Annotated in this window: 50 protein-coding genes, 1 tRNA gene, 1 pseudogene and 1 CRISPR repeat array (1 of these 53 running past the window's edge); of the genes and pseudogenes, 24 read left to right on the top strand and 28 right to left on the bottom strand. The window is 50.2% G+C overall.

The window, feature by feature from the left end; translation table 11 throughout:
• The 4 genes from queD to BEB54_RS17345 all read left to right on the top strand — a co-directional run.
• Positions 1–131: the 3' end of a 6-carboxytetrahydropterin synthase QueD gene (gene queD / locus BEB54_RS17360; protein WP_000108294.1), read on the top strand. Its footprint begins 232 nt before the window's first position; 131 of the gene's 363 nt are visible here — the last part of the coding sequence; the start codon falls outside the window, past its left edge; the stop codon is at positions 129–131.
• A 77-nt stretch (positions 132–208) separates the two neighbouring features.
• On the top strand, positions 209–1,480 hold the full coding sequence (locus BEB54_RS17355) for an FAD-dependent oxidoreductase (RefSeq protein WP_105276662.1): 1,272 nt from the start codon (positions 209–211) through the stop codon (positions 1,478–1,480).
• On the top strand, positions 1,471–1,731 hold the full coding sequence (locus tag BEB54_RS17350; protein WP_000109506.1) for a ferredoxin family protein: 261 nt from the start codon (positions 1,471–1,473) through the stop codon (positions 1,729–1,731). Before BEB54_RS17355 ends, BEB54_RS17350 begins: the two co-directional genes overlap by 10 nt.
• A gap of 16 nt (positions 1,732–1,747) precedes the next feature.
• On the top strand, positions 1,748–2,323 hold the full coding sequence (locus BEB54_RS17345) for a glycerol-3-phosphate responsive antiterminator (RefSeq protein ID WP_098401305.1): 576 nt from the start codon (positions 1,748–1,750) through the stop codon (positions 2,321–2,323).
• Positions 2,324–2,469: 146 nt separating this feature from the next.
• Here the strand turns inward: BEB54_RS17345 and BEB54_RS17340 are convergent, their stop codons facing one another.
• The 5 genes from BEB54_RS17340 to BEB54_RS17320 all read right to left on the bottom strand — a co-directional run bounded on the left by BEB54_RS17340 (position 2,470) and on the right by BEB54_RS17320 (position 7,824).
• The gene (locus tag BEB54_RS17340) at positions 2,470–3,330 is read right to left on the bottom strand and encodes an electron transfer flavoprotein subunit alpha/FixB family protein (RefSeq protein WP_105276663.1); all 861 of its coding nucleotides are present in this window, start codon (positions 3,328–3,330) and stop codon (positions 2,470–2,472) included.
• The gene (locus tag BEB54_RS17335; protein WP_105276664.1) at positions 3,327–4,106 is read right to left on the bottom strand and encodes an electron transfer flavoprotein subunit beta/FixA family protein; all 780 of its coding nucleotides are present in this window, start codon (positions 4,104–4,106) and stop codon (positions 3,327–3,329) included. The genes BEB54_RS17340 and BEB54_RS17335 overlap by 4 nt, the downstream gene beginning before the upstream one ends.
• A complete protein-coding gene (locus tag BEB54_RS17330; protein WP_161412481.1) occupies positions 4,084–5,493 on the bottom strand; it encodes an MFS transporter in 1,410 nt (469 codons plus the stop codon). Before BEB54_RS17330 ends, BEB54_RS17335 begins: the two co-directional genes overlap by 23 nt.
• A 21-nt stretch (positions 5,494–5,514) precedes the next feature.
• Positions 5,515–6,969, bottom strand: coding sequence for an FAD-binding oxidoreductase (locus BEB54_RS17325; protein ID WP_105282240.1), 1,455 nt, complete (start codon positions 6,967–6,969; stop codon positions 5,515–5,517).
• A 69-nt stretch (positions 6,970–7,038) separates the two neighbouring features.
• Positions 7,039–7,824, bottom strand: coding sequence for an SDR family oxidoreductase (locus BEB54_RS17320; protein WP_000021331.1), 786 nt, complete (start codon positions 7,822–7,824; stop codon positions 7,039–7,041).
• 317 nt (positions 7,825–8,141) lie between these two features.
• Here BEB54_RS17320 and BEB54_RS17315 point away from each other — a divergent pair, with 317 nt between their 5' ends.
• Positions 8,142–9,419, top strand: coding sequence for an MFS transporter (locus BEB54_RS17315; protein ID WP_105276667.1), 1,278 nt, complete (start codon positions 8,142–8,144; stop codon positions 9,417–9,419).
• A 26-nt stretch (positions 9,420–9,445) separates the two neighbouring features.
• On the top strand, positions 9,446–10,924 hold the full coding sequence (locus BEB54_RS17310; RefSeq protein WP_105276668.1) for an FGGY-family carbohydrate kinase: 1,479 nt from the start codon (positions 9,446–9,448) through the stop codon (positions 10,922–10,924).
• A gap of 637 nt (positions 10,925–11,561) precedes the next feature.
• Positions 11,562–12,200: a CRISPR direct-repeat array (repeat unit 29 nt; unit sequence CGGTTTATCCCCGCTGGCGCGGGGAACTC).
• A 338-nt stretch (positions 12,201–12,538) separates the two neighbouring features.
• On the opposite strand, the gene queE is transcribed toward BEB54_RS17310, so the two are convergent.
• A complete protein-coding gene (queE, locus tag BEB54_RS17305) occupies positions 12,539–13,210 on the bottom strand; it encodes a 7-carboxy-7-deazaguanine synthase QueE (protein ID WP_001199973.1) in 672 nt (223 codons plus the stop codon).
• A 172-nt stretch (positions 13,211–13,382) separates the two neighbouring features.
• On the opposite strand from queE, the gene BEB54_RS17300 reads away from it, so the two are divergent.
• The 4 genes and pseudogenes from BEB54_RS17300 to BEB54_RS17285 all read left to right on the top strand — a co-directional run bounded on the left by BEB54_RS17300 (position 13,383) and on the right by BEB54_RS17285 (position 16,969).
• On the top strand, positions 13,383–13,985 hold the full coding sequence (locus BEB54_RS17300; RefSeq protein ID WP_103253780.1) for a LemA family protein: 603 nt from the start codon (positions 13,383–13,385) through the stop codon (positions 13,983–13,985).
• Between the two features lie 13 nt (positions 13,986–13,998).
• Positions 13,999–14,670: pseudogene (locus tag BEB54_RS17295) on the top strand (TPM domain-containing protein); the annotation flags it as partial.
• A 251-nt stretch (positions 14,671–14,921) separates the two neighbouring features.
• Positions 14,922–16,070, top strand: coding sequence for a TPM domain-containing protein (locus BEB54_RS17290; RefSeq protein ID WP_105276670.1), 1,149 nt, complete (start codon positions 14,922–14,924; stop codon positions 16,068–16,070).
• Positions 16,067–16,969, top strand: a complete 903-nt coding sequence (locus tag BEB54_RS17285) for a TPM domain-containing protein (RefSeq protein WP_123059746.1) — start codon at positions 16,067–16,069, stop codon at positions 16,967–16,969. The genes BEB54_RS17290 and BEB54_RS17285 overlap by 4 nt, the downstream gene beginning before the upstream one ends.
• A gap of 59 nt (positions 16,970–17,028) precedes the next feature.
• Here BEB54_RS17285 and eno read toward each other — a convergent pair whose 3' ends face one another.
• The 7 genes from eno to rlmD form a co-directional block, all read right to left on the bottom strand.
• Complete coding sequence (gene eno / locus BEB54_RS17280; RefSeq protein WP_000036723.1) at positions 17,029–18,327, bottom strand: phosphopyruvate hydratase; 1,299 nt, start codon at positions 18,325–18,327, stop codon at positions 17,029–17,031.
• An 87-nt stretch (positions 18,328–18,414) separates the two neighbouring features.
• Positions 18,415–20,052 carry a glutamine hydrolyzing CTP synthase gene (gene pyrG, locus BEB54_RS17275; RefSeq protein ID WP_000210878.1) on the bottom strand — a complete coding sequence of 546 codons (1,638 nt, stop codon included), beginning with the start codon at positions 20,050–20,052 and terminating at the stop codon, positions 18,415–18,417.
• A 227-nt stretch (positions 20,053–20,279) separates the two neighbouring features.
• Positions 20,280–21,071, bottom strand: coding sequence for a nucleoside triphosphate pyrophosphohydrolase (mazG, locus tag BEB54_RS17270; protein WP_032185017.1), 792 nt, complete (start codon positions 21,069–21,071; stop codon positions 20,280–20,282).
• A 71-nt stretch (positions 21,072–21,142) separates the two neighbouring features.
• Positions 21,143–21,478, bottom strand: coding sequence for an endoribonuclease MazF (gene mazF, locus BEB54_RS17265; protein WP_000254750.1), 336 nt, complete (start codon positions 21,476–21,478; stop codon positions 21,143–21,145).
• Positions 21,478–21,726 carry a type II toxin-antitoxin system antitoxin MazE gene (gene mazE / locus BEB54_RS17260; RefSeq protein ID WP_000581937.1) on the bottom strand — a complete coding sequence of 83 codons (249 nt, stop codon included), beginning with the start codon at positions 21,724–21,726 and terminating at the stop codon, positions 21,478–21,480. Before mazE ends, mazF begins: the two co-directional genes overlap by 1 nt.
• 77 nt (positions 21,727–21,803) lie before the next feature.
• Entirely contained in the window at positions 21,804–24,038 is a 2,235-nt protein-coding gene (relA, locus tag BEB54_RS17255; protein WP_000226815.1) for a GTP diphosphokinase, read from the bottom strand.
• A 47-nt stretch (positions 24,039–24,085) separates the two neighbouring features.
• On the bottom strand, positions 24,086–25,387 hold the full coding sequence (gene rlmD / locus BEB54_RS17250; protein ID WP_000046780.1) for a 23S rRNA (uracil(1939)-C(5))-methyltransferase RlmD: 1,302 nt from the start codon (positions 25,385–25,387) through the stop codon (positions 24,086–24,088).
• A 56-nt stretch (positions 25,388–25,443) separates the two neighbouring features.
• On the opposite strand from rlmD, the gene barA reads away from it, so the two are divergent.
• On the top strand, positions 25,444–28,200 hold the full coding sequence (gene barA / locus BEB54_RS17245; protein WP_000186438.1) for a two-component sensor histidine kinase BarA: 2,757 nt from the start codon (positions 25,444–25,446) through the stop codon (positions 28,198–28,200).
• A 231-nt stretch (positions 28,201–28,431) separates the two neighbouring features.
• Here the strand turns inward: barA and gudD are convergent, their stop codons facing one another.
• From gudD to syd, 7 genes are all read right to left on the bottom strand, one after another.
• Entirely contained in the window at positions 28,432–29,772 is a 1,341-nt protein-coding gene (gene gudD / locus BEB54_RS17240; protein ID WP_105276672.1) for a glucarate dehydratase, read from the bottom strand.
• A gap of 20 nt (positions 29,773–29,792) precedes the next feature.
• Entirely contained in the window at positions 29,793–31,133 is a 1,341-nt protein-coding gene (locus tag BEB54_RS17235; RefSeq protein ID WP_105276673.1) for an enolase C-terminal domain-like protein, read from the bottom strand.
• Position 31,134: 1 nt separating this feature from the next.
• On the bottom strand, positions 31,135–32,487 hold the full coding sequence (gene gudP, locus BEB54_RS17230; protein ID WP_000097090.1) for a galactarate/glucarate/glycerate transporter GudP: 1,353 nt from the start codon (positions 32,485–32,487) through the stop codon (positions 31,135–31,137).
• 419 nt (positions 32,488–32,906) lie between these two features.
• Entirely contained in the window at positions 32,907–33,356 is a 450-nt protein-coding gene (locus BEB54_RS17225) for a flavodoxin (protein ID WP_032303689.1), read from the bottom strand.
• 17 nt (positions 33,357–33,373) lie between these two features.
• A complete protein-coding gene (gene truC / locus BEB54_RS17220) occupies positions 33,374–34,156 on the bottom strand; it encodes a tRNA pseudouridine(65) synthase TruC (protein ID WP_032303690.1) in 783 nt (260 codons plus the stop codon).
• Positions 34,156–34,485, bottom strand: coding sequence for a YqcC family protein (locus BEB54_RS17215; protein WP_000206991.1), 330 nt, complete (start codon positions 34,483–34,485; stop codon positions 34,156–34,158). The genes truC and BEB54_RS17215 overlap by 1 nt, the downstream gene beginning before the upstream one ends.
• A 621-nt stretch (positions 34,486–35,106) precedes the next feature.
• The gene (gene syd, locus BEB54_RS17210) at positions 35,107–35,652 is read right to left on the bottom strand and encodes a SecY-interacting protein (RefSeq protein WP_000342437.1); all 546 of its coding nucleotides are present in this window, start codon (positions 35,650–35,652) and stop codon (positions 35,107–35,109) included.
• 67 nt (positions 35,653–35,719) lie between these two features.
• Here syd and queF point away from each other — a divergent pair, with 67 nt between their 5' ends.
• The 5 genes from queF (at position 35,720) to xni (ending at position 42,182) form a co-directional block, all read left to right on the top strand.
• Positions 35,720–36,568 (top strand): NADPH-dependent 7-cyano-7-deazaguanine reductase QueF, encoded by an 849-nt coding sequence (gene queF / locus BEB54_RS17205; RefSeq protein WP_054249920.1) that lies wholly within the window; start codon positions 35,720–35,722, stop codon positions 36,566–36,568.
• A 111-nt stretch (positions 36,569–36,679) separates the two neighbouring features.
• Entirely contained in the window at positions 36,680–38,044 is a 1,365-nt protein-coding gene (ppnN, locus tag BEB54_RS17200) for a nucleotide 5'-monophosphate nucleosidase PpnN (RefSeq protein ID WP_105276674.1), read from the top strand.
• Positions 38,045–38,600: 556 nt separating this feature from the next.
• The gene (gene sdaC / locus BEB54_RS17195; RefSeq protein ID WP_032303700.1) at positions 38,601–39,890 is read left to right on the top strand and encodes an HAAAP family serine/threonine permease SdaC; all 1,290 of its coding nucleotides are present in this window, start codon (positions 38,601–38,603) and stop codon (positions 39,888–39,890) included.
• 57 nt (positions 39,891–39,947) lie between these two features.
• Positions 39,948–41,315 carry an L-serine ammonia-lyase II gene (gene sdaB, locus BEB54_RS17190; protein ID WP_000626401.1) on the top strand — a complete coding sequence of 456 codons (1,368 nt, stop codon included), beginning with the start codon at positions 39,948–39,950 and terminating at the stop codon, positions 41,313–41,315.
• Positions 41,316–41,426: 111 nt separating this feature from the next.
• Positions 41,427–42,182 carry a flap endonuclease Xni gene (gene xni / locus BEB54_RS17185; RefSeq protein ID WP_001352986.1) on the top strand — a complete coding sequence of 252 codons (756 nt, stop codon included), beginning with the start codon at positions 41,427–41,429 and terminating at the stop codon, positions 42,180–42,182.
• A gap of 54 nt (positions 42,183–42,236) precedes the next feature.
• Here xni and fucO read toward each other — a convergent pair whose 3' ends face one another.
• Positions 42,237–43,385 (bottom strand): lactaldehyde reductase, encoded by a 1,149-nt coding sequence (fucO, locus tag BEB54_RS17180; RefSeq protein ID WP_105276675.1) that lies wholly within the window; start codon positions 43,383–43,385, stop codon positions 42,237–42,239.
• A 27-nt stretch (positions 43,386–43,412) separates the two neighbouring features.
• Positions 43,413–44,060, bottom strand: coding sequence for an L-fuculose-phosphate aldolase (gene fucA, locus BEB54_RS17175; protein ID WP_000440775.1), 648 nt, complete (start codon positions 44,058–44,060; stop codon positions 43,413–43,415).
• A gap of 546 nt (positions 44,061–44,606) precedes the next feature.
• On the opposite strand from fucA, the gene fucP reads away from it, so the two are divergent.
• From fucP to fucR, 5 genes are all read left to right on the top strand, one after another.
• Positions 44,607–45,923, top strand: coding sequence for an L-fucose:H+ symporter permease (fucP, locus tag BEB54_RS17170; protein ID WP_105276676.1), 1,317 nt, complete (start codon positions 44,607–44,609; stop codon positions 45,921–45,923).
• A gap of 32 nt (positions 45,924–45,955) precedes the next feature.
• Positions 45,956–47,731 carry an L-fucose isomerase gene (gene fucI / locus BEB54_RS17165; protein WP_000724148.1) on the top strand — a complete coding sequence of 592 codons (1,776 nt, stop codon included), beginning with the start codon at positions 45,956–45,958 and terminating at the stop codon, positions 47,729–47,731.
• Positions 47,732–47,839: 108 nt separating this feature from the next.
• A complete protein-coding gene (gene fucK / locus BEB54_RS17160) occupies positions 47,840–49,258 on the top strand; it encodes an L-fuculokinase (RefSeq protein WP_105276677.1) in 1,419 nt (472 codons plus the stop codon).
• A gap of 1 nt (position 49,259) precedes the next feature.
• Positions 49,260–49,682, top strand: coding sequence for an L-fucose mutarotase (gene fucU, locus BEB54_RS17155; RefSeq protein ID WP_000920840.1), 423 nt, complete (start codon positions 49,260–49,262; stop codon positions 49,680–49,682).
• Positions 49,683–49,739: 57 nt separating this feature from the next.
• Positions 49,740–50,471: an L-fucose operon activator gene (fucR, locus tag BEB54_RS17150; RefSeq protein ID WP_001308912.1), complete on the top strand. Its 732-nt coding sequence runs from the start codon at positions 49,740–49,742 to the stop codon at positions 50,469–50,471.
• A gap of 43 nt (positions 50,472–50,514) precedes the next feature.
• On the opposite strand, the gene rlmM is transcribed toward fucR, so the two are convergent.
• The 4 genes from rlmM to BEB54_RS17130 form a co-directional block, all read right to left on the bottom strand.
• Positions 50,515–51,615 (bottom strand): 23S rRNA (cytidine(2498)-2'-O)-methyltransferase RlmM, encoded by a 1,101-nt coding sequence (gene rlmM / locus BEB54_RS17145; RefSeq protein ID WP_001045520.1) that lies wholly within the window; start codon positions 51,613–51,615, stop codon positions 50,515–50,517.
• The gene (locus BEB54_RS17140; RefSeq protein ID WP_000203905.1) at positions 51,608–52,003 is read right to left on the bottom strand and encodes a DUF423 domain-containing protein; all 396 of its coding nucleotides are present in this window, start codon (positions 52,001–52,003) and stop codon (positions 51,608–51,610) included. Before BEB54_RS17140 ends, rlmM begins: the two co-directional genes overlap by 8 nt.
• An 18-nt stretch (positions 52,004–52,021) precedes the next feature.
• Positions 52,022–52,939 (bottom strand): glycine cleavage system transcriptional regulator GcvA, encoded by a 918-nt coding sequence (gene gcvA / locus BEB54_RS17135; protein ID WP_000044394.1) that lies wholly within the window; start codon positions 52,937–52,939, stop codon positions 52,022–52,024.
• Positions 52,940–53,289: 350 nt separating this feature from the next.
• Positions 53,290–53,517: a YgdI/YgdR family lipoprotein gene (locus BEB54_RS17130; protein WP_000750398.1), complete on the bottom strand. Its 228-nt coding sequence runs from the start codon at positions 53,515–53,517 to the stop codon at positions 53,290–53,292.
• Between the two features lie 191 nt (positions 53,518–53,708).
• Here BEB54_RS17130 and csdA point away from each other — a divergent pair, with 191 nt between their 5' ends.
• Complete coding sequence (gene csdA, locus BEB54_RS17125) at positions 53,709–54,914, top strand: cysteine desulfurase CsdA (protein WP_105276678.1); 1,206 nt, start codon at positions 53,709–53,711, stop codon at positions 54,912–54,914.
• Positions 54,914–55,357, top strand: coding sequence for a cysteine desulfurase sulfur acceptor subunit CsdE (csdE, locus tag BEB54_RS17120; RefSeq protein WP_032185027.1), 444 nt, complete (start codon positions 54,914–54,916; stop codon positions 55,355–55,357). Before csdA ends, csdE begins: the two co-directional genes overlap by 1 nt.
• 50 nt (positions 55,358–55,407) lie before the next feature.
• On the opposite strand, the gene tcdA is transcribed toward csdE, so the two are convergent.
• Both tcdA and mltA read right to left on the bottom strand, forming a co-directional pair.
• Positions 55,408–56,214: a tRNA cyclic N6-threonylcarbamoyladenosine(37) synthase TcdA gene (gene tcdA / locus BEB54_RS17115; protein WP_105276679.1), complete on the bottom strand. Its 807-nt coding sequence runs from the start codon at positions 56,212–56,214 to the stop codon at positions 55,408–55,410.
• Between the two features lie 76 nt (positions 56,215–56,290).
• On the bottom strand, positions 56,291–57,388 hold the full coding sequence (gene mltA, locus BEB54_RS17110) for a murein transglycosylase A (protein ID WP_000678652.1): 1,098 nt from the start codon (positions 57,386–57,388) through the stop codon (positions 56,291–56,293).
• 208 nt (positions 57,389–57,596) lie between these two features.
• On the opposite strand from mltA, the gene BEB54_RS17100 reads away from it, so the two are divergent.
• Positions 57,597–57,670: transfer RNA gene (locus BEB54_RS17100), tRNA-Met, on the top strand.
• Position 57,671 lies beyond the last annotated feature (1 nt).

The following is a 57,671-nucleotide window of genomic DNA, read 5'->3' as shown; positions in this document are numbered from 1 at the left end:
GTCTGGAAAACCCAACCAGCGAAGTTTTAGCAAAATGGATTTGGGATCAGGTTAAACCGGTTGTTCCGCTGTTAAGTGCGGTTATGGTGAAAGAAACCTGCACCGCAGGTTGCATCTATCGCGGCGAATGATAAGAGTGTGTCGGCGGTCAATTTCCCTTAAGTAACGCTATGTTAGGGTGTTGCGCTCTGGATATCTGGGGCATGACATGGAAGACGACTGCGACATTATTATTATTGGTGCGGGTATAGCAGGCACCGCTTGTGCTTTACGCTGCGCGCGGGCAGGTTTATCCGTTCTGTTACTGGAACGCGCTGAAATTCCCGGCAGTAAAAACCTTTCCGGCGGGCGTTTATACACCCATGCGCTCGCGGAACTCCTCCCTCAGTTTCACCTGACCGCGCCTCTTGAACGACGCATCACTCACGAAAGTCTTTCTCTGCTAACGCCGGATGGCGCAACGACGTTTTCCAGCTTACAGCCCGGCGGTGAATCCTGGAGCGTATTACGTGCACGGTTCGATCCGTGGCTGGTTGCCGAAGCCGAAAAAGAAGGTGTCGAATGCATCCCTGGTACGACGGTAGATGCGCTGTATGAAGAAAACGGCAGGGTGTGTGGTGTCATTTGTGGTGACGATATTCTCCGCGCCCGTTATGTGGTGCTGGCAGAAGGTGCCAACAGCGTCCTGGCTGAGCGTCACGGGTTAGTGACTCGTCCTGCTGGCGAAGCGATGGCGTTGGGGATCAAAGAAGTGCTGGCGCTGGAAACATCCGCTATTGAAGAACGTTTTCATCTGGAGAATAACGAAGGCGCAGCGTTGCTGTTCAGCGGCGGAATCTGTGATGACTTACCCGGCGGCGCATTTCTTTATACTAATCAACAAACGCTCTCGTTAGGGATTGTTTGCCCGCTCTCTTCACTTACGCAAAGTCGTGTTCCGGCAAGCGAGCTGCTGGCTCGCTTTAAAACGCATCCGGCAGTGCGCCCGCTTATCAAAAACACGGAATCACTGGAGTATGGTGCGCATCTGGTGCCAGAAGGTGGCTTGCACAGTATGCCGGTGCAATACGCCGGTAACGGCTGGCTGCTGGTGGGCGATACGTTGCGCAGTTGCGTCAATACCGGAATTTCCGTGCGCGGTATGGATATGGCGCTGGCTGGCGCACAGGCGGCGGCACAAACGCTGATAAGCGCCTGCCAGCACCGCGAGCCGCAAAATCTGTTTCCGCTTTATCATTACAACGTAGAGCGCAGCCTGCTGTGGGATGTTCTACAGCGCTATCAGCATGTTCCGGCGCTTTTGCAACGCCCGGGCTGGTACCGTAAGTGGCCTGTGTTAATGCAGGATATTTCCCGTGATTTATGGGATCAAGGTGATAAACCTGTTCCGCCGCTGCGCCAGTTGCTCTGGCGTCATTTACGTCGTCATGGCCTGTGGCATCTGGCGGGCGATGTTGTCAGGAGTATTCGATGTCTGTAGCCCGTAATCTCTGGCGCGCTGCTGATGCGCCACATATTGTTCCGGCAGACTCCGTTGAGCGCCAGACGGCAGAACGGTTGATTAACGCTTGTCCGGCTGGTCTTTTTTCGCTCACGCCGGAAGGCGACTTACGCGTTGATTATCGCGGCTGCCTGGAGTGTGGCACCTGCCGTTTACTGTGTGATGAAAAAAACCTACAACAGTGGCGCTATCCGCCTTCCGGATTCGGCATCACCTACCGCTTTGGATAAATAATAAGGATAATTTATGCCCCTCTTACACCTGCTCCGCCAGAATCCGGTGATTGCTGCCGTTAAAGACAATGCCAGCCTGCAGTTGGCAATCGATTCTGAATGCCAGTTTATTTCCGTGTTATACGGCAATATTTGCACCATCAGTCATATCGTCAAAAAGATTAAAAGTGCCGGGAAATATGCCTTTATTCATGTCGATTTGCTGGAAGGCGCATCGAACAAAGAAGTGGTGATTCAGTTTCTAAAACTTGTGACCGAGGCGGACGGCATTATCAGTACCAAAGCGTCAATGCTAAAAGCGGCGAGAGCGGAAGGCTTTTTCTGTATTCATCGCTTGTTTATTGTCGACTCGATTTCTTTTCACAACATTGATAAACAGGTTGCGCAATCGAACCCGGATTGTATTGAAATTCTGCCAGGCTGTATGCCTAAAGTGCTGGGCTGGGTAACGGAGAAAATCCACCAGCCGCTGATTGCTGGCGGGCTGGTGTGCGATGAAGAAGATGCGCGTAATGCGATTAACGCCGGTGTAGTGGCGCTTTCTACCACGAATACCGGGGTCTGGACGTTAGCGAAAAAATTGCTTTGACGGGATACTCGTAACGAGTTGAATTTGTCTGATTTGTAGGCCACATGCCAAATCCGGCATTCAGCGCCTGATACGACGCTTGACGCGTCTTAATCAGGCCTACAGTCCCCAGCCCAGAACCGTAGACAGGATCATCCGGCAGCACGTTATTGGCAATCTGCGTGAATGGTTGTCACCAGTGCCTCCAGCACCGCTTTCCAGTCATCTACCACGCCAACATCTGCCTGTGAAAATACCGCCGCGCTGGCGTCATGATTAATCGCCACCACAAACTTGCTATTGCGGACGCCCGCCATTAACGCTGCTGCGCCGGAAGCGCCAACAACAATACACACCTCAGGTGCCAGCAGATGTCCGGAAATACCAATCACTTTTTCGGCATCAACGCCACCGTTCATTACTCGCGCCCGACTGTAGCCCGCTTCGGCTCCCAGCTTTTCTGCCAGCATAGCGATTTCCTGGTTATCTGCCTCTCCGCCCTGCCCCACCACCAGCACCCGTCTGGCCTCAGCTAATGGGTCGTGGGTAACATTTTTCAGATCCTCTGTGCTAACCAGCCAGTCGGGAAGCGCGCCGGGGACAATGTTCAGTTGCTGCATACCAGAGGGCAACGTGGCATTTTTCACTGCTCCCGCCTGGCGGGCAAGGGAAAGGCATAGCGGGCGTTTTTCTGTTTGCAGCGTCGCCGTTAGCGCATTTCCCCACTGGGATTTGCGTACGCTTCCGGTTGGAATATTTAATGAAGTCACCTGGCATATACTGGCACCATGTAAACGCCAGGACAGGCGGGTAGCCAGTTCATCGCCAAACGTTCCCGGCGGAAAGAGAACAACGTCCGCAGGCGTTCGCTGCCACTGTTCTACCAGCGCATCCAGCACCTGTTCCGCGACCATCGGCTGCGGCTCGATTTGCCAGTGCGTTAATGTGCTGCCGCTGAAATCCTGCTCCGCCAGCCAGCCCGCTATTGCGGCATGTTCCTGATTTATTGTCACAATGGCGATATTCATGGCTGCATCCTTTGGCGTAAATAGTCCTGCCATAGCTTTTGCGCTTTTTCTGCTACCGTTTGCCCATCAAGAAGCGTTGCACCGCGTCGTTGCTCTGGCCTTTCCAGTTGCCGGCACTGCATCGCTGACGATTCAGCAGTAACAGTTTTGCGGATAATTTCAGCTTTCCCCGCAGCCATTCGCTGGCGCATTCCCGGTACTGGCAAGGCCACCTCGCCACACTGGCGCACGGCAATCACCGCAGGCAAGCGAACCCGACAACAGCGTAATCCATGTTCAGTACGCTGTTCGAGCGAGATAAACGGTGCGTCGAGAGTAAAACGCTCCACCTGGGTAAAACAGGGCCAGGTCAGCATTTCCGCCAGCAAAAATGGCGTTTGCCCGTTCTGCCCTTCGCTGCTCTGGCAGCCAGTAATGATCAGATCCAGCGGATTCTGGCGCTGCCATTCGGCAATATGGCGAGCGACAAATTCCGGCGCAAAGCGCAGATCTGCCGCCGTCTCCAGCAATACAGCTTCCTCAAACCCAAGAGCCATGAGATAGCGCAGCCAGTGCAACGCCCGTTCATCCCCCATGCTCAACGCGGTTAAAGACATCGGCGTACCGTTTTTTCTCTGCGCTAACAGAAGCGCGGCTGCGGCCTGTTCATCAGCACCGAGTAAACTTCGCAGCAGCGAAACATCCGGTCCGCAATTACCCTGAGCCGCCGCCTGCCACTCTTTTTCCGCCAGCATTCCGGCATCCGGTTCGGCTTTAAACGCTAACAGAATGTTCATTCGCACCTCCTACATTTCCCGCCGCCACCAGCGGGAGTGCTTTGGTTTCTGGTGCCCATAGCCAGGTCACGACAAAACCAACCAACAACACTGTCGCCAGGAGCAATAAGGTGACTTGCATTCCCCACTGCGCCAGCACCCACGGCAGCAGGCCAGTACTTACCGCCGCGCCCAACCGACTCATGGCGGTGGCAAAACCGACGCCCAGCGAGCGAATGTCAGTAGGAAAACTTTCCGCAGGCAAAATGCCCACCAGATTACTGACTGCCGAAATGGTGGTACTGAAGAGAACAAAAAGCAGCAGCGTTAATGAACAGCCAGAAGGCAAACAGGCCATCACTAGCAGCGTTGCCGCCAGCAACAAAAAACTGCCAAGTAAAAATTTGCGATGTGCCAGCAGGTGCGTCAGAAATAATCCCAGCAGCGCGCCCACAATTAACAACGCATTAAGCATCAGGCTGGCAGTCAGCGCATCTTCCAGTCCAATAGTCTGGGCGATAGTTGGCAGCCAGGTATAAATCACAAACCATGGGATTACGAGGCAGACAAAGAAGACGCTGTTAAACGCCGTGCGCCGCCAGTAGCGCGAAGAGAACAAGGTTTTGATGTGTTTATGGGTCGCCGTTGCCACTTCATCGCCCAGTAAAACATGGGGACCAAAATAGCGATGCACGATAGCGTGAGCTTCTGCAAAACGCCCCTGGCGCAGTAGCCAGCGTGGCGATTCTGGCGTTCCCCAACGTAACAACGTAATCAACAGGGCAGGAAATGCCGCCGATGCAAGTAACCATCGCCAGGCTTCGGGGCTTTCGCTAATAAAGTGATGTCCGGCAAGGCTTGCCAACACATAGCCTACGGTCCACACCACGCTGAAAGCGCCCAGCAAAATACCGCGATGGCGGCGCGGGGAAAATTCAGCCAGCAAGGTGTGACCTACTGAATAGTCGCCTCCCAGACCAATGCCGATCAAAATGCGCAGTCCAATAAGATGCTCTGGCGTGGTGGCAAAAAATTGCAGGAACGAGGCGAGCGTAATCAGCATAAAGCTGAAGGTGAAGATTTTTTGCCGCCCGATATGGTCGGAGATCCACCCCAAAACCAGGCTGCCGATAAACAGGCCAAGTAGCGCCGAGCCGCCAATCATTCCCGCCATAAACGGCGTCAGTTGCATGGCTGGAGTAAGCTGAATTATGGCGTAACCAATGACGCCGAGAACATAACCGTCGGTCAGGTGTGCGCCGAAAGTCAGCGCAGCAATTCGACAGTGAAAACGGTTAAGCGGTAAATCATCCATTCGCACCGGTGAAGTGTTCATCTTTACCCCTTCATTGTCCGGTAATAAGAACGGCTTCCCGGTTGAGAAGCCGAAAAGACAACGCCCCGTCATCGCGAAACGCTGCCTGACACATTATTTTTCAATCGGATAGATAGTACCCGTATTCATAATGCCGTTAGGATCGAACTGCTTTTTCAGCCCTTCCAGCAACGCCCACGCGCTGCCGTGTTCCAGTTTGCTCCAGTGAACACGATGTTTACCGATACCGTGATGGTGTACCATCGAACCGCCGAGGCGAATGGTTTCTTCGCAGATGATTTTGTTGAGCGGATTGTGGTATTTGTCGATTTCCTCTTCCGGCTTACAGTCAACGACGTTGTAGTCGTAGACGAAGTACATGTTGGTGCCGTTCTGATAGCTATGAGAGGAGTGACCGCCCAGCATGGTGATGTCGTCGGCGTGCGCGAACTCGGTACGAATACGGTTAATAACGCTTTCGTAGATTTCGTGTATGCAACTCCAGCAGCCGGACACTTCGGTGGTAAAGCCCATGTTGCCGGTTTTGAGGATCTGCACACGTTCGGCAGCCACTTTATCCGGTCCCCAGTTCAGGTTGTTAAACCAGGTTTCGATCAGCTTGCTGTCCACGCGCTGGCATTGCGGGTAACGTGCCACGATTTCAGCAATCCCTTCGCCCGTCGCCTTCGCAATGCGAGGGTTACCTTCAGCCATAAAAATCAGCACGCATTTTCCGTCGGCAAAATGGGTGAAGTGTTGGGTGCCATCTTCAGCGTCATACAAACGAGCGATCGACGGACGATATCCTTCCACCATGATTTCACGCAGGATGTTGAAGCCGGTTTTCATGTCTTCCAGGATATAGCCATAAAAGAGGTTGTTTTCGGGAGTGAATTTAAAGATTTTCACTGTTATTTCAGTTATATAGCACAATGCGCCTTCGTTGCCGATGATGATGTGACGAATGTCCGGACCCGCCGCGCGTCGTGGCACGTTTTTAATGCGTGTCACGGTGCCATCAGCCAGTACTGCTTCCAGGCCAACGACCATATCCTCGATTGCGCCGTAGAGTGTGGAGAACTGCCCGATACTACGGGTCGCCACTAGTCCACCCATCTGTGCCAACGGTTTTGACTGCGGAGAGTGCCCCGTGGTGTAACCTTTTTCACGCAACGCGTTTTCCAGCACTTCCAGCGGAACGCCACATTGCGCCGTCGCCTGCATATTCTCTATATCAATATTAATGATTTGATTCATTGCAGAGCCATCAAGCACCACCGAGTTTTCCACAACGGTTTCCAGCCCGCCTTCGGTAGCGGAAGCACCGGTACGTGGTACGCCGTTAATTTTGTGTGCATTCATAAAATTCAGCACACGGGACACTTGCTCAGTGGAACCGAGTTTTACGACCGCTGCCGGAATAGGCAAAGTATAAATACCATGAATATCCGGAAATTTACGAAAACGATCAATACTGTTTTTCTTCAATACCGTTTCATCGGTAATTACGCGATCTACACCAACAATTTCCTTTAGCTGGTCGACAATCGCTGCGCGAGATAAAGACATAGTAATTCCTTCCTGATAATAAAAATGGAATAGTCATTAATAAAAGAAATCAGAAACCACCGTTATGGATTAGCGCACTAAATAACCGCCATCAACCACTAATAAATGCCCGTTGACATAATTCGATGCCGGACTTGCGAGAAATATGGCTGCGCCCATTAAATCCTGAGTATCGCCCCAACGGTTTGCTGGAATATGATCAAGAACGCGCTGATTGGTTTCTGGATTACTGCGTGTCGCCAGGGTGATATCTGTTGCATAATAGCCAGGGGCAATACCATTTACCTGAATATTATATTGACCTAGTTCATCACAATAAGCTTTGGTGAATCCGGCAAGAGCATGTTTAGTGGCAGAATATGCAGGTGACCATTGTCCACCTAAGTAAGAGAATAATGAACAGATATTAATGATTTTACCGCTTTTCTGCGGGATCATAATTTTTGCCGCTTCATAGCTTAACTCGAATGCGGCGGTCAGGTTCACGTCAATCATCGGGTCCCAGTCGGCACGACCGAAATCCAGCACCTTATTCAGCTTACATATACCGGCATTGTTAACCAGAATATCGACGGTGCCGAAACGTTCACAACAGGCGGTAATTATCTTCTGCGGCGCGCCTTCTGCGGTGATATCCACCTGCATGAAGTCCACCTCAACACCCTGTTTTTCAATCATTTCCTTTGTTTCGCCATTATCTTTAACGAAACTTGGAATAAAGATATTTGCGCCTGCTTTTGCCAGCGCCATGGCAAATGCCTGGCCTAAACCGCTATTCCCACCAGTAACAATTGCGGTTTTACCTTTCAGGGAGAAAAAATCCATTGAGAACGCATTGAGAGATTCGATTGACATAGTTAGCTCCAATTTCCGTAAGGCAAAAAAAAGAAAGGTAACTTCCCCCGCGAGAGGGAAGTTACCTTTCTCATTATCTCTGGTAACTGGAGATAATTTTTAGCATAAGGGAATAAGTGCTAATGTGATCGTAATCACAGTGTGATATTCGTATTATCAAATAATTTTAAAAAGCAGAAGCGTGACTACTCTCACACAACACCACTGCTTTCCATGTTATTTCTTATTGCAATTACTAGAGACCTGAGAAAAGTAATCCACCTGAAAGGGCGGCTTACTTTTCTCTTTTTTTTGTCTATTACAAATGGGAATACGATATGCAACACAACTTATATCGCCGTTGGATAACCCTCGCGATAATTAGTTTTAGCGGCGGCGTTAGTTTCGACCTGGCTTATTTACGTTATATTTATCAAATTCCCATGGCGAAATTTATGGGATTCAGCAATACCGAGATAGGTTTAATAATGAGTACCTTTGGTATTGCGGCTATTATTCTTTATGCCCCCAGCGGCGTTATTGCCGATAAATTTTCACACCGCAAAATGATTACTTCTGCAATGGTCATTACCGGATTACTGGGTTTGTTAATGGCAACTTATCCACCGCTGTGGGTAATGCTCTGTATTCAGGTCGCCTTTGCGATAACGACGATTTTAATGCTGTGGTCGGTGTCGATTAAAGCCGCATCGTTGCTTGGCGATCATAGCGAGCAAGGGAAAATTATGGGCTGGATGGAAGGGCTGCGCGGCGTCGGTGTAATGTCGCTGGCGGTGTTTACCATGTGGGTCTTTTCTCGCTTTGCACCGGATGACAGCGCCAGCCTGAAAACGGTCATTATCATCTATAGTGTGGTTTACATCTTGTTGGGGATTCTGTGCTGGTTTTTTGTTAGCGATAACAACAACCTGCGCAATGCCAATAACGAAGAAAAACAGTCATTCCAGCTTAGCGACATCCTGGCCGTTTTGCGCATCAGCACCACATGGTACTGCAGCATGGTGATTTTTGGCGTCTTCACCATCTACGCCATTCTGAGTTACTCCACCAACTATCTGACCGAAATGTACGGCATGTCGCTGGTGGCAGCAAGCTACATGGGGATTGTGATCAACAAAATCTTTCGCGCGCTGTGTGGTCCACTTGGCGGCATTATCACCACCTACAGTAAAGTGAAATCTCCTACCCGCGTGATCCAAATCCTTTCCGTACTCGGCCTGCTGGCGTTAACTGCCCTGCTCATCACGAACTCTAACCCGCAATCGGTCGCGATGGGGATTGGTCTGATTTTACTTCTGGGATTCACCTGTTACGCCTCACGCGGGCTGTACTGGGCCTGCCCTGGCGAAGCGAGAACACCGTCTTACATTATGGGCACCACGGTAGGTATTTGTTCGGTGATTGGATTTCTGCCGGATGTCTTCGTTTACCCAATTATCGGCCACTGGCAAGACACCCTGCCCGCAGCAGAAGCCTACCGCAATATGTGGCTGATGGGCATGGCGGCGCTTGCCATGGTGATCGTCTTTACCTTTTTGCTGTTCCAAAAAATTCGTACTGCTGATAGCGCCCCCGCAATGGCTAGCAGCAAGTAAGCCAGGAAAATTACAGGAGAAAAATCATGTCGAAAAAATACATCATAGGGATTGATGGCGGAAGTCAGAGCACAAAAGTGGTGATGTACGATCTGGAAGGTAACGTGGTTTGCGAAGGCAAAGGCTTATTACAACCGATGCACACTCCAGATGCCGATACCGCAGAACATCCTGACGATGATTTATGGGCATCATTATGTTTTGCTGGTCACGATTTGATGAGCCAGTTTGCCGGGAATAAAGAAGATATTGTCGGCATTGGTCTGGGATCTATCCGTTGCTGCCGTGCGTTATTGAAAGCCGATGGCACGCCAGCTGCGCCGTTGATTAGCTGGCAGGATGCACGCGTAACACGTCCCTACGAGCACATCAATCCTGATGTGGCATATGTCACCTCTTTTTCAGGTTATCTGACACACCGTTTAACCGGCGAGTTTAAAGACAATATCGCCAACTATTTTGGTCAGTGGCCGGTGGATTATAAGACCTGGGCATGGAGCGAAGATACCGCGGTAATGGAGAAGTTTAATATTCCCCGACAGATGCTTTTTGATGTGCAAATGCCGGGCACTGTACTTGGGCATATCACACCACAAGCCGCGCTGGCGACACATTTCCCGGTTGGACTGCCCGTTGTTTGTACCACCAGTGATAAACCGGTAGAAGCACTGGGAGCAGGGTTACTGGATGATGAAACGGCGGTAATTTCTCTTGGTACCTACATCGCGTTGATGATGAACGGCAAAGCACTGCCGAAAGATCCGGTTGCGTACTGGCCGATCATGTCTTCTATTCCGGAAACCTTGCTGTATGAAGGTTATGGTATTCGAAAAGGTATGTGGACGGTGAGTTGGCTGCGCGACATGCTAGGCGAATCGTTAATTAAGGATGCCAGGGCGCAGGATCTTTCACCGGAAGATTTGCTCAACAAAAAAGCTTGTTGTGTGCCGCCTGGCTGTAATGGTCTGATGACGGTGCTGGACTGGCTGACCAATCCGTGGGAACCGTACAAACGCGGAATTATGATCGGCTTTGATTCCAGCATGGATTACGCATGGATTTATCGTTCGATACTGGAAAGCGTGGCGCTGACGCTGAAGAACAATTACGACAATATGTGTCATGAAATGAATCACTTTGCGAAACATGTGATCATTACTGGCGGTGGTTCGAACAGCGATCTGTTTATGCAGATTTTTGCCGACGTGTTCAACCTTCCGGCACGCCGTAACGCCATTAACGGTTGCGCAAGTCTGGGGGCCGCGATTAATACAGCGATAGGTCTGGGGCTATACCCGGATTACGCAACGGCTGTCGACAAAATGGTTCGCGTGAAAGATATCTTTATGCCGATTGAGAGCAATGCCAAACGCTACGACGCGATGAATAAAGGCATTTTCAAAGACCTAACCAAACACACTGATGTGATCCTGAAAAAATCGTATGAAGTGATGCATGGTGAGTTGGGGAATGCAGATTCGATCCAGAGCTGGTCGAATGCGTAAGTGAGGAAGGCCGGGCGGGAAACTGCCCGGCCTGAACATACCTGAATGGTTATCCCCGCTGGCGCGGGGAACATAAGTTCGACAACTTAAAAAATGATAACAAGTCCGGTTTATCCCCGCTGATGCAGGGAACATAATAAAAACTTTAACTAGTTCGGTTTATCCCTGTTTTTACAAGGAATATTAACTACACTCGATGTCTTTAGAATAAAAGACAATACGAATCGCACTTTATCAATTTTCACTTAAAGTATGAACTGGATATCTTTATTCATAAGAACTATTCATCAACAGCGTATAGAGGCGGTTATGTAAAACCACTCATTAGCCTCAAAACAAAGACAAACTTCCAGATTTATTACTTAATCAATGAATAACAAGCTTAAAAAATACACTGTTATTCTAAAGAAAAAATTAACAGGCATTAATTAATATTAAAAAAATAATATATTAAAATTTCTTAACGGTTTAAGGATTATACATATAACACTTTGATTAAATTTGATTTTTTGTATCGATAATTGTGAACTTATCTGGCATGGGGAACTATTTTGAACATGAGGTGTTATGTGGATATGTTGCTTATTACAAGTACAGCTAATATAAAAACTTGAGAAAGAGATAACGGGTTATATGGTGGTTTATCCCCGCTGGCGCGGGGAACACATGACGACCCATGACAGATGGCGTTTAACGTACGGTTTATCCCCGCTGGCGCGGGGAACACATCATATTTATGAAATTCGCTATTTGCTGAATCGGTTTATCCCCGCTGGCGCGGGGAACTCCTGTGAGTTATTCAAATGGGCGTCCAGTGATGCGGTTTATCCCCGCTGGCGCGGGGAACTCATAACTAAGAGCACCACAATGATGATAAATTTCGGTTTATCCCCGCTGGCGCGGGGAACTCCGCGTGTTTTGCGATGAAGTTCGGTTAAGTGGCGGTTTATCCCCGCTGGCGCGGGGAACTCGATCGCCGGGCTCGACTACCCGCCGCGAAAATCGGTTTATCCCCGCTGGCGCGGGGAACTCGCTGTTAGACTACATATCCTCGCGCGTGCGCCCGGTTTATCCCCGCTGGCGCGGGGAACTCGTGGTGATAATCCGATTTGAATAGGACTATCCCGGTTTATCCCCGCTGGCGCGGGGAACTCCTGTGCTCCTGTTTTGTGCCGTAGTTACCAATCGGTTTATCCCCGCTGGCGCGGGGAACTCTTTGAGAATTGTCGATGAATGATCCTAAATGGCGGTTTATCCCCGCTGGCGCGGGGAACTCTCTAAACATAACCTATTATTAATTAATGATTTTTTAAGCCAGTCACAATCTACCAACTTTACAGGATCACACAAACAACACATCCATTATGTTAAAGAACACTTAATCCATTGATTAAAAAGGTAAATGTTTAAGATAACTCTATACCCACTAAAATCTACCAAACTTCACTGCAATAATTTTCACTCCAGCGAAAAATTAACGCCAGAGAATTTGTAGAGAATGATAATGATTAGTCCAGGACGGGCAAAATGGAGGTTTTTCAGAGGCGACAAAGAATATAAATGAGCAGAAGTCTTTACAGGTTCCACCCATTTATAACGCTTATAAATGTTTAATCAGGCAATATTTAAATATTTATGTGTTTGCATCGACAAACGCCAGTTGCGCGCAATGCAGGTTTCAATGCACAAACGTGTGGCATCATCCTTTTGGCTAATCGGCTGCAGTGCAATGACTCGTGGTTTATCATCGGTCAGCGTTGCCAGTAGTTCATCCAGTGCTTCAATATCACGTACGCGTCCCACTGGATGCTTGATTTCGTTGGCTCGCTCCAGTGCCTGTGACAACACTTCATAGCCGCCGCGCATGTTCAGCTTTGGCGATACGGTAACCCAGGTATTCGGCGTGCAGCGTACTTCATGAGTACCGCTGGTTTCGATCTGGCAGCTAAAACCGTTCTTTTCGAGCAGGTCAGTCAGTGGCAGCAAATCATGAATGCAAGGCTCACCACCCGTAATCACCACATGCCGCGCGGTGTATCCCTGACGACCAATGACAGCCAGCAAATCTTCACTGCTCGCCGCCCCCCACTTATCACTCTCTTTGGTCTTCGCCAGAATGCTGAAAAGGGAGACTTCCCGATCCTCAAGCTTTTCCCAGGTGTGTTTGGTGTCGCACCAGGCACAGCCGACCGGGCATCCCTGTAAACGAATAAAAATGGCGGGGACGCCGGTAAAGTAACCCTCACCTTGCAGGGTCTGGAACATCTCGTTAATCGGGTACTGCATAGCATTCTCTGTGAAGTGGATAATTGTTAATTATTGCAGATCCTGCCACAACAATCATGCCTTATTAACATTCTGTTACAGGCAGGTTTAAGGCAAAAAGTGGATTAGATCATAAAGAATAAAATGAAGTGGCGTATTATGTTTTAAGGAATTAATTAAAAGGGATTTAACCATGCTCAGAACATTCATCGTAATTATATTTATTTTCAATTTATCAGGCTGTGGATATAACGATATTCAAACCTATGATGAGCAGGTTAACGCTTCCTGGTCTGAGGTATTAAATCAATATCAACGTCGCGCCGATCTTATTCCTAATCTTGTCGCCAGTATTAAAGGTTATTCCAGCCATGAACAAGAGGTACTGGAAGCCGTAACATTGGCACGTAGTCAGGCTAATCGCGCCAGTAGCGCTCTTCAGCAAACTCCGGGAGATGAACAAAAATTACAAACCTGGCAACAAGCTCAGGCGCAGGTGTCTCGCACTCTCGGTCAGTTAACGATAATTAGTGAACGTTACCCTGAGTTAAAGGCCCAGGAACTCTATCAAAATTTGATGGTACAGCTCGAAGGAAGTGAAAATCGAATTGCCGTTGCGCGAGGAAGATATATTAAAGCTATTGAACAATATAATGTCACTATCCGCAAATTCCCCGCAGTGTTAACCGCAAAGGTCATGGATTACACACCAAAGAAAAATTATTTGCCGGATGATGTCGCCGCTGTGAGTAAAGCCCCGACAATAGATTTTAGCCAGAATACTAATGCTCATTAAGCGAGGAAGTCCTGTGCGAAATTTTATCTTCCTTATGGCTTTCTTCTGTTCATCTGTGTTTGCCACACAAATTCCAGTACCTGAATCACCCAGGTATGTGAATGACTTAACCGGCACATTGACGAGCAGCGAAGTAAACACCCTGACCAACCAGATTAAAGCTCTGACGCAAAAAAGCCACGCACAGCTGGTCGTGTTAGTGGTTGAAACAACGGGCGATGAAACCATCGAGCAGTACGCTACGCGGGTATTCGATAGCTGGAAACCGGGTGATAAAGACCGCGATGATGGCGTTCTACTGTTAGTAGCCTGGCAGGATCATACCGTGCGTATTGAAATCGGTTACGGACTGGAAGGCGTTATTACGGATGCGCAGTCCGGGAAAATTATTCGCAACAGTATTATTCCGGCATTTAAAAATGGCGACCTTGCTGGCGGCTTGCAAAAGGGAATAAGCGATATTGATAATCGTCTGACGGGGAATAATTTAGAAGCGATAACACCGACCGATCACCCTTTGCCCTTTAGCGGTTGGTGGGCTTTGTTAGTCTGGGCAATAGTACTGACCTTTATTTCCGCCAGAGGATATGTCAAAACGCTGGGACTAATTTACTTCACAGCTATTGTACTGGCCTTTGTTTTACCTATAGCAGGTTTCAGCGGAAGCTGGGGAGTACTCGCAACATTACTCTGCTTCGCCACACCGTTCCTGGCTGTCGCCATCGCTTTTACCCCCTTCGGCAAAAAGGTTCGGGATTCGATGCGCAGTGCCAACCGACCGTCACATTACGAAAGAAGTAACTCGGCCTCCTGGCGTTCTTCATCATCGTCGTCATCTTCCTCTTCATCCTCTTTTGACAATGATAATTTCAGCGGCGGCGGCGGTTCATCTGGCGGCGGTGGCGCCTCCGGGCGCTGGTAACAAAAGGAATTGAAATGCGTATTTTTCTCTTACTTCTGATGCTATATGGTTTCCAGGCATTCGCTGAACAATTGCCTTCAGTAACTGACTTAACCGGGACATTAACGACAGAAGAACAAACTGCTTTAAATCAACAATTACAGACTCTCGAGCAGCAAAACCACTTCCAGGTGGCCGTGTTGGTTACGCCGACCACAGGGGGCAAAAACATTAAACTTGCAGCCTCGCAGAGCTACGGGTTATATCACTGGAAACCCGTTGGAGAGAAGCGATATGGCGAAGGTATCTTAATTCTCGTAGTATGGCCGGAAGGGCTGGCGTCAATGAAGATTGGACATGGACTGGAAGAGATGTTGCCGCCGGAACAAGCTGCGCAAATTGTTCGTTACCATATGCAGCCAGAATTCGAAAAAAACAATCTCTTTGCTGGATTAACGGGCGGAATTGAAAGCATCGCACAGTTTACCTATATAAAAGCGAATCTTAGCCCTTTGGATGCTTTAGCCAATCATCTGTTTGCTAATCCGCAACGCTCTCTGCCATGTCTTGCCTGGACACTGCTGATGATCGTTGCCATCGTTGTCCTCTGGCGATTTACCACCCATCCAGGGCCTGGCATATGGATGATATCGATGATTACCCCTATGGTCTGGTTTTTCTGCTTTCAGAACGATGTCATCATTCGACGGGTATCGGTCGTTTGTTTTAGTTTATTTTTCGCAGCAATCTGCTGGCAGCGTCTCGCGGTAGTTTTTAATATATGCCGCGCATTTCCTATGATGCTGGCCCCCCAAAATAAAAACGCTAAAGTGAAAAAACAAAAGAAGGCTCCGCAGGTTCGTGAATCAGGACGAAATTCATTGTTTGTCGTGCTGCTGATAATTGTTGTGGGATGGTGCCTGGTATTTGCCAGTAATAAAGATATTGCGTTCATCTCAACAATTATTGGGCTAATTGATCATTTTATCGGCCCAATAACCATTGCAGGCATCGTTCTTCTGATCATTGTGGCCAAATTTACTGGCAATCTTAAACTGGGATCAGGGCATAAAAGCAACAAGAAAACGGGGAATCGTAATGCTCATTCTCGTTCTTCGTCGAAAAACTCTTTCCGCGGTGGCGGCGGTTCTTCTGGCGGTGGCGGTTCATCCGACCGTTGGTGATCGTTATGCGTATAATCCTTTTTCTACTCACTTTATGGTGCCTTCCTGTGCTTGCCCAGCAAATTGCTGTGCCGGAGCTGCGCCAACAGGTGACCGATATTACTGGTACCTTAAGCACGTCTGAACAACAATCACTGACACAACAGCTGCAGGATATTACACAAAAAACACGGGCACAGGTTGCCGTATTAATAGTGCCATCCACCGGAGACGATACCATTGAACAATATGCAACACGCGTTTTTGATAGCTGGAAACTGGGAGATAAGCAGCGAAACGATGGCATTTTACTTCTGGTTGCCTGGGAAGATCATGCTGTTCGTATAGAAGTCGGCTATGGGCTGGAAGGGGTGGTTACCGACCTGCAAGCGGCAAAGATTATCCGTGATATATTAATCCCTGCTTTCAAAAGTGATGACCTGATGGGGGGGTTAACACTGGCAAGCGAAAATATCGGCGCACTTCTGATGAATGGTGAATTACCGGAAGGCAGGGGGAATTATTACAGTATCAATCCCCCTATCCCATTTTCGCTTGCTGTACTTATATTGCTGGCAGCGCTTTCATATTTTATTGTTTTTACCGATCCGTCGAATCTACCCTGGATAACTCTCACTGCCGCAATTTACGGGATGGTATTCCTCTATGTTGCCGAGCCAGGACCATGGACGAATTTAATCGTTGCCTGCGGTATGTTAACGCCTTTTGCGATCGTAGCGCTGCTTATCTTTTGGCTTATCGTTAATAAAAAGCTACGAGCCAAATACAAGACGCTCGGTAAAGAAAGAGCTTCAAGAAAAGGTTCTTCTTCATCCTCTTCCGGTGGCGGCTCAAGTGGCGGCGGATTTAGCGGAGGTGGCGGTTCTTCTGGCGGTGGCGGTGCTTCCGGTCGCTGGTAACTCAACCATAAAAAATGCCAGCCCGAAGGCTGGCATTTTTAAATCAGATAAAGTCAGGCTTATGCCTGGCCTTTGATCTCTTTACGACCGTTGTACGGTGCTTTTTCGCCCAGAGCTTCTTCGATACGAATCAGCTGGTTGTATTTAGCAACACGGTCAGAACGGCTCATAGAACCCGTTTTGATCTGGCCTGCAGCAGTACCAACAGCCAGGTCAGCGATGGTAGCATCTTCAGTTTCACCGGAACGGTGAGAGATTACTGCAGTGTAGCCAGCGTCTTTCGCCATCTTGATTGCAGCCAGAGTTTCGGTCAGAGAACCGATCTGGTTGAATTTGATCAGGATGGAGTTAGCGATACCTTTTTCGATACCTTCTTTCAGGATCTTGGTGTTGGTTACGAACAGGTCGTCACCAACCAGCTGGATTTTGTCGCCCAGAACTTTGGTCTGGTATGCGAAACCGTCCCAGTCAGATTCGTCCAGACCGTCTTCGATGGATACGATCGGATACTGTTTGGTCAGTTCTTCCAGGAAGTGAGTGAATTCTTCAGAGGTGAACGCTTTGTTGCCTTCGCCAGCCAGAACGTATTTACCGTCTTTGTAGAATTCAGAAGCTGCGCAGTCCATCGCCAGAGTGATGTCTTTGCCCAGTTCATAACCAGCAGCTTTAACAGCTTCAGCGATAACAGCCAGAGCTTCAGCGTTGGAACCCAGGTTCGGCGCATAGCCACCTTCGTCACCAACAGCAGTGTTCATGCCTTTCGCTTTCAGAACTTTTGCCAGGTGATGGAAAACTTCAGAACCCATGCGGATGGCTTCTTTCACAGTTTTCGCGCCAACCGGCTGAATCATGAATTCCTGGATATCAACGTTGTTGTCAGCGTGCTCACCACCGTTGATGATGTTCATCATCGGAACCGGCATGGAGTATTTGCCCGGAGTACCGTTCAGTTCAGCGATGTGCTCGTACAGCGGCATGCCTTTAGCGGCAGCAGCAGCTTTGGCGTTAGCCAGAGATACAGCCAGGATTGCGTTCGCGCCGAATTTGGATTTGTTTTCGGTGCCGTCCAGGTCGATCATGATCTTGTCAATGCCAGCCTGATCTTTGGCATCTTTGCCAATCAGCGCCTGAGCGATCGGGCCGTTAACTGCAGCAACAGCTTTAGTTACGCCTTTGCCCAGGAAACGGGATTTGTCGCCATCGCGCAGTTCCAGAGCTTCACGGGAACCAGTAGAAGCACCTGACGGAGCAGCTGCCATACCGACGAAACCACCCTCCAGATGTACTTCGGCTTCAACAGTCGGGTTACCACGGGAGTCGATGATTTCACGACCGATGATTTTTACGATTTTGGACATTAGGTTTTCCTCAAGTCACTAGTTAAACTGAAACTCCAGACAAACAACGCGTACCCTGGGTACGCGTTGCCGTTCTAACTTTTTTACTTACTTCGCCTGACGTTTCTGGAACTCACTGGCGGCTTTCACAAAGCCTGCAAACAGCGGGTGGCCATCACGTGGAGTAGAAGTAAACTCCGGATGGAACTGGCAAGCCACGAACCACGGGTGATTCGGAACTTCGATGATCTCGACCAACTGATCATCCCCGGAACGGCCCGCAACGCGCAGACCTGCATCTTCAATCTGTTTCAACAGCATGTTGTTGACTTCGTAACGGTGACGATGACGCTCAACAATTGTCGGCGCATTGTACAGCTGGCGAACCAGGCTATCGTCAACCAACTGGCACTGCTGTGCGCCGAGACGCATGGTACCGCCGAGATCGCTCTTCTCGCTACGAACTTCAACGTTGCCGTTTTCATCGCGCCACTCGGTAATCAGCGCCACAACCGGGTACTTACAGTCTGGCACAAATTCCGTAGAGTTGGCGTTCTCCATGTTGGCAACATGGCGAGCGTAATCAATTAACGCCACCTGCATACCCAGGCAAATGCCCAGATAAGGAATATTGTTCTCACGCGCAAAACGCGCGGTCGTAATCATGCCTTCTACGCCACGATAGCCGAAACCGCCAGGTACGAGGATTGCGTCCAGACCTTTAAGGATTTCAACGCCGCGCGTTTCAACATCTTGTGAATCGATCAGTTTGATGTTGACGCTGACACGATTCTTCAGCCCACCGTGTTTCAGTGCTTCGATCACGGATTTGTAGGCGTCCGGCAGTTCAATGTACTTGCCGACCATACCAATGGTGACTTCACTTACCGGATTCGCTTCTTCGAAGATAACCTGTTCCCATTCGGACAGATTCGCTTCCGGGCAGTTTAAGCTGAATCGTTTACAAATATAATCGTCCAGCCCCTGCGATTTCAACAGGCCCGGAATTTTATAGATGGAATCGACGTCTTTCAGAGAAATAACCGCTTTTTCCGGAACATTACAGAACAATGCAATCTTCGCACGTTCGTTCGCCGGAACAGCGCGATCTGAACGACAAATCAGAATGTCAGGCTGGATACCGATGGAGAGCAGTTCTTTTACAGAGTGCTGAGTCGGTTTGGTTTTGACTTCACCAGACGCTGCCATGTACGGCACCAGCGTCAGGTGCATAAACAGGGTGTGCTCACGGCCAATTTCAACAGCCATCTGGCGAATCGCTTCAAGGAACGGCAGGGATTCGATATCACCTACAGTACCGCCGATTTCTACCAGTACCACGTCATGACCTTCGCCGCCTTCCAGCACGCGCTCTTTGATAGCGTTAGTGATGTGCGGAATAACCTGTACGGTTGCGCCGAGGTAGTCGCCGCGGCGTTCTTTGCGCAGAACGTCAGAGTAGATACGACCCGTGGTGAAGTTGTTGCGGCGGCTCATTTTGGTACGAATGAAACGCTCGTAGTGCCCCAGGTCCAGGTCGGTTTCAGCGCCGTCTTCAGTAACGAACACTTCCCCGTGTTGGATTGGGCTCATAGTACCTGGATCGACGTTGATGTACGGATCCAGTTTCATGATGGTCACATTGAGGCCACGGGCTTCAAGAATGGCTGCGAGGGAGGCTGCGGCAATGCCTTTACCCAGAGAGGATACGACCCCGCCGGTCACAAAAATATAGTTCGTTGTCATGCTGAACCTGAGAAGTTAGGTTGAAAAGACGATGGAATAACCAGGACGGGAAAGCAGTATACCCGAACATGACCTGTGCCACAAACTTTCATTATCCCTCCTCTTCGCCAGCGCACTATTGAAATCAGGAGTGAGAAAATAGCCCCTTTGGGGTAAATGTTTTTGACGCAAATCAAGCGCTTGTCATTTAAAAAATGACACAAATCGCGCTTGACCGCGTAATTCCCTTAGAGATCAATTTCCTGCCGTTTTACCTGTTGCCAGACTTCTTCCATTGTTTCGAGGTCAACACCTGTCATTTCCAGTCCACGCGCGGCAACAATACGCTCCACTTCGCGAAAACGGCGCTCGAATTTTTCATTGGCTTTTTGCAATGCGATTTCCGCTTTTGTCCCTAAATGACGAGCCAGATTGACCGTGGCAAACAGCAGGTCACCCATTTCCTCCTCCAGTTTAGCCTGGTCGACAACAGCCTGCCGCGCCTCGTACATCACCTCGTCGATCTCTTCGTAGACCTTATCGACTACCGGGCCGAGCGTCGTCCAGTCAAAGCCAACGTTGGCGCAACGTTTCTGGATTTTTTGCGCACGCATTAAAGCCGGCAAACTACGAGGAATATCGTCCAGCGCCGAATGCTGCGCTTTCTGCGCGCGCTCTTCGGTTTTGATTTGCTCCCAACGGGCGAGCACTTCATTACTGTTTTCGGCAGAACTGTCAGCAAAAACATGCGGATGGCGACGCTCTAATTTATCGCTAATCGCAGCGCAAATATCATTAAAGTCAAAGCGCCCTTCTTCCTGAGCCATTTGCGCGTAAAACACCACCTGGAACAACAGATCGCCGAGTTCACCGCGCAGATCGTCAAAGTCTTCGCGGGCGATGGCGTCCAGCACTTCGTAGGTTTCTTCAAGGGTGTAAGGTGCAATGGTGGCAAATGTCTGCTCTTTATCCCACGGGCAGCCGTTTTCCGGGTCGCGAAGACGCTGCATAATAGTGAGCAAACGGTCGATTTGATTCATTAGAATGTCCTGAAAATTGCGGGTCTGTCAGGTGGAAACCTGTGACCAGAATAGAAGTGAGTTAGTAACACCTAGCCAATCAGCACGTTAATTTTGGCTTTAATGAGTTGTAATTCCTCTGGGGCAACCGTTCCTTTCTTCGTTGCTCCTCTTGCCCGCCAGGCGATACTTTTTACCTGATCAGCTAACGCTACACCATCACGTTCCTGACCGGATAAAACAACTTCGAACGGATATCCTTTTGATTGCGTTGTACAAGGAACACACAGACACATACCTGTTTTGTTGTTGTACATGAACGGACTCAGGACAACAGCCGGACGATGTCCGGCTTGCTCGCTACCTTTTGTCGGGTCAAAATCAACCCAAATCAGATCGCCCGTATCGGGTACGTATCGGCTTACCATTACCAGACTTCCTTATCTTTCGGCTCCCCCCAGTCGATATTCTCGTGGAGGTTTTCCGGCGTGATGTCGTTGACCAGTTCAGCAAGCGTAAATACGGGCTCTTTACGCACTGGCTCAATAATTAATTTGCCATCCACCAGGTCAATCTTCACTTCATCATCAATATTCAGATTGAGCGCCTGCATTAACGTAGCCGGGATCCGCACCGCCGGTGAATTTCCCCAACGCTTTACGCTACTGTGGATCATAACCCTTTCCTCAAACCGCTATCATATGTAGATACAGTATATATCAATCTACATTGTAGATACGAGCTAATTTCGGCCTAACTCCCGTGCAACCGACGCGCGTCGATAACATCCGGCACCTGGTTGAGTTTACCCAGCACGCGGCCCAGCACTTGCAGGTTGTAAATCTCAATAGTCATGTCGATGGTTGCCAGTTGCTGTTTGGTGTCGCTACGGCTGGCAACGCCAAGCACGTTCACTTTCTCGTTGGCGAGAATGGTCGTGATATCACGTAACAACCCACTACGATCATTAGCCACCACGCGGACCACCAGCGAATATCCGGCGGAGTAGCTCTCACCCCATACCGCGTCAACAATGCGTTCTGGCGCATGGGAGCGCAGTTCCGCCAGTTGTTCGCAATCGGCGCGGTGTACTGAAATACCGCGCCCCTGGGTAATGAAGCCGACAATCTCATCTCCAGGAATCGGCTGGCAGCAACGCGCGATGTGGTGCATCAGGTTGCCGACACCTTCTACCACCACACGACCGTTATCTTTACTGCGGTTTTGCGGCGTATAGCTTTTTTGCTGAAGTTGCTTCAGCGCGGCGGCATCCTGCTCTTCGGCACTCGGCTTATTAAATTGCGATTGCAGGAAGTTCACCATCTGATTGAGACGGATATCCCCGCCACCAATCGCTGCTAACAACTCGTCGACATCATTGAAGTTGTAACGCGGCAGCAGATGTTTTTCTGCTTCTTTCAGGCTGATCCCCAGATGTTCCAGCTCGTCGTCAAGGATTTGCCGCCCTGCCAGAATATTTTTGTCACGATCCTGTTTACGGAACCAGGCGTGAATTTTCGAACGCCCACGGCTGGTTGTGACGTAACCGAGGTTTGGGTTTAACCAGTCACGGCTGGGGTTCGGCTGTTTCTGGGTGATAATTTCAATCTGGTCGCCCATCTGCAACTGGTAGGTGAACGGCACAATGCGCCCGCCAATTTTTGCCCCGATGCAGCGGTGTCCGACATCACTGTGGATGTGGTAAGCGAAGTCCAGCGGCGTTGATCCCGCAGGCAAATCAACGACATCGCCTTTCGGCGTAAAGACATACACCCGGTCGTCAAAAACCTGGCTGCGTACTTCGTCGAGCATTTCGCCGGAATCAGCCATCTCTTCCTGCCACGCAATCAGTTTACGCAGCCAGGCAATTCGGTCTTCATGTCCCGAACGTGCGCCGCCAGCTGCCGCGCCTTCTTTATATTTCCAGTGCGCAGCAACACCCAACTCTGCATCTTCATGCATCTGTTTGGTGCGGATTTGGATCTCAACGGTTTTGCCACCCGGCCCCAGAACCACGGTATGAATAGACTGATAACCGTTTGGTTTCGGGTTAGCAACGTAATCGTCAAACTCATCCGGCAGGTGGCGATAGTGAGTGTGCACTATCCCCAGTGCGGCATAACAATCCTGTAAACGCTCGGCGACAATACGTACCGCACGCACATCAAACAGCTCATCGAAGGCGAGGTTCTTTTTCTGCATTTTGCGCCAGATACTGTAGATGTGTTTCGGACGACCATACACTTCAGCTTTAACGCCTTCAGCTTTCATCTCAGCGCGCAGATGACCGACAAACTCTTCGATATAGTGTTCGCGGTCGAGACGGCGTTCATGCAGCAGTTTTGCGATGCGTTTGTATTCGGTCGGGTGGAGATAACGGAAGCAGTAATCTTCCAGCTCCCATTTCAGTTGTCCAATCCCAAGACGGTTCGCCAACGGCGCGTAGATATTGGTGCACTCTTTTGCCGCCAGTACGCGCTCATCTTCCGGCGCGTCTTTTACTTCGCGCAGATGAGCAATACGCTCTGCCAGTTTGATGACCACGCAGCGGAAATCATCGACCATCGCCAATAACATCCGGCGAACGTTATCGACCTGTTCGGAGGAAACAGAATCAGTATGCGTCGCTTTCAGCTGGCGGATCGCCGCCATATCACGCACGCCGTGAATAAGGTTAACGACCGACTTACCGACGCTCTCACGCAGCACATCTTCGCTAACTACGTTGGCATCCGCCAGAGGGAACAGCAGCGCCGCCCGCAGCGTGTCAATGTCCATACTTAATGTCGAGAGGATCTCCACCATCTCAACACCACGCCACAATAACAGACTGGCATCCGGATGCCCCTGCGTCTGTTGCAGACAATACGCCCAGGTTTCGGCTAAGCACTCACACGACTTCTGGCTGGTAATACCCAGACTTGCGATCCATTTTTCCGGATCAAATTCACCAGCCTTATTGATATGTGCACTTCTTACCGCAACCATCGTCCTCTCCTTTAGGGACCAGACCTGCCGAAATCGGCAAATCGTAACTATTTAACGCGCGAGAAAAGTACCATCGATTCCAGATGTCCCGTGTGTGGGAACATATCCAGCATCGCCAGTCGCGCAATGGTATATCCTGCTTTTAATAACGCTTCGCTATCCCGAGCCAGCGTTGCAGGATTACAGGATACATAAACTATACGAATAGGTTCCAGTTTTATAATTTGCTGCATAACACCTGCGGCACCTGCTCGCGCCGGGTCCAGCAACACTTTATCGAAGCCGTTTTTCGCCCACGGCTGCTTTGTGACATCTTCTTCAAGATTTTCGTGATAAAACGTCACATTGTGTAAGCCATTAAGACGCGCATTCTGCTGGCCTTTTTCAACCAGCGCCGGAACGCCTTCTACACCCACCACACTGGCAGCTTGTGTCGCCAATGGCAGTGTAAAGTTGCCCATACCGCAGAACAGATCCAGTACGCGATCTTCAGGTTGTACATCCAGCCATTCCAACGCACGCGCTACCATTTTTTGGTTCACACCCGCATTGACCTGAATAAAATCGCGCGGGCTAAAAGTTAAGCGCAACCCGTTTGAGTCATACCAGGGCATCTCACCAGAGACGGTTTCGAGTATCTCACTATCGGGGGCGAGATACAGATCCAGGCCTTCAGAATGCGAAAAGCGTTCCAGTTTTTCGCGATCTGCCGAACTTAGCGGTGCGGTATGGCGCAAAATCATCAGCGTACCGCTGGTTGCTTGTACCAGTTCAACATGACCAAGATGGCGCATAGCTTGTAAGCTGCCAAGGCATGCCCTGACTTTGGGCAGCAATGCTTCAAGTTGGGGCACTAAAATGGGGCATTGTTTAACGTCGACAATGTCACTGGAGCCCGCTTTGCGAAACCCCATCTGAAGTTGCTGTGTTTTCGGTAAGTAGTTCAAACTTAAACGCGCGCGACGGCGATAGCCCCAGGGAACATCGGCGATCACTTCAGAGACTTCGTGTTTCATTAATCGGGCGAGTGCCGCACTTTTGCTTCGCTGCTGTAAATCCTCGCTGGCGTGTTGTTGCTGACAGCCACCGCATACGCCAAAATGAGGGCAGCGTGGCGTTTCGCGTTCCGGGCTATCGCTTAACCGGCGCACGACTTTAGCTCGGGCGTACTGTTTTTTATCTTCAGTAACAGTAACTTCCGCGTTTTCCTGTGGCAATAATCCAGGAATAAATAACGCTTTGCCGTTATGTCGTGCCACGCCCTGACCAAAAGAGTCGAGGTCGTTGACTGAAACAGTTATGATCTGACGCGTCGTCGTGCGTCGTTTTGCAGAGTAGAATTGCGCCATTGGCGAGACTTTCTCAATTTAACAGTGTGACCTTAATTGTCCCATAACGGAACTCCATGACCAACTACAGCCTGCGCGCACGCATGATGATTCTGATCCTGGCACCGACCGTCCTTATTGGTTTATTGCTGAGTATCTTTTTCGTCGTGCATCGCTATAACGACTTGCAGCGTCAACTGGAAGATGCCGGAGCCAGCATTATTGAGCCGCTTGCAGTTTCTACTGAATATGGCATGAGCCTGCAAAATCGCGAATCTATCGGTCAGTTAATAAGCGTACTGCATCGTCGCCATTCCGATATTGTTCGCGCGATTTCGGTTTATGATGAAAATAACCGACTCTTTGTCACCTCCAATTTTCATCTTGATCCCTCATCAATGCAGCTCGGCAGCAACGTGCCGTTTCCTCGCCAGCTCACTGTCACTCGTGACGGCGATATTATGATCCTCCGCACGCCGATTATTTCTGAGAGTTACTCCCCCGACGAATCGCCCAGTAGCGATGCCAAAAATAGTCAAAATATGTTGGGATATATTGCGCTTGAGCTGGATCTTAAATCGGTTCGCTTGCAGCAATATAAAGAGATCTTTATTTCCAGCGTGATGATGCTGTTTTGTATCGGTATTGCGCTTATTTTTGGCTGGCGCTTAATGCGCGATGTAACCGGTCCGATTCGCAACATGGTGAATACCGTCGACCGCATCCGTCGCGGGCAACTCGACAGCCGGGTGGAAGGATTTATGCTCGGCGAGCTGGATATGCTGAAAAACGGTATCAACTCGATGGCAATGTCGCTGGCAGCTTATCACGAAGAGATGCAGCACAATATCGACCAGGCGACGTCCGATCTACGTGAAACGCTGGAGCAGATGGAAATTCAGAACGTTGAGTTGGATCTGGCGAAAAAACGTGCCCAGGAAGCGGCGCGGATTAAGTCTGAGTTTCTGGCAAATATGTCCCACGAGCTGCGAACTCCGCTCAATGGCGTTATTGGCTTTACCCGCCTGACGCTGAAAACAGAATTAACGCCAACGCAGCGCGACCACCTGAATACGATTGAACGTTCGGCAAATAATTTGCTGGCAATTATTAATGATGTTCTCGACTTTTCGAAACTGGAAGCAGGTAAGCTGATTCTGGAAAGTATTCCATTCCCACTACGCAGCACGCTGGATGAAGTCGTTACCCTGCTGGCACATTCTTCTCACGATAAAGGGCTGGAACTGACGCTCAATATTAAGAGCGACGTGCCCGATAACGTAATTGGCGACCCACTGCGATTACAGCAAATCATCACTAACCTGGTGGGGAATGCAATTAAATTCACCGAGAATGGCAACATTGATATTCTGGTAGAAAAACGTGCGCTGAGTAATACCAAAGTGCAGATTGAAGTACAGATTCGGGATACCGGCATTGGTATTCCGGAACGCGATCAATCGCGCTTATTCCAGGCCTTCCGACAGGCTGATGCCAGTATTTCCCGCCGTCATGGTGGCACCGGGCTGGGGCTGGTGATTACACAAAAACTGGTTAATGAAATGGGCGGCGATATTTCGTTCCATAGCCAGCCGAATCGCGGTTCAACTTTCTGGTTCCACATTAATCTCGATCTGAATCCGAACATTATTATCGAAGGGCCATCCACCCAGTGCCTCGCCGGCAAGCGCCTGGCCTATGTCGAACCAAACTCCGCAGCAGCGCAATGCACGCTGGATATTTTAAGTGAAACGCCGCTGGAAGTGGTTTATAGCCCAACGTTCTCCGCGCTGCCTCCCGCGCATTACGACATGATGTTATTAGGCATTGCGGTGACCTTCCGCGAGCCGCTAACAATGCAACATGAGCGATTAGCGAAAGCGGTATCGATGACCGATTTTCTGATGCTGGCACTTCCTTGCCATGCACAAGTCAATGCTGAAAAACTTAAGCAAGATGGTATCGGCGCGTGTCTGCTGAAACCATTAACACCTACGCGCCTGTTCCCTGCCCTGACGGAATTTTGTCATCACAAACAAAACACGCTTTTGCCTGTTACCGATGAAAGTAAGCTGGCAATGACTGTCATGGCGGTTGATGACAACCCCGCTAACCTGAAACTTATCGGCGCGTTACTGGAAGATATGGTGCAACATGTAGAGCTTTGCGATAGCGGGCATCAGGCCGTTGAACGGGCGAAACAGATGCCGTTCGATCTGATCTTAATGGATATTCAAATGCCGGACATGGACGGAATTCGGGCCTGCGAACTCATCCACCAGCTCCCACATCAGCAACAAACGCCGGTTATCGCGGTAACGGCGCATGCAATGGCCGGGCAAAAAGAGAAGCTGCTTGGCGCAGGGATGAGCGATTATCTGGCGAAACCGATTGAAGAAGAACGATTGCATAATTTGCTGTTGCGCTACAAGCCTGGCAGCGGTATTTCCTCTCGCGTCGTGACCCCCGAAGTCAATGAAATTGTGGTGAACCCGAATGCGACCCTCGACTGGCAACTGGCACTACGCCAGGCAGCAGGAAAAACCGATTTAGCGCGCGATATGCTGCAAATGTTACTCGATTTCCTGCCTGAAGTTCGCAACAAAGTTGAGGAACAGCTGGTTGGAGAAAACCCGGAAGGCTTGGTTGATTTGATTCATAAACTGCATGGCAGTTGCGGCTATAGCGGTGTGCCGCGTATGAAGAATCTCTGCCAACTGATCGAACAACAGCTACGTAGCGGTACTAAAGAAGAAGATTTGGAGCCGGAGCTGCTGGAACTGTTGGACGAGATGGATAATGTGGCGCGCGAAGCCAGCAAAATTCTTGGGTAATGGACGTCTTGTCGAGTAGCAATCGGCTTTTTATAACGCTGGTTTCAGACTGGTGACAAGGTGCCTGTGTTTATGCCGGATGCGGCGTTAACGCCTTATCCGGCATAAACACCAATTAAATTCAATGAATTAAAAAAATAATGTAGGCCTGATACGTAGCGCAACAGGCAATTTTGCGTTTGGCATCAGACTCAACCCGGCTCCTGACAGAGCCGGTTTTGGTTTTCTGTCTTAACGCACCATGCACGGACGCTTGTTATCGAACGTCCAGCCAGGAATCAGGTACTGCATCCCCATGGCATCGTCACGCGCGCCAAGCCCGTGTTTCTGATACAGCTCGTGGGCTTTCATCACCTGATCCATATCGATTTCTATGCCTAATCCTGGTTTTTGCGGCACCTGTACCAGCCCGCCTTTGATCTCAAACGGTTCTTTGGTCAGACGCTGATTGCCTTCCTGCCAGATCCAGTGCGTATCAATAGCAGTAATTTTACCCGGTGCAGCAGCGGCTACATGGGTAAACATCGCCAGGGAAATATCGAAGTGGTTGTTAGAGTGTGACCCCCAGGTCAGGCCAAATTCATGGCACATTTGCGCCACACGTACCGAACCTTGCATCGTCCAGAAATGCGGATCCGCCAGCGGGATATCAACGGATTGTAACGAGAGCGTATGGCCCATCTGCCGCCAGTCGGTGGCGATCATATTGGTTGCGGTCGGCAGGCCAGTCGCGCGACGGAACTCTGCCATCACTTCACGCCCGGAGAAACCTTGCTCCGCACCACACGGATCTTCTGCATAAGCCAGCGAACCTTTCAGGTATTTACCGATTTTAATCGCTTCGTTCAGCGACCAGGCACCGTTAGGATCGAGGGTAATACGCGCCTGCGGGAAGCGTTGCGCCAGTGCCACAATAGATTCGGCTTCTTCTTCTCCGGCCAGTACACCGCCCTTCAGTTTGAAATCGTTGAAGCCATATTTTTCATATGCCGCTTCCGCCAGGCGCACCACCGCATCCGGCGTCATCGCTTCTTCATGACGCAGGCGATACCAGTCGCATGAGTCATCCGGCTGGCTTTGATACGGCAGCGGTGTGGCTTTGCGATTACCGACGAAGAACAGATAACCGAGCATTTCGACTTCGCTACGCTGTTGACCATCGCCCAGCAGCGATGCCACGTTTACCCCCAGATGCTGCCCCAACAGATCCAGCATTGCCGCTTCTATCCCGGTAACTACATGAATAGTGGTACGCAAATCAAATGTCTGCAAACCGCGCCCGCCGGCATCACGATCGGCAAATGTATTACGCACCAGCGTCAGAACGTTTTTGTATTCACCCAGCGTTTTACCCACCACCAGCGGAATTGCATCTTCCAGCGTTTTACGGATTTTCTCGCCGCCGGGAATTTCCCCTACGCCAGTGTGACCAGAATTATCTTTGATAATCAAAATATTACGCGTGAAGAACGGTGCGTGTGCACCACTCAGATTCATCAGCATACTGTCATGGCCCGCCACCGGGATGACCTGCATTTCAGTAACAACAGGCGTCGTAAATTGAAAACTCATATCTATGTCCTTTTTCAAAATCAATGACGGCCGAAAACGGGACGTTTACGGTCAAAGGTCCAGCCGGGGATCAGGTACTGCATCGGGCCCGCGTCGTTACGCGCACCGCCAGGCAGACGTTTATAGGCCTCATGCGCCTTTTGTACCTGCTCCCAGTCCAGTTCCACGCCCAGACCGGGCGCATCAGGAACGGCAATTTTTCCGTTTTTAATCTCCAGCGGATTTTTGGTCAGGCGACAATCTCCCTCCTGCCAAATCCAGTGGGTATCGATAGCGGTAGGATTACCCGGTGCCGCCGCGCCCACATGGGTAAACATCGCCAGAGAGATATCAAAGTGGTTATTAGAATGGCAGCCCCAGGTCAGCCCCCAGTCGTCGCAAAGTTGCGCCACGCGGACTGCACCGGAAAGCGTCCAGAAATGCGGATCGGCAAGTGGAATATCTACCGCATTGAGCATCACCGCATGGCCCATTTCGCGCCAGTTGGTGGCGATCATGTTAGTCGCGACGGGCAAGCCGGTCGCCCGTCGAAACTCCGCCATCACTTCACGTCCGGAGAAACCCTGCTCAGCGCCGCACGGGTCTTCCGCATAGGTGAGAACATCATTCAGCCCTTTGCACAGAGAAATGGCTTCATCAAGCAGCCATGCACCGTTGGGATCAACGGTAATTCGCGCATCCGGGAAGCGTTTCTTCAATGCACGAACAGTGTCGATTTCTTGCTCGCCAGGTAACACTCCGCCCTTAAGTTTGAAATCTTTAAAGCCATAGCGTTCCTGTGAAGCTTCCGCCAGACGCACAACGGCTTCGCTGTTCATCGCTTTCTGATGCCGCAATTGATACCACTCATGGTTGCCCGGCGTATTTTCCAGATAAGGAAGATCGGTTTTGGTCCGATCACCGATATAAAACAGATAACCGAGGACGGTAATAGCATCGCGTTGCTTGCCTGGCCCTAACAGTTCGCAGACCGGAACATTCAGCGCCTTACCTAGCAGGTCAAGCAAGGCGGCTTCCAGCGCCGCCACGGCATTAACGCGCAATTCAAAAGTCCAGGCACCTTTGCCGAAGGTATCAAAATCGGCTGCCTGATTACCTTTATGCACCTGCTGAACCACTTTATTCAGTCGTGCGATCTCCTGGCCCAGCACCATCGGAATAGCATCGACCAGTGTCTGATAAATCACCTCTCCGCCGGGCGCTTCACCAATACCGGTATGCCCGGCGTTATCGGTGAGTACCACAATATTGCGGGTGAAATATGCGTTATGTGCACCACCAATATTAAGCAACATGCTGTCATGCCCGGCCACCGGAATGACTTTCATATCAGTAATAACAGGACTGGATTGTGTCGCCATCTTATTGCCCCGCAACAGGTTTCAACTCGATACGCTTGATATCGCCCACCAGCACCAGGTAGCTCAGTACCGCGATTAGGGCATGAACACCAACATAAATCAGCGCCCCATTAAAGGAGCCAGTCGTGCCAACGATATAACCAATTGCGATTGGCGTGACGATACCGGAAATGTTACCAAACATATTGAACAGGCCACCGGAAAGACCGCTGATCTCTTTTGGCGCGGTATCTGCCATTACAGCCCAACCCAGCGCCCCAATGCCCTTACCGAAGAAGGCCAGCGCCATAAAGCCGATGATCATCCACTCAACGTTGACGTAGTTACAGAACACCATCACCATTGATAGCAACATGCCCATCACGATCGGTGTTTTACGCGCAATGTTCAGCGAACCTGTGCGGCGCATCAGCCAGTCTGAAATAATCCCCCCCAACACGCCGCCGATAAAACCGCAAACCGCCGGTACGGAAGCCACAAAGCCCGCTTTCAGAATCGACATCCCGCGTGCCTGCACCAGATAAACCGGAAACCAGGTAATGAAGAAGTAAGTCAGGGCGTTGATACAGTACTGACCGATATAAACGCCGATCATCATCCGTGACCCGAGCAGCTGTTTGATCTGCCCCCACTTCACGCTGAACGACACTTTAACTTTGGTATTTTGCTGATCCATATTGATCAGCGCACCACCCGCGGCGATGTACTCCAGCTCTTTCTGATTTACGCCCGGATGTTGATTTGGCTCATGGATGACTTTCAACCAGATAAAGCTGATGACAATGCCCAGACCGCCCATGAAGAAGAAGACATGTGACCAACCCACTTCATGAGTCAGCCAGCCCATAATCGGCGCGAAGATCACCGTTGCGAAGTATTGGGCGGAGTTAAAAATAGACACTGCAGTTCCCCTTTCCTGCGCCGGAAACCAGGCCGCTACAATGCGACTGTTACCGGGGAAAGATGGCGCTTCAGCAAGCCCGACCAGGAAGCGCAGCGTAAACAGGGCAACGATAATGCCGAATCCACTAAAGATATCGACGAAGCCTTGCAGCAAGGTAAACATCGACCAGATAAAGATCGACCAGAAGTAGACGCGTTTTGAACCAAAACGGTCCAGCAACCAGCCACCAGGGATCTGCCCGATAACATAAGCCCATGAGAAAGCAGAGAACACATAGCCCATTCCCACAGGATCAAGGCCGATATCTTTGGCCATTTCCGAACCGGCGATAGAGAGCGTAGCGCGGTCGCCGTAGTTGAAGGATGTGACGATAAACAACATCACCACTATCCAGTAACGAGCATTCGTGCGTTTTTCCACACTGCTCGCAGCCTGACTTAAAGAACTCATTGTTGCACTCCTGAAAATTCGCGTTAGCCACGCTCACTCTGGACTGCGACATCGCCAGGAAATCAGAGGTGACGTAGGGTATTTTTTGCCGTTTTTATAGGTCGTTCGCCGAATACGGCGCGTGTTTATATCTGGCAATAACAGTATAAAAAGCGCGCCATAGCGGCTCACCGTGCAACAACACAACATTAATGCGTTCAATGAGGCCCGATTTTGGCATTAGCCCTGGACGGTGGAATCCACTTCACGGAAATGAAAACAAGAACAAGAAAGGAAGGGTTAAAACGAAGAAATAAAGAAGAGTATGAAATGGATCGCTTGACTCCAGGCAAACGCCAGTAAAAATCCGCGCTATGAAGCAGTTTTTACTGGCATTTGCCTGAAAAGATTCGATTCAGTTTGCTTAAAACGGCAATTTTTCAGGACAACAGCGTGCCCCACTGTTCGACCCACGGATTTGATTCCGTTTCCGGTTCCGGGTTATCACTGGCGTCAATCAGCAGCATTTCCCCTATCCGCTGCGCACTCTGTTCCTGCAACAAGGCATCGAACTGTTTGCCGCCATTGCAGAAATTCACATAACTACTGTCGCCGAGCGCAATCACGCCATAACGCAGATTCGGCTGGAAGCCCAGGGTATCTTTAATTCCCTGAAAGAGCGGCACAATGCTATCAGGAAGGTCGCCCTGCCCGGTCGTGGACGTAACCACCAGAACATACTTATCCTGATAGGGCAGCCAGTCGCTTAATTCAGGATCTTCAAATACCGTTGCTTTGTGGCCCTGCGCGGTCAGAATTGCTTCCGCTTCTTCCGCCACTAACAGCGAATTTCCGTACATTGTGCCCACAAAAATACCAATTTCCGCCATACCGTTTTCTCCCTGGATTAGGAACTTATCTCTCCATCCTGACCCGATGGCGCACTGAACTCAACCCTTTCATTTTCAGGAAGCAGACCCCGCCAGCCAAATTGTGATAACGCCTGCATCCAGGTGCCGTCCAGGCCCGCGTGAATAGTCAACGGCTCGCCAGTAAAAGGATGTGTCAATGACAACTGACTGGCATGCAGCATTAACCGCTGAAGGCCAAAATGTTCAGCACCGCTACGATTTTGACGTAAATCACCATGTTTGCTGTCGCCAATAATCGGATGGCGCAAGTGGGCAAGATGGCGACGGAGCTGATGCTTGCGTCCTGTTTTCGGCTCCAGTTCCACCAGACCGTAGCGCGTAGTCGGGTAACGTCCGGTCGCTACAGGCATTTCTACGGTCGCCAGACCGCGATAATGTGTCACCGCTGGCTGTGGACCTTTATCTTCGCGGACGAATTTATCAGCGATTTTGTCCAGTTCTTCCACCAGCGGATAATCCAGCACAGCCTCTTCCATCAGCCAGCCGCGCACAATCGCATGGTAACGTTTCTGGATTTGGTGCTGTTCAAACTGTTGTGCCAGCAGCCGTCCGGCCTCGCTGGATAGTCCCATCAGCAATACGCCGGACGTCGGTCGATCCAGCCGATGCGCGGTAAATACATGCTGACCAATCTGGTCACGCACGGTTTGCATGACCACTACTTTCTCGTCGCGATCCAGCCAGCTGCGGTGAACCAGCCAGCCGGAGGGTTTATTTACCGCAACCAGCCATTCATCCTGGTAGATTATTTCCAGCATCAGCTCGCATCATCCGCAAAAAGAGCATCCAGTTTTTCCAGCTCAGCCAGAATAAGCGCGCGTTGCGGATGGTCCGTCGCCAGCGCCATTTCATAATAGGGTGCAACAGCAAAAGCGCCCGGTAATGGCTGGTTATTATCTAACAAATCGTGCATTCGCGGGATCAGCACCCATTGCAACCACTCCAGTGGTTCCATGGTGTCCATAAAGAACGGTTGGGTACTGTTAAATTGATGCGGCTGGGGTTCATCGTTTCGCCAGTGCTGATGTTCACGCAGTAACGCTTCAAGCGCCTGCAACTGGAGACGAACGCGGTCATGAGTGGTCATAAAGCAACCTCAATAAGAAAAACTGCCGCGAAGGATAGCAGGAATAAAAAAAGGGAGCACTGTATTCACAGTGCTCCCGGTTCGTTTCGCAGCATTCCAGCTACTTTTGTTGCTCCCTGCTCATCCTTGACAACTTTTCCTCTGGCCTTGCGGCCAATCGTTCATCCTGAACTATTGCTTCCTGCTCACACCACCCCGATGTGATACTTCATCCTGAAGTGTCCCTGGCCTTCCTGACCCACCGAATCATCCTGACCGGTTCTCATTCTCCATCCTGGAGGTGTCCTTTAACGCGTCCTGCGTCATCCTCTTCGCTTCATCCAGAAGCCTTTCCCTGAAACACCCTCCTGGTGTGTCCTTCAGAAGTGTCATCATCCTGATGTTCACTTCGTTGTCTGACTCCCTGTCGACGAAGATAGAATCGTCTTTTTCGCGAAGTCTTACAAGGCGCTTACAGACAATGCCTTAAGGAAAATTTCATATGAAAGTTAAGAATTAACAAGCAATATATTGATTTTAAATGAAAATAACGATTCTTATCTTTTTAAGTATTCGCTTATTTCCTGGCGATCTCCTACAGAGTCTGTAAGAGATCTCTCACAACAAGATGGGGTATTTGGATTACAGAAGAGGCTTAAGTTGATTAAGGAATTCCGCAAGATTTGAGGCTAAATGCGTCCGTTTGCGTGTTCCCAGCGTCTCTTTGCACACTTCACCGGAGAGATTACACACCGAGATGACCTCTAACTCTTCTTCCAGCGTCGCGATAAATAGCGTGGGCGGCAGTTTTAGCCTTTTCTGAGTCACCAGATGACCAATCAGATTTTCCTGCACCCGACGGAAGTCGTCTTCACTCCAGGTTTGCAGCAATGTCAGTTTGATATCGCCAAACTGCGCGTGCATATCCCCGGCAAACTGGGTCGTGTAAAAAGTATGAACCGTGGGTTGTATCACAATATCAAAAGCACGTTCAACCGCGTTTACATTTTGTTCACCGGTAAACGGCTGGGGTTGCCAGTATACAGCGTCTTCGGTGGTTGAAATAATGCACGGTGAAGGAACGCCGTACAGTTCCTCACTTAACGGCCAGCTTTTATGCTCTTCATGCCACGCATCGCAGTAGCGTGCAGTAAAATCTTTCAGGGCTTGTGCGGTCAAATCGTCCACTAATTTCTCTCTTCACTTAAACCAGATACACTTGTCGTTTAGTTTATCTGGTTTATGACGGTGAAACATGTCTTCTTATGCAAACCATCAGGCACTTGCGGGCCTGACTCTTGGAAAATCAACCGATTACCGGGATACCTATGACGCCAGCCTGCTACAAGGCGTTCCGCGTAGTCTGAATCGCGATCCGCTGGGTCTGAAAGCGGATAACCTGCCTTTTCATGGTACGGATATCTGGACGCTATATGAACTTTCCTGGCTGAATGCGAAAGGTTTGCCGCAGGTCGCCGTCGGTCATGTTGAACTTGATTACACCAGCGCAAATCTGATTGAGTCGAAGAGTTTTAAGCTCTATCTCAACAGTTTTAACCAGACGCGTTTTAATAACTGGGATGAGGTGCGCCAGACGCTGGAGCGCGACTTAAGCACCTGCGCCCAGGGTAAGGTTAGCGTGGCGTTATATCGTCTTGATGAACTGGAAGGCCAACCGATAGGTCATTTCAATGGCACTTGCATTGATGACCAGGATATCACTATCGATAACTATGAATTCACTACTGACTATCTGGAGAATGCCACCAGTGGCGAAAAAGTAGTAGAAGAGACGCTCGTCAGCCATCTGCTGAAATCAAATTGCCTGATCACCCATCAACCAGATTGGGGAGCGATCCAAATTCAGTATCGTGGACGCCAAATTGACAGAGAAAAACTGCTGCGTTACCTGGTTTCTTTCCGTCATCACAACGAGTTCCACGAACAGTGCGTGGAACGCATCTTTAATGACCTGTTACGCTTCTGCCAGCCAGAGAAATTGAGCGTTTACGCACGTTATACCCGTCGTGGCGGTCTGGACATTAACCCGTGGCGCAGTAATAGCGATTTTGTCCCATCGACCACAAGACTGGTTCGGCAATAAATTTTTTCTCAATTTTGCGTGCTGGATTCACGCAGAAGGTTGTGAAAGGTCATCAGGCAGGGCTATTGTAATCAAAGGGAATGACGATATTCGTCCCATAAGGAGTTTTTCTTGATTACACATATTAGCCCGCTTGGCTCCATGGATATGTTGTCGCAGCTGGAAGTGGATATGCTTAAACGCACCGCCAGCAGCGACCTCTATCAACTGTTTCGCAACTGTTCACTTGCCGTACTGAACTCCGGTAGTTTGACCGATAACAGCAAAGAATTGCTGTCTCGTTTTGAAAATTTCGATATTAACGTCCTGCGCCGTGAACGCGGCGTAAAGCTGGAACTGATTAATCCCCCGGAAGAGGCTTTTGTCGATGGGCGAATTATTCGCGCTTTGCAGGCCAACTTGTTCGCGGTTCTGCGTGACATTCTCTTCGTTTACGGGCAAATCCATAACACCGTTCGTTTTCCCAACCTGAATCTCGACAACTCCGTCCACATCACTAACCTGGTCTTTTCCATCTTGCGTAACGCTCGCGCACTGCATGTCGGTGAAGCGCCAAATATGGTGGTCTGCTGGGGCGGGCACTCAATTAACGAAAACGAGTATTTGTATGCCCGTCGCGTCGGGAATCAGCTGGGCCTGCGTGAGCTGAATATCTGCACCGGCTGTGGTCCGGGAGCGATGGAAGCGCCAATGAAAGGTGCTGCGGTCGGACACGCACAGCAGCGTTACAAAGACAGTCGTTTTATTGGTATGACAGAGCCGTCGATTATCGCCGCTGAACCGCCTAACCCGCTGGTCAACGAATTGATCATCATGCCGGATATCGAAAAACGTCTGGAAGCTTTTGTTCGTATCGCTCACGGCATCATTATCTTCCCTGGCGGTGTGGGTACGGCAGAAGAGTTGCTGTATTTGCTGGGAATTTTAATGAACCCGGCCAACAAAGATCAGGTTTTACCATTGATCCTCACCGGCCCGAAAGAGAGCGCCGACTATTTCCGCGTACTGGACGAGTTTGTCGTGCATACGTTGGGTGAAAACGCGCGCCGCTATTACCGCATCATCATTGATGACGCCGCTGAAGTCGCTCGTCAGATGAAAAAATCGATGCCGCTGGTGAAAGAAAATCGCCGCGACACAGGCGATGCCTACAGCTTTAACTGGTCAATGCGCATTGCGCCAGATTTGCAAATGCCGTTTGAGCCGTCTCACGAGAATATGGCTAATCTGAAGCTTTACCCGGATCAACCCGTTGAAGTGCTGGCTGCTGACCTGCGCCGTGCGTTTTCCGGTATTGTGGCGGGTAACGTAAAAGAAGTCGGTATTCGCGCTATTGAAGAGTTTGGTCCTTATAAAATCAACGGCGATAAAGAGATTATGCGTCGTATGGATGACCTGCTACAGGGTTTTGTTGCCCAGCATCGTATGAAGTTGCCAGGCTCAGCCTACATCCCTTGCTACGAAATCTGCACGTAATCTCCCCTTCCCCGGTGACATTTGTTGCCGGGTTTTCTCGTTTTTGGTTACTTACTCATCAATTCATTTCATTTGTTATATAAATGTTTCTTACCGTCCTCACGCGATAAATATCATCACAGTTAATATGTCATACAATTTATATTGCAACGCAAACGTTTCCCTGTTTTCACAAACCACATTTTATCGCTATGAAAAATAAATTATCCCCATTATTCACTAAAAGTATTGATTTTTTCAGCTCAACCTACATATATTGCGCGACCCGGAAGAGGTCAGATGTCGTTTAATGGGCAAATATTGCCCTTAAATTCTCTTTTACTTTTGATTTACAGAGTAAAGCGTTGAGATTATCTATCTTCCAAGTAGATTATTGTATTTGAGATCAAGATCACTGATAGATACATAACTTGTGTGTATCTTTCCGCCCTCAAATTATTACGGCGGAAAATGATTAAGCCATCGCCGATAGACAGATTTCATTTTTACGGTCAGGCACCTTCCCGGGCTGAACTGGCTAAAAGCTGAATTATTTGCATTCCTCCAGGAGAAATTGATGGAAACGACTCAAACCAGCACGATTGTGTCGAAAGACTCACGTAGTGCATGGCGCAAGACAGACACCATGTGGATGCTGGGCCTTTACGGCACGGCAATCGGCGCGGGCGTGCTGTTCCTGCCAATCAACGCCGGTGTTGGCGGTATGATCCCGCTGATCATCATGGCTATCCTTGCGTTCCCGATGACGTTTTTTGCTCACCGCGGCCTGACTCGCTTCGTACTGTCTGGTAAAAACCCAGGCGAAGACATCACCGAGGTTGTAGAAGAACACTTTGGTATTGGTGCAGGTAAACTGATTACCCTGCTCTACTTCTTTGCTATCTACCCGATCCTGCTGGTTTACAGTGTGGCAATCACCAACACGGTTGAAAGCTTCATGTCTCACCAGCTGGGTATGACGCCGCCGCCGCGTGCGATTCTGTCTCTGATCCTGATCGTGGGTATGATGACCATTGTTCGCTTCGGTGAGCAGATGATCGTGAAGGCGATGAGTATTCTGGTATTCCCGTTTGTTGGTGTACTGATGCTGCTGGCTCTGTACCTGATCCCTCAGTGGAACGGCGCAGCACTGGAAACGCTGTCTCTGGACACTGCATCTGCAACCGGCAACGGTCTGTGGATGACCCTGTGGCTGGCGATTCCGGTCATGGTGTTCTCGTTCAACCACTCTCCGATCATCTCTTCTTTCGCCGTTGCGAAGCGTGAAGAGTACGGCGATATGGCAGAACAGAAATGCTCGAAGATCCTGGCATTCGCACACATCATGATGGTGCTGACCGTAATGTTCTTCGTCTTCAGCTGCGTACTGAGCCTGACTCCGGCAGACCTGGCTGCGGCTAAAGAGCAGAACATCTCGATTCTGTCTTACCTGGCTAACCACTTTAACGCGCCGATCATCGCGTGGATGGCTCCGATTATCGCGATTATCGCTATCACCAAATCCTTCCTCGGCCACTACCTGGGTGCACGTGAAGGCTTCAACGGTATGGTGATTAAATCTCTGCGTGGTAAAGGTAAGTCTATCGAAATCAACAAGCTGAACCGTATCACTGCGCTGTTCATGCTGGTAACGACCTGGATTGTTGCCACCCTGAACCCGAGCATCCTGGGTATGATTGAAACCCTGGGCGGCCCAATCATCGCGATGATCCTGTTCCTGATGCCGATGTACGCAATCCAGAAAGTACCGGCAATGCGTAAGTACAGCGGTCACATCAGCAACGTATTCGTTGTCGTGATGGGTCTGATTGCAATCTCCGCAATCTTCTACTCCCTGTTCAGCTAAGTTCTTTCGCGCCGCTTTCGGGCGGCGCTTCCTTCGTTTTAACGCGATGTATTTCCTATGATTAGCGTATTCGATATTTTCAAAATCGGCATTGGCCCTTCCAGTTCCCATACCGTTGGACCAATGAAAGCGGGTAAGCAATTTACCGACGATCTGATTGCCCGTAACCTGCTTAAAGACGTGACCCGCGTGGTGGTTGACGTGTACGGCTCGCTCTCTCTGACCGGTAAAGGCCACCACACAGATATCGCCATAATTATGGGTCTGGCGGGTAACCTGCCGGATACCGTGGATATCGATTCCATCCCTGGTTTTATTCAGGATGTGAATACTCATGGTCGCCTGATGTTGGCAAACGGTCAGCACGAAGTGGAGTTCCCGGTTGATCAGTGCATGAACTTCCATGCCGATAACCTTTCTCTACATGAAAACGGCATGCGCATTACCGCGCTGGCGGGCGATAAAGTCGTTTACAGTCAGACTTACTACTCTATCGGCGGTGGCTTTATCGTTGATGAAGAACATTTTGGTCAGCAGGATAGCGCACCGGTTGAAGTTCCTTATCCGTACAGTTCCGCTGCCGATCTTCAAAAACATTGTCAGGAGACCGGGCTGTCACTCTCTGGTCTGATGATGAAAAACGAGCTGGCGCTGCACAGCAAAGAAGAACTGGAACAGCACCTGGCGAACGTCTGGGAAGTAATGCGTGGCGGTATTGAGCGCGGTATTGCCACCGAAGGCGTGTTGCCAGGCAAACTGCGCGTTCCACGCCGCGCTGCGGCACTGCGCCGGATGCTGGTTAGCCAGGATAAAACCACCACTGATCCGATGGCAGTTGTTGACTGGATCAACATGTTTGCGCTGGCAGTGAACGAAGAGAACGCTGCGGGCGGTCGCGTGGTGACTGCGCCGACTAACGGTGCGTGCGGGATTATCCCGGCAGTGCTGGCGTACTACGACAAGTTTATCCGCGAAGTGAACGCTAACTCACTGGCTCGTTACCTGCTGGTAGCAAGCGCGATTGGTTCTCTTTATAAGATGAACGCCTCGATTTCTGGTGCCGAAGTGGGTTGCCAGGGTGAAGTTGGCGTGGCGTGCTCTATGGCGGCAGCTGGTCTGGCAGAACTGTTAGGCGCAAGCCCGGCGCAGGTGTGCATCGCGGCGGAAATCGCCATGGAACACAACCTCGGTCTGACTTGTGACCCGGTTGCTGGACAAGTTCAGGTACCGTGCATTGAGCGTAACGCCATTGCGGCAGTAAAAGCGGTGAACGCTGCACGTATGGCGCTACGCCGTACCAGCGAACCACGCGTCTGCCTCGATAAAGTTATCGAGACCATGTACGAAACAGGTAAAGATATGAACGCCAAGTACCGCGAAACCTCTCGCGGCGGCCTGGCAATGAAGATCGTTGCCTGCGATTAATCGCTCTCCAGAGGCCTCGATTTGCGAGGCCTCTTCCCGTTTTCTCATCCAGCCGTAGCCTCTTCCAGTAGTGAATGTTACCCTTATCACCTGATCTTTAAGGGGGTTATCGTGGCTGTTCATTTGCTTATTGTCGATGCACTGAATCTTATCCGTCGCATTCATGCCGTTCAGGGTTCGCCCTGTGTCGAAACCTGCCAGCACGCGCTCGATCAGCTCATTATGCACAGCCAGCCAACCCACGCGGTCGCCGTTTTTGATGATGAAAACCGCAGTAGCGGCTGGCGTCATCAGCGTTTACCAGATTACAAAGCGGGTCGACCGCCAATGCCGGAAGAGTTGCACAACGAAATGCCTGCATTACGCGCCGCCTTTGAGCAACGAGGCGTCCCGTGCTGGTCAGCCAGCGGCAACGAAGCCGATGACTTAGCCGCCACGCTGGCGGTCAAAGTAACTCAGGCCGGGCATCAGGCAACGATTGTTTCGACAGATAAAGGCTACTGCCAGTTACTTTCACCGACATTACGTATTCGTGATTACTTCCAGAAACGTTGGCTGGATGCACCATTTATTGATAAAGAATTTGGCGTTCAACCGCAGCAGTTACCCGATTACTGGGGGCTGGCGGGGATCAGCAGTTCAAAGGTGCCAGGCGTTGCGGGGATTGGCCCCAAAAGCGCCACGCAGTTGCTGGTCGAGTTTCAGAGTCTGGAAGGGATCTATGAGAATCTGGATGCGGTTGCCGAAAAGTGGCGCAAGAAATTAGAAATGCATAAAGAGATGGCATTTCTGTGCCGCGATATTGCCCGCTTACAGACTGATTTGCATATCGACGGCAATTTACAGCAATTGCGGTTGGTACGGTAACGGCGTGCCGGATACGGTGCAAACGTCGCATCCGGCATCGTCACATCAGCGCAATTACCAGGCGGTATGGTAAAGCTCTACAATATCCTCAAGCGTTGCTTCACGCGGGTTGCCACCGGTACAAACATCATCCAGTGCCGCCTGCGCCAGTGCCGGAATGTCTTCCTTGCGTACACCAACATCACGTAAATGTGGCGGAATACCGACATCACGGTTGAGAGCAAACACCGCTTCAACAGCGGCATTACGCGCCTCTTCCAGGCTCATACCTTCCACTTTCACGCCCATAACGCGCGCGATATCGCGGTACTTCTCACCGGTAAAGTCAGCGTTATAGCGCATGACATGCGGTAACAGGATGGCGTTCGCAACACCGTGTGGCGTGTTGTAAAACGCGCCCAGTGGATGCGCCATACCATGCACCAACCCTAACCCAACATTCGAGAATCCCATACCCGCAACATACTGCCCGAGCGCCATTTCTTCTCCGGCATCCTTATCACCAGCAACCGATCCTCGCAGCGCCCCAGCAATGATTTCAATCGCTTTAATGTGCAGCGCATCGGTTAGCGCCCACGCACCACGAGTAATATACCCCTCAATAGCATGAGTGAGCGCATCGACACCCGTCGCGGCTTTCAGCGCAGGCGGCATACCATCCATCATGTCAGCGTCAATAAATGCCACCTGCGGGATATCATGCGGATCAACACAAACGAACTTGCGTCGTTTTTCTTCGTCAGTAATCACATAGTTAATGGTCACTTCTGCCGCAGTGCCTGCTGTGGTGGGGATTGCCAGAATCGGTACACTGGGTTTATTGGTCGGGGAAAGCCCTTCCAGACTGCGCACATCGGCGAATTCCGGGTTGTTGCTGATGATGCCAATCGCTTTACACGTGTCCTGTGGAGAACCACCACCAATAGCGATCAGGTAATCCGCACCGCTACTCTGGAATACACCAAGCCCTTCTTTGACGACAGTAATTGTCGGGTTGGGCACTACACCATCGTAAATCGCCCATGCCAGCCCTGCAGCATCCATCTTATCGGTCACTTTCGCCACCACGCCGCATTGCACCAGCGTTTTATCGGTGACGATCAGTGCCTTCTGATAACCACGGCGTTTCACCTCCTCAGTTAAGGCCCCAACAGCTCCCCGACCAAACCATGCCGTTTCGTTCAGAATCATTCTGTTAGCCATCATCCTTCTCCTTGTTGCTTTACGAAATTACTCTTCAATCCGTAACCCATAGGTTTTGAATTTCTCCAGCACTACGGCAATCTCTTCATCGCTCAGCACTGGCACCGGGTCCGTAATCGCCAGGGTCGTCAGGTAAAGTTGCGCCAGCACTTCAACTTCATGCGCCAGCCATAACGCTTTTTCCAGATTCACCTCACAAGCGATAAGCCCATGATGTTGTAACAAAGTTGCCTTACGATTTTTGAGAGCCAGTGCAACATGTTCAGAAAGTTCCCGAGTTCCAAAGGTCGCATAAGGCGCGCAAGGAATAGAATTACCACCAGCCGCCGCAATCATGTAGTGAATAGCGGGGATAGGTCGGTTAAGAATGGAAACTGCCGTGCAATGAACGGCATGATTGTGAACAACCGCGTTGGCATCCGGTCTGCTTTGATAGGCCGCCATATGGAAACGCCATTCGCTTGAGGGAAGCTTTCCTTCCTCATGTTTACCGTTGCCATCAATAAAGACAATATGCGACTCCGTCAGTTTTTCATACGGAATGCCTGTAGGCGTAATCAGCATCCCATCCTGATAACGTACACTGACGTTACCCGCTGTTCCCTGATTCAGTCCCAGGCGGGTCATTTCCAGGCAAGTGTCAATAATCTGACGAGCAAGTTTATTTCGTTCCATTAGCTACCTCTCTCTGATTCAAAACAGGGCAATAATGTTGTTCCTTTCACACTATTGAATTAGCCGTTTAATTACCCACCATCTTCTTCCTGATTAACCGGAAAGAAATTCACAAGCTTATATTTTGTGACCTGGCTCAACTAATCACAGTAAATAACTGCAAGTTCTCTTTTTATAACCCCGTTAAAAATGACCGCTCTTAAAAATATTTATCAAAACGGTCATTTTTCCATTTCCCCTCGCCAGAAATGCCCGTTTTCGGCACAAACAATTAATACGGTCATCGGGTTTGTGTTTTTTATGATTTATTTTCTGAAACGGGCATGAAATTTCGATTATTAAAGTGATGGTAGTCACATAAAGTCACCTTCCAGCTAATAAGTGTGACCGCCGTCATATTACAGAGCGTTTTTTATTTGAAAATGAATCCATGAGTTCATTTCAGACAGGCAAATATTCACTGATATGAAGCCCGAACTCGCTGGTTTTGCACTTTTGAAAACATAACCGATTACGTGCTTAAGCTTCTGAACCTAAGAGGATGCTATGGGAAACACATCAATACAAACGCAGAGTTACCGTGCGGTAGATAAAGATGCAGGGCAAAGCAGAAGTTACATTATTCCATTCGCGCTGCTGTGCTCACTGTTTTTTCTTTGGGCGGTAGCCAATAACCTTAACGACATTTTATTGCCTCAATTTCAGCAGGCTTTTACGCTGACAAACTTTCAGGCAGGTCTGATCCAATCGGCCTTTTACTTTGGTTATTTCATTATCCCAATCCCTGCCGGGATATTGATGAAAAAACTCAGTTATAAAGCAGGGATTATTACCGGATTGTTTTTATATGCCTTCGGCGCTGCATTATTCTGGCCCGCCGCAGAAATAATGAACTACACCTTATTTTTAATTGGCCTATTTATTATTGCAGCCGGATTAGGTTGTCTGGAAACTGCCGCAAACCCTTTCGTTACGGTATTAGGACCAGAAAGCAGCGGTCACTTTCGCTTAAATCTTGCGCAAACATTTAACTCATTTGGCGCAATTATTGCGGTTGTCTTTGGGCAAAGTCTTATTTTGTCTAACGTGCCACATCAATCGCAAGATGTTCTCGATAAAATGTCACCAGAGCAATTGAGTGCGTATAAACACAGCCTGGTATTATCGGTACAGACACCTTATATGATCATCGTGGCTATCGTGTTACTGGTCGCCCTGCTGATCATGCTGACGAAATTCCCGGCATTGCAGAGTGATAATCACAGTGACGCCAAACAAGGATCGTTCTCCGCATCGCTTTCTCGCCTGGCGCGTATTCGCCACTGGCGCTGGGCAGTATTAGCGCAATTCTGCTACGTCGGCGCGCAAACGGCCTGCTGGAGCTATTTGATTCGCTACGCTGTAGAAGAAATTCCAGGTATGACCGCAGGCTTTGCCGCTAACTATTTAACCGGAACCATGGTGTGCTTCTTTATTGGTCGTTTCACCGGCACCTGGCTCATCAGTCGCTTCACACCACACAAAGTCCTGGCAGCCTACGCATTAATCGCTATGGCACTGTGCCTGATCTCAGCCTTCGCTGGCGGTCATGTGGGTTTAATAGCCCTGACTTTATGCAGCGCCTTTATGTCGATTCAGTACCCAACAATCTTCTCGCTGGGCATAAAGAATCTCGGCCAGGACACCAAATACGGCTCGTCCTTCATCGTTATGACCATTATTGGCGGCGGTATTGTCACTCCGGTCATGGGGTTTGTCAGTGACGCGGCGGGCAACATCCCCACAGCCGAACTGATCCCCGCACTCTGCTTCGCGGTCATCTTTATCTTTGCCCGTTTCCGTTCTCAAACGGCAACTAACTGAACATATTTTCCGAATAAAGTGAGGAATCTGTAATGAAAAAAATCAGCTTACCGAAAATTGGTATCCGCCCGGTTATTGACGGTCGTCGCATGGGTGTTCGTGAGTCGCTTGAAGAACAAACAATGAATATGGCGAAAGCTACGGCCGCACTGCTGACCGAGAAACTGCGCCATGCCTGCGGAGCTGCCGTCGAGTGTGTCATTTCCGATACCTGTATCGCGGGTATGGCTGAAGCTGCTGCTTGCGAAGAAAAATTCAGCAGCCAGAATGTAGGCCTCACCATTACGGTAACGCCTTGCTGGTGCTATGGCAGTGAAACCATTGACATGGACCCTACCCGCCCGAAAGCCATTTGGGGCTTTAACGGCACTGAACGTCCCGGCGCTGTTTACCTGGCAGCGGCTCTGGCAGCTCACAGCCAGAAAGGCATCCCGGCGTTCTCCATTTACGGTCATGACGTTCAGGATGCCGATGACACATCGATTCCTGCCGACGTTGAAGAAAAACTGCTGCGCTTTGCCCGCGCCGGTTTGGCAGTCGCCAGTATGAAAGGTAAAAGCTATCTGTCGCTGGGCGGCGTTTCGATGGGGATCGCCGGTTCCATCGTTGACCACAACTTCTTTGAATCCTGGCTGGGAATGAAAGTCCAGGCGGTGGATATGACCGAACTGCGTCGCCGTATTGATCAGAAGATTTACGACGAAGCAGAACTGGAAATGGCGCTGGCCTGGGCTGATAAAAACTTCCGCTATGGCGAAGATGAAAATAACAAACAGTATCAACGCAATGCCGAGCAAAGCCGCGCAGTTCTACGCGAAAGTTTACTGATGGCGATGTGTATCCGCGACATGATGCAAGGCAACAGCAAACTGGCCGATATTGGTCGCGTGGAAGAATCACTTGGCTACAACGCCATCGCTGCGGGCTTCCAGGGGCAACGTCACTGGACCGATCAATATCCAAATGGCGACACCGCCGAAGCGATCCTCAACAGTTCATTTGACTGGAATGGCGTGCGTGAACCCTTTGTCGTGGCGACCGAAAACGACAGTCTTAACGGCGTGGCAATGCTAATGGGCCACCAGCTCACCGGTACCGCTCAGGTATTTGCCGATGTCCGTACCTACTGGTCACCAGAGGCAATTGAGCGTGTAACGGGGCATAAACTGGACGGACTGGCAGAACACGGCATTATCCACTTGATCAACTCCGGTTCTGCTGCGCTGGACGGATCCTGTAAACAACGCGACAGCGAAGGTAAACCGACGATGAAGCCGCACTGGGAAATCTCTCAGCAAGAGGCTGACGCTTGCCTCGCCGCTACCGAATGGTGCCCGGCGATCCACGAATACTTCCGTGGCGGCGGTTACTCTTCTCGCTTCCTTACCGAAGGCGGCGTCCCGTTCACTATGACTCGAGTCAACATCATCAAAGGCCTGGGACCGGTACTGCAAATCGCGGAAGGCTGGAGCGTTGAGTTACCGAAGGATGTGCATGACATCCTCAACAAACGCACCAACTCAACCTGGCCAACCACCTGGTTTGCACCACGCCTCACCGGTAAAGGGCCGTTTACGGATGTGTACTCGGTAATGGCGAACTGGGGCGCTAACCACGGGGTTCTGACCATCGGCCACGTTGGCGCTGACTTTATCACTCTCGCCTCCATGCTGCGTATCCCGGTATGTATGCATAACGTTGAAGAGACCAAAGTGTATCGTCCTTCTGCCTGGGCCGCGCACGGCATGGATATTGAAGGCCAGGATTATCGCGCTTGCCAGAACTACGGCCCGTTGTACAAGCGTTAATACATTACTCCCTGATGTGATGCCCGGTCGCTCCGGCTATCGGGCCTGAACAAGCAAGAGTGGTTAGCCGGATAAGCAATGTTATCCGGCTATATTGCAGGAGCGATTATGAAACAAGAAGTTATCCTGGTACTCGACTGTGGCGCAACCAATGTCAGGGCCATCGCGGTTAATCGGCAGGGAAAAATTGTTGCCCGCGCCTCAACGCCTAATGCCAGCGATATCGCGATGGAAAACAACACCTGGCACCAGTGGTCTTTAGACGCCATTTTGCAACGCTTTGCTGATTGCTGTCGGCAAATCAATAGTGAACTGACTGAATGCCACATCCGCGGTATCGCCGTCACCACCTTTGGTGTGGATGGCGCTCTGGTAGATAAGCAAGGCAATCTGCTCTATCCGATCATTAGCTGGAAATGTCCGCGAACAGCAGCGGTAATGGACAATATTGAACGGTTGATCTCCGCACAGCAGTTGCAGGCTATTTCTGGCGTCGGAGCCTTTAGTTTCAATACGTTATATAAATTGGTGTGGTTGAAAGAAAATCATCCACAACTGCTGGAACGCGCGCACGCCTGGCTCTTTATTTCGTCGCTGATTAACCACCGTTTAACCGGCGAATTCACTACTGATATCACGATGGCCGGAACCAGCCAGATGCTGGATATCCAGCAACGCGATTTCAGTCCGCAAATTTTACAAGCCACCGGTATTCCACGCCGACTCTTCCCTCGTCTGGTGGAAGCGGGTGAACAGATTGGTACGCTACAGAACAGCGCCGCAGCAATGCTCGGCTTACCCGTTGGCATACCGGTGATTTCTGCAGGTCATGATACCCAGTTCGCCCTTTTTGGTGCTGGTGCCGAACAAAATGAACCCGTGCTCTCTTCCGGCACCTGGGAAATTTTAATGGTCCGCAGTACGCAGGTTGATACTTCACTGCTAAGTCAGTACGCCGGTTCCACCTGCGAACTGGATAGCCAGGCAGGATTGTATAACCCCGGTATGCAATGGCTGGCATCCGGCGTGCTGGAATGGGTGAGAAAACTGTTCTGGACTACTGAAACGCCCTGGCAAATGTTGATTGATGAAGCTCGTCTGATCCCCCCGGGTACGGATGGTGTGAAAATGCAGTGTGATTTATTGTCGTGTCAGAACGCTGGCTGGCAAGGAGTGACGCTCAATACCACGCGCGGACATTTCTATCGCGCGGCGCTGGAAGGGTTAACCGCGCAATTACAGCGCAATCTACAGATGCTGGAAAAAATCGGGCACTTTAAAGCCTCTGAATTATTGTTAGTCGGTGGAGGAAGTCGCAACACATTGTGGAATCAGATTAAAGCCAATATGCTTGATATTCCGGTAAAAGTTCTCGACGACGCCGAAACGACCGTCGCAGGAGCTGCGCTGTTCGGTTGGTATGGCGTAGGGGAATTTAACAGCCCGGAAGAAGCTCGCGCGCAGATTCATTATCAGTACCGTTATTTCTACCCACAAACTGAACCTGAATTTATAGAGGAAGTGTGAAATGCTGAAAACAATTTCGCCGTTAATTTCTCCCGAACTATTGAAAGTGCTGGCAGAGATGGGACATGGAGATGAAATTATTTTTTCCGATGCTCACTTTCCCGCCCATTCGATGGGACCGCAGGTGATCCGCGCTGATGGCCTGTTGGTGAGCGACTTGCTCCAGGCGATAATCCCGTTATTTGAACTGGACAGTTATGCACCGCCGCTGGTGATGATGGCGGCGGTAGAAGGTGACACTCTCGATCCTGAAGTAGAACGACGTTATCGTAATGCGCTTTCACTACAAGCCCCTTGTCCTGACATCATCCGCATCAATCGTTTTGCGTTTTATGAGCGGGCGCAAAAAGCCTTTGCGATCGTTATCACAGGCGAACGAGCAAAGTACGGGAATATTCTTTTAAAAAAAGGGGTAACCCCGTAATCTCATACCGGTACGCCCGCATGACGCGGGCGGTTATCGAATGATGGGGTGAAAAATATGAAAGCGGCACGCCAGCAAGCGATAGTCGACCTGCTGCTGAACCATACCAGCCTGACCACGGAAGCTCTCTCTGAACAGCTAAAGGTCAGTAAAGAAACCATTCGTCGCGATCTCAATGAATTACAGACGCAGGGTAAAATTCTGCGCAATCATGGGCGCGCTAAATATATCCACCGTCAAAATCAAGACAGTGGCGATCCCTTTCACATCCGGCTGAAAAGCCATTATGCGCATAAAGCAGATATCGCGCGCGAGGCGCTCGCGTGGATTGAAGAAGGGATGGTGATAGCCTTAGACGCCAGTTCAACCTGCTGGTATCTGGCACGCCAGTTGCCTGACATCAACATCCAGGTCTTCACCAATAGCCATCCGATTTGCCATGAACTCGGTAAACGTGAACGCATTCAACTGATCAGTTCCGGCGGCACACTTGAGCGCAAATATGGCTGTTACGTCAATCCCTCGCTGATTTCCCAACTTAAATCGCTGGAAATCGATCTGTTTATTTTTTCTTGTGAAGGGATCGATAGCAGCGGTGCACTGTGGGACTCCAATGCCATCAACGCTGATTACAAATCGATGCTATTAAAACGTGCCGCGCAATCGTTGTTATTGATTGATAAAAGTAAATTTAATCGTTCAGGGGAAGCCCGCATCGGGCATCTGGATGAGGTCACGCACATTATTTCTGATGAGCGCCAGGTTGCGGCTTCTTTGGTAACAGCCTGACAGAAATGGGAGCAGGCCGGAGACGACGCCCCGGCCTTGTTAGTTATCGCTCGTCGCGACGGCCTCCCACCGCAGCCCAGATGCGGCGGACATGCACCGTCACTTCTTCACGATCGTGATACAACTGTCGCGCCTGAATCTGAGCATTTATGCCATGTTCATCAAGCTGTGCCTGAATATACGCCAGATTATGTGACACTTCTTCGTAGCGTTTTTTCATCGGCAATTTGAGGTTGAAAATGGTTTCACGGCACCAGCCATTAACCAGCCACTGCGCCATCAATGCCGCAACTTTCGCCGGTTTTTCAACCATATCGCATACCATCCAGGAGATATTGCTGCGTGTCGGACGGAATTTGAAACCGTCTTCCCGCAGCCACGTCACCTGTCCGGTATCCATCAGACTTTGCGCCATCGGGCCGTTGTCGACGGAATAAACCCACATGTTGCGCTTCACCAGTTGGTAGGTCCAGCCGCCTGGGCAAGCGCCTAAATCCACCGCCCACATCCCGTTCGCCAGACGTTCATCCCACTCATCCGCCGGAATAAACACATGAAATGCCTCTTCCAGTTTGAGCGTGGAACGACTCGGCGCATCTGCCGGAAATTTCAGGCGCGGAATGCCCATATAGAACGGCGAATTATTGTTGCTGTATGAGTAACCGGTATAGCAGCAACCTGGTGCAATAAAGAATACATGCACAACCGGACGCTTCGGCGTTTCATAGTTCGCCAGCACCCCGGCATCGCGCAAGGCAGCGCGTAGCGGCACGGTGAATTTACGGCAGAATTTCAGCAACTCTTTGCTTTCGTTGGTATCGGCAACTTCAACACGCAGTTCACCGCCCTTCTCTACTACGCCCTGTAACATGCCGACAATGGGGGTAATACGATCTTCTGGCGGCAAATGCTGCAGGAGTTCCCCGACCACAAACCACTGGCGGGCAAAAATTAATGAACTGAACGGCAGCTCACGGATTAACTTATCGCCATCATCAGGTTGATAACATTCATAAATGACATAACCCGCATTCTCTTTCACGCGGGCAAAACCGAAAATTTCCCGCTGGCCGGCTTTATCGGTAATTTCTGCGGCGCACTCTTTTTCAAAGCCCGGACGGCACAGCAATACAACCTTATTCATGACTTACGCCCTTGCGCTTTAAACGGATAGCACCAACTAACATTAACGCCCAGCCCGCGAGGAAGCTCACGCCGCCAACCGGTGTGACAAATGCCCACAAACGCAGATGGGACAGCGCCAGGCAATAAAGGCTGCCGCTGAACAGCACCGTGCCTAACGCAAGGAAAACGCTACTCCAGTAAAACCAGATACTGATGCGACGCTGCATTGCCACCGCCAGACCTAAGATCGCCAGCGTATGGAACGCCTGGTATTCGAGGCCGGTCTGGATCCAGCCCATCTCAACGGCCCCCATGGTTTTACTTAACACATGCGCGCCAAAAGCGCCCAGAGCCACAAAAATGAAGCCGCTAATGGCGGCAAAAATCAGCATAAAACGGCTGGTCATGGTCGTACCCTACGTAAATTATTGTTCATAACGAAAGCGGAATTTTTCTTGTTCAGCAGCGGCTTTCGCCAGGATCCATTGACGAAAGGCGGCTATTTTACCCAGTTCTGCCTGACTGTCATGACAAACCAGATAAAAAGCATTTTTACTGACCAGAACATCATTAAACGGGCAAACAAGACGTCCGGCCTCGATTTCAGATTGCGCCATCACGTTATTTGCCAGCGCCACTCCCTGCCCGTGGATAGCCGCTTGCAGCACCATGGCGCTATGACTAAATATTGGTCCTTGCTGAACGTTGATATGATTTAACCCCAATTGGCGAGTATATGTCTGCCAGTCACGGCGAGACGCATCATGTAATAACGTATGTTTAGCCAAGTCTTCAGGGGTCTTCAAGGGTTTATCGCCTGTCAGCAGTAGCGGCGAACACACCGGCAATAAATATTCGGCGTAAAGTTTTTCCACCCGTAGCCCCGGCCAGTTGCCCCGACCATAGAATATCGCCACGTCAACATCATCCGCCAACTTATCTTCCTGACGATCAACCGCCTGGATGCGAACGTCAATTCCCGGATAAGCTGAATTAAAGCTGGAAAGTCGTGGAACCAACCAATGAATGGCGAAACTGGGGAGTAAACTGACCGTCAACGCCCCCTTGGCGCTACGGGCCTGGAGTTTACGTGTCGCTTCGGTTAATTGCGAAAATATCTCTTTGATATCGAGGAAATAGCTTTGCCCTTCCTCGGTCAGCAGGAGTGAACGATTACGGCGGCGGAACAGTTTTAGCCCCAGAAAATCCTCAAGAGACTTGATTTGATGACTTACTGCGGCCTGGGTCACAAAAAGCTCTTCTGCTGCGCGAGTGAAACTTAAATGGCGTGCTGCGGCATCAAAAACTCGTAAGGCATTTAGCGGTGGTAATCGTTTAGACATGGCTTTTAAACTTTGATGTTAAATGAATTTAACAATTAGATCACACTGTGTAACCTATTAGTTTTTTTAATCTGAGCCATTATAAATTGTCCGTTGAGCTTCTACCAGCAAATACCTATAGTGGCGGCACTTCCTGAGCCGGAACGAAAAGTTTTATCGGAATGCGTGTTCTGGTGAACTTTTGGCTTACGGTTGTGATGTTGTGTTGTTGTGTTTGCAATTGGTCTGCGATTCAGACCATGGTAGCAAAGCTACCTTTTTTCACTTCCTGTACATTTACCCTGTCTGTCCATAGTGATTAATGTAGCACCGCCTAATTGCGGTGCTTTTTTTTACCTTGCGATCGCGAATTACTGATCCAGTTCGACCATCTCTTTCACGTCGGTACGGTTGATCTGCTGTTTGTTGCCATTAGCGTCTTTATACGAAATCATACCGGTATCGTTATCAGTCTGTGGTTTGCCGTCAGAGACGATGGTACGTCCGTCATTGGTGTGCATCACATAGTTCGAACCGGAACAGGCGCTCAGGGCAAAAGTCAGCATACAGGCAGAAATAATTGCGGCAGTCTTTTTCATCATCTTCTCCTTAAAGCGATTAATAAATCTTAATAGTATTGATTAACAGGCTAAAATTAACGCCTAACACTATTTAGCATATGTTACTTACGCGGCTTCGCCAGGATATCCAGATAATTCTGATGGTTAGCACTCTCCTTGTATCAAAGTGAATTTTGCGTCACGATCGGTGCATCAAGCCGAGGAGTACCATGAACGTTTTTAATCCCGCGCAATTTCGCGCCCAGTTTCCCGCGCTACAGGATGCGGGCGTCTATCTCGACAGTGCCGCGACCGCGCTTAAACCTGAAGCCGTGGTTGAAGCAACCCGACAGTTTTACAGCCTGAGCGCCGGAAACGTCCATCGTAGCCAGTTTGCCGAGGCCCAACGCCTGACCGCGCGTTACGAAGCTGCACGGGAAATAGTGGCGCAATTACTGAATGCATCAGATGACAAAACTATCGTCTGGACGCGTGGCACCACTGAATCCATCAACATGGTGGCGCAATGCTATGCCCGTCCGCGTCTGCAACCGGGCGATGAAATTATTGTCAGTGTGGCAGAGCATCACGCCAACCTCGTCCCCTGGCTGATGGTCGCCCAACAAACCGGAGCCAAAGTGGTGAAATTGCCGCTTAATGCGCAGCGGTTGCCAGATATCGATTTGTTGCCTGAACTGATTACTCCCCATAGTCGGATTCTGGCGTTGGGCCAGATGTCTAACGTCACTGGCGGTTGCCCGGATCTGGCACGAGCGATTACCTTTGCTCATTCAGCCGGGATGGTGGTGATGGTTGATGGTGCTCAGGGGGCGGTGCATTTCCCCGCGGATGTTCAGCAACTGGATATTGATTTCTATGCTTTTTCAGGTCACAAACTGTATGGCCCGACAGGTATCGGCGTGCTGTATGGCAAACCAGAACTGCTGGAAGCGATGTCGCCCTGGCTGGGTGGCGGTAAAATGATTCACGAAGTGAGTTTTGACAGCTTCACCCCTCAATCCGCGCCGTGGAAACTGGAAGCCGGAACGCCAAATGTGGCTGGCGTAATTGGGTTAAGCGCGGCGCTGGAATGGCTGGCAGATTACGATATCAACCAGGCAGAAAGCTGGAGTCGCAGCCTGGCGACGATTGCAGAAGAGGCGCTGGCAAAACGTCCAGGCTTTCGTTCATTCCGCAGCCAGGATTCCAGCCTGCTAGCCTTTGATTTTGCTGGCGTTCATCACAGCGATATGGTGACGCTGCTGGCGGAGTACGGCATTGCCCTGCGGGCTGGGCAGCATTGCGCTCAGCCGCTACTGGCAGAATTAGGCGTAACCGGCACACTGCGCGCCTCGTTTGCGCCATATAATACAAAGAGTGATGTAGATGCGCTGGTGAATGCCGTTGACCGTGCGTTGGAATTATTGGTGGATTAATGACGAACCCGCAATACGCCGGACATCCGTTCGGCACAACCGTTACCGTAAAGACGTTACACGAAACTTTCGCGCCGTTGACTCAATGGGAAGACAAATATCGTCAGCTAATTATGTTGGGGAAACAGCTTCCAGCTTTGCCAGACGAGTTAAAAGCGCAGGCTAAAGAGATCGCCGGATGCGAAAACCGCGTCTGGCTGGGATATACCGTGGCTGAAAACGGCACGATGCATTTCTTTGGCGACAGCGAAGGACGCATTGTGCGCGGCCTGCTGGCCGTGCTGCTGACCGCCGTTGAGGGCAAAACCGCCGCCGAATTGCAAGCACAGTCGCCGCTGGCATTGTTTGATGAGCTGGGATTGCGTGCGCAACTTAGCGCCTCTCGCAGTCAGGGGTTGAATGCGTTAAGCGAGGCGATTATCGCGGCGGCGAAGCAGGGTTAAGCGCAAAACCAGGTCGGATAAGACGTTCACGTCGCATCCGACCTGATTGTTTACCCCTGACGCGCCGCTTTCACCATCATCTTCTTCAGCGCATGAGAAACCGCAACAAAACCAAAGGTGGCGGTCACCATCGTCGCCGCACCAAATCCAGATGCACAATCCATCCGCTTCGGCCCTTCTGCCGTGGCTTTCATGGCACACACCGTACCGTCTGACTGCGGGTACACCAGCGCTTCGGTAGAGAACACGCAATCCACGCCGAGCTTACCTTTGCTGTTTTTCACTACACCAAAATCGCTTTTCAGGCGCTCGCGCAACTTCGCCGCCAAAGGGTCCTGAATTGTTTTCGCCAGATCGGTAACCTGAATCTGCGTCGGATCAATCTGCCCACCAGCACCACCAGTCGTGACCAGAGGGATTTTATTGCGCCGACAATAAGCGATCAGCGCCGCTTTGGGTCGCACACTATCAATGGCATCAATCACGTACGAATAACCGGCACTCATATATTGTGCTACGTTATCCGGTGTCACGAAATCATCCACTATCGTCACCCGGCACTCTGGGTTAATCTGGCGAATACGTTCGGCCATGACTTCCGCTTTAGCCAGCCCGACGTTATCGCGCAGCGCGTGAATTTGCCGATTGGTATTAGTGACGCACACATCATCCATATCGATAAGTGTGATTGCGCCAATACCCGTGCGCGCCAACGCTTCCGCCGCCCAGGAACCAACGCCACCGATACCGACCACACAAATATGCGCATCAGCAAACAGTTGCAACGCTTTTTCACCATACAGACGCGCAGTGCCACCAAAACGCTGACGCCATGCATCACTAATTACCACAGACATAGCACCTCAGAATTAAAAAGGGCGAGGTTATCCCTCACCCTGTCGTATCCGTCAAAACGGTATACAGAATAACACATCAGCCGCTAAAGACGTTACCTGCGCCCGGGGCGGTTTTCAGCACCCAAACACGTCCATAGTGGTTGTACCAACCTGCGCGGTGTCCGGCTTCCGGCCCGATACCTTGATAAATATCGAAGTGTTGGCCTTTGATTGCACCACCGACATCCAGCGCCACCATCAGCCGCAGTTCGTACTGACCGTTAAATTTGCCGTTATTATCCAGCAGCGGCACTTCTGCCAGTAAGGTTGTACCAGGTGGGATAATGGAACGATCGGACGCAACTGAAGCGCGACCAACCAGCGGCACCGCACTTGCCCCTTTCACCGGAGCAAAAGATTGCGGTTTAAAGAAGACGAAAGACGGGTTCTGTTCCAGCAGCTCGCGAACCTCGGCTTCACTGTGTGTTTCACCCCAGTGACGAATCGCCTGCATCGACATATCTTCTTTTTTCACTTCGCCACGGTCAATCAGCACCTTACCAATACTGCGATAGGCATGACCATTCTTTCCGGCATAGCTGAAGAAGTTAAGCGGACTGCCATCACCAAAATCGATATACCCGCTACCCTGCACATCCATAATGAAGTTATCCATCAGAGAGTTGCTGTAAGCGAGGATGTATTTATCGCTCAATGCTCCCGCGTAGATCTCCGCACGAGACGGCAGACGACCACGTTTTGGCGGCATACGGTAAATAGGATACTGGAACTCGCCCTGGCGGGTATGGCGCGCCTGAATGACAGGCGTGTAATAGCCCGTAAACTGCACGTTGCCATAGTTGTCGGCACCTTCCATCTGCCAGGCGTCAATGCCGAACTGACGCATATTGCGGGTATCACCGCCTGCGCGTAGCCACTCCTGCACCGCATTATAAACATTACTCTGGTTGCCATACAGACGCGGTGACGAAGTACGGATATGGTTAATTTGCTCGGCAAAATCACCGGCGTTAATTGGCGCGCCAACGGCATCTGGCTGGTTTACCAGAGAGAAAGGCTGGGTAAATTTCCCGTCTTTATATTGCTGTCCGCGATCGGTTGGTTTGGAAGAGCAGGCGGCAAGCATTGCCACAACCGTGCCCATAAGAAGGTACTTTACCCAACGTCCTTTCATTGTTCTCTTCTTCAGTTTAAAAAATAAGGCGCAATGAAGATAACAAACCGCCGCGTTTAATGAAATGAGCAGCCTCTCCCTGACGCAAATTTTGCACAAAAAACAGGCTTTAGTGATTTGTTTTTGCTCAAAATCATACCAAATCCGTGATCTGGGTAAAAAAAAGGTTGCATGAAAACGCGAGCGGAGTATAGTGCGCATCCACGGACGCGGGGTGGAGCAGCCTGGTAGCTCGTCGGGCTCATAACCCGAAGGTCGTCGGTTCAAATCCGGCCCCCGCAAC

The sequence above is a fragment of the Escherichia sp. MOD1-EC6021 genome (assembly GCF_002965245.1).
GTDB classification, from domain to species: Bacteria; Pseudomonadota; Gammaproteobacteria; order Enterobacterales; family Enterobacteriaceae; genus Escherichia; species Escherichia coli_F.
Note: the sequence above shows the minus strand (reverse complement) of the source record. Positions and strands in the feature narration are given on the sequence as shown.

Coding starts and splice junctions, on each gene's coding strand:
- BEB54_RS17355 (WP_105276662.1), top strand. CDS start 209: ATGGAAGACGACTGCGACATTATTATTATTGGTGCGGGTATAGCAGGC.
- BEB54_RS17350 (WP_000109506.1), top strand. CDS start 1,471: ATGTCTGTAGCCCGTAATCTCTGGCGCGCTGCTGATGCGCCACATATT.
- BEB54_RS17345 (WP_098401305.1), top strand. CDS start 1,748: ATGCCCCTCTTACACCTGCTCCGCCAGAATCCGGTGATTGCTGCCGTT.
- BEB54_RS17340 (WP_105276663.1), bottom strand. CDS start 3,330: ATGAATATCGCCATTGTGACAATAAATCAGGAACATGCCGCAATAGCG.
- BEB54_RS17335 (WP_105276664.1), bottom strand. CDS start 4,106: ATGAACATTCTGTTAGCGTTTAAAGCCGAACCGGATGCCGGAATGCTG.
- BEB54_RS17330 (WP_161412481.1), bottom strand. CDS start 5,493: ATGACGGGGCGTTGTCTTTTCGGCTTCTCAACCGGGAAGCCGTTCTTA.
- BEB54_RS17325 (WP_105282240.1), bottom strand. CDS start 6,969: ATGTCTTTATCTCGCGCAGCGATTGTCGACCAGCTAAAGGAAATTGTT.
- BEB54_RS17320 (WP_000021331.1), bottom strand. CDS start 7,824: ATGTCAATCGAATCTCTCAATGCGTTCTCAATGGATTTTTTCTCCCTG.
- BEB54_RS17315 (WP_105276667.1), top strand. CDS start 8,142: ATGCAACACAACTTATATCGCCGTTGGATAACCCTCGCGATAATTAGT.
- BEB54_RS17310 (WP_105276668.1), top strand. CDS start 9,446: ATGTCGAAAAAATACATCATAGGGATTGATGGCGGAAGTCAGAGCACA.
- queE (WP_001199973.1), bottom strand. CDS start 13,210: ATGCAGTACCCGATTAACGAGATGTTCCAGACCCTGCAAGGTGAGGGT.
- BEB54_RS17300 (WP_103253780.1), top strand. CDS start 13,383: ATGCTCAGAACATTCATCGTAATTATATTTATTTTCAATTTATCAGGC.
- BEB54_RS17290 (WP_105276670.1), top strand. CDS start 14,922: ATGCGTATTTTTCTCTTACTTCTGATGCTATATGGTTTCCAGGCATTC.
- eno (WP_000036723.1), bottom strand. CDS start 18,327: ATGTCCAAAATCGTAAAAATCATCGGTCGTGAAATCATCGACTCCCGT.
- pyrG (WP_000210878.1), bottom strand. CDS start 20,052: ATGACAACGAACTATATTTTTGTGACCGGCGGGGTCGTATCCTCTCTG.
- mazG (WP_032185017.1), bottom strand. CDS start 21,071: ATGAATCAAATCGACCGTTTGCTCACTATTATGCAGCGTCTTCGCGAC.
- mazF (WP_000254750.1), bottom strand. CDS start 21,478: ATGGTAAGCCGATACGTACCCGATACGGGCGATCTGATTTGGGTTGAT.
- mazE (WP_000581937.1), bottom strand. CDS start 21,726: ATGATCCACAGTAGCGTAAAGCGTTGGGGAAATTCACCGGCGGTGCGG.
- relA (WP_000226815.1), bottom strand. CDS start 24,038: ATGGTTGCGGTAAGAAGTGCACATATCAATAAGGCTGGTGAATTTGAT.
- rlmD (WP_000046780.1), bottom strand. CDS start 25,387: ATGGCGCAATTCTACTCTGCAAAACGACGCACGACGACGCGTCAGATC.
- barA (WP_000186438.1), top strand. CDS start 25,444: ATGACCAACTACAGCCTGCGCGCACGCATGATGATTCTGATCCTGGCA.
- gudD (WP_105276672.1), bottom strand. CDS start 29,772: ATGAGTTTTCAATTTACGACGCCTGTTGTTACTGAAATGCAGGTCATC.
- BEB54_RS17235 (WP_105276673.1), bottom strand. CDS start 31,133: ATGGCGACACAATCCAGTCCTGTTATTACTGATATGAAAGTCATTCCG.
- gudP (WP_000097090.1), bottom strand. CDS start 32,487: ATGAGTTCTTTAAGTCAGGCTGCGAGCAGTGTGGAAAAACGCACGAAT.
- BEB54_RS17225 (WP_032303689.1), bottom strand. CDS start 33,356: ATGGCGGAAATTGGTATTTTTGTGGGCACAATGTACGGAAATTCGCTG.
- truC (WP_032303690.1), bottom strand. CDS start 34,156: ATGCTGGAAATAATCTACCAGGATGAATGGCTGGTTGCGGTAAATAAA.
- BEB54_RS17215 (WP_000206991.1), bottom strand. CDS start 34,485: ATGACCACTCATGACCGCGTTCGTCTCCAGTTGCAGGCGCTTGAAGCG.
- queF (WP_054249920.1), top strand. CDS start 35,720: ATGTCTTCTTATGCAAACCATCAGGCACTTGCGGGCCTGACTCTTGGA.
- sdaC (WP_032303700.1), top strand. CDS start 38,601: ATGGAAACGACTCAAACCAGCACGATTGTGTCGAAAGACTCACGTAGT.
- sdaB (WP_000626401.1), top strand. CDS start 39,948: ATGATTAGCGTATTCGATATTTTCAAAATCGGCATTGGCCCTTCCAGT.
- fucO (WP_105276675.1), bottom strand. CDS start 43,385: ATGGCTAACAGAATGATTCTGAACGAAACGGCATGGTTTGGTCGGGGA.
- fucA (WP_000440775.1), bottom strand. CDS start 44,060: ATGGAACGAAATAAACTTGCTCGTCAGATTATTGACACTTGCCTGGAA.
- fucP (WP_105276676.1), top strand. CDS start 44,607: ATGGGAAACACATCAATACAAACGCAGAGTTACCGTGCGGTAGATAAA.
- fucI (WP_000724148.1), top strand. CDS start 45,956: ATGAAAAAAATCAGCTTACCGAAAATTGGTATCCGCCCGGTTATTGAC.
- fucK (WP_105276677.1), top strand. CDS start 47,840: ATGAAACAAGAAGTTATCCTGGTACTCGACTGTGGCGCAACCAATGTC.
- fucU (WP_000920840.1), top strand. CDS start 49,260: ATGCTGAAAACAATTTCGCCGTTAATTTCTCCCGAACTATTGAAAGTG.
- fucR (WP_001308912.1), top strand. CDS start 49,740: ATGAAAGCGGCACGCCAGCAAGCGATAGTCGACCTGCTGCTGAACCAT.
- rlmM (WP_001045520.1), bottom strand. CDS start 51,615: ATGAATAAGGTTGTATTGCTGTGCCGTCCGGGCTTTGAAAAAGAGTGC.
- BEB54_RS17140 (WP_000203905.1), bottom strand. CDS start 52,003: ATGACCAGCCGTTTTATGCTGATTTTTGCCGCCATTAGCGGCTTCATT.
- gcvA (WP_000044394.1), bottom strand. CDS start 52,939: ATGTCTAAACGATTACCACCGCTAAATGCCTTACGAGTTTTTGATGCC.
- BEB54_RS17130 (WP_000750398.1), bottom strand. CDS start 53,517: ATGAAAAAGACTGCCGCAATTATTTCTGCCTGTATGCTGACTTTTGCC.
- csdA (WP_105276678.1), top strand. CDS start 53,709: ATGAACGTTTTTAATCCCGCGCAATTTCGCGCCCAGTTTCCCGCGCTA.
- csdE (WP_032185027.1), top strand. CDS start 54,914: ATGACGAACCCGCAATACGCCGGACATCCGTTCGGCACAACCGTTACC.
- tcdA (WP_105276679.1), bottom strand. CDS start 56,214: ATGTCTGTGGTAATTAGTGATGCATGGCGTCAGCGTTTTGGTGGCACT.
- mltA (WP_000678652.1), bottom strand. CDS start 57,388: ATGAAAGGACGTTGGGTAAAGTACCTTCTTATGGGCACGGTTGTGGCA.